Genomic DNA, 57,671 nt, shown 5'->3' on the forward strand with positions numbered 1-57,671 from the left:
CTGCCACTGGTGGGAGAGTAGGTCGTTGCCTTTCTTTTAAACCTCAATCTTTTATTAGATTGAGGTTTTTTTTTGATCTTATTTTAAATTCAATATTTTATTACTACTAAACTAAAACATCAAGATAACTCCAAAATAGCAATTAACATAAGATGCTTTATTTTAAAGAAAAATAAGTGTTCTATGAAACATTTTAGTATGAAGATCTTTAAGGAAATTAAATATCATCTTAATATATACTTAAACTGTATATGTGACTTTTATCATTAATTAAACAGTACTTTCTTGTGACATTTGTAGTTATAAAAAATGAATAAAATGTCAGATAATTTAAAGATTGTTACAGCTGAAGAAGCAGTAGCTATTGTAAAATCAAATAATAAAATATTTTTCCAAGGAGCAGCAATGACTCCTAATTTATTAATAGATACTTTGTGTGAACGTTATCAAGAGGTAACCAATGTAGAAATAATCCAAATTCATACACATGGTAAAGCTAAGTATTTAGAAGAACCTTATAGTAAATCATTCAAATTAATAAGTTGCTTTGTAGGTGATAACGTAAGGAAAGGAGTGAATATGAATAATGGAGACTACATTCCTATTTTTTTAAGTGAAATACATTGGTTATTCCGTCGAAATATTTATCCATTAGATGTAGCATTTATCCAAGTTTCTCTACCTGATAAACACGGGTATTGTTCTTTAGGAACTTCAGTAGATATTACATTACCAGCTATACAAACAGCTAAAACGGTTATAGCTCAGGTAAACCCGAATGTTCCCAGAACACATGGAGATGGTATTATCCATATAAGCAATATTGATTATGCAGTAAAAGTTGACTCACCAATTCATACTTCTATAACAGGAACACCTTCAGAAATAGAAACAAGAATAGGAGTAAATGTAGCAGGATTAATTGAAGATGGAGCAACACTACAAATGGGAATAGGGAACATTCCTAATGCAGTATTACATAACTTAACAAACCATCAACGTTTAGGTATTCATACAGAGATGTTTTCTGACGGTGTATTACCATTAATAGAGAAAGGTGTAATTACTGGGGAAGAAAAAGAAATAAAAACAGGAAAAATTGTTACTTGTTTTGCTGTAGGCTCTCAAAAACTATATGATTTTATAGATGACAATCCTTTGGTACACTTTAAAGAAGCTGGATATACAAACGATACCTCTATTATAAAATTAAATCCAAAAGTTACCGCAATTAATAGTGCTATTGAAATAGACTTAACAGGACAAGTTTGTGCAGATACAATTGGAAAATATCAATATTCAGGAGTTGGAGGACAAATGGATTTTATTAGAGGAGCATCCTTATCAAAAGGAGGAAAAGCAATTATAGCAATGCCTTCAATAACAGCAAAAGGAGTTTCTAAAATTACACCATTTTTAAAAGAAGGAGCAGGGGTTACAACTACAAGAGCCCATGTACATTATGTAGCAACAGAATATGGAGTTGTTAATTTGTTTGGAAAGAGTTTAAAAGAACGAGCAAAAGCATTAATTTCTATAGCTCACCCTAATTTTAGAGAAGAACTAGAAAGAGAAGCTTTTAATAGGTTTACCAAGTTGTAAATAAAAAAAGGAGCAGTTTATTTACTGCTCCTTTTTTATTAAGATATTTTCTTTTCTAAAAGAATTGCCTTCGGATGCAAAATATTATTTTCGAGATGTATATGTTTATGTAAATCTTGTTCAAACTCTTCTAGCTTAGCATATAAAGCTCTAAAAGTATTACAGGCTCCTTCTGGAGGAGTATAATTATTAGACAGTCTAGATATTTCTTTAAAAATATTTCCAGCACTTTCATGTTCATGTTCCATCATTTGTATTGGATTGTTTACAGTCCCAAAAGGAGGTGTTGTGTTTTTTCTTCCTTCTTTTTCAGCTTGTACTAATTGTTTTATAAAAGGAAATAATACCTGTTCTTCTTTTTGCATGTGTGATAGTAACTCATTAGCAACCTCATGAAATAACTGATTTATTTCAACTACTTCAATATAATGATGCCCGTGAACTTTAGCTACCTTGTTAGCATATTGAGAAATGATAGGTAGACTTTCTCTTATGTAGGTATGATGTATATTTTCAATATAAATCATTAAAAAATCTAACTCCCATTTATCATAGTCTTCAATAACATCTTTTATTACATCAACCTCTGCTAGTTCTTTTTCAAGAGTTGCTTGATCTACATTGTTTTTTGCGCAAGCTTTTTTAACAGATATACCTCCACCACAGCAAAAATCAATTCCGTATTTCTTAAAAATATGTGCTGTTTTTATATTTTCAGTCACATAATCAGCTACTGTTTTGTTACTTGATACTACCATAATTTCTAGTTTTTAGATGTGAATAGAGTTGGTTTAATAGTTACCATAACCCAAGCCCAATTATTTGTGTTATCATCTGAATTTCCTTTTAAGACCTCCATTCCTTCAGAAGGAAATAAGTGAGAATATCCAGCTTTAAAACCAATATCTTTCGTAAACTTATATCCGTATACAATATCTACTTCAGTACCTAGTTGGTTAGAAACTGAGTTATTAATATCTGCAGCAGCAGAAAAATTATGAACAAAAGCTGTTAAACCAGATTTCGAGTTTAATTTAAAATTAGCTTTTGCATAGAGGTCTAACAAACCAACACTGTTTATATGATTTCCTACGTAGAAATAATCCATAAAACCATTAAACTTATGATTGGTTCCATAAAAAGGAGTAAAAGCATTGTTTTCATCAGTAGGAGTATTGTAATCATTACCACTTTGTAATTCAACTCCTAAACCAATCTTTGCTTTTTCTGAAGCTTTAAACATAGCCTCTAAACCAAGTAAATAAGCATTTAAATCTCTATCTAAAACATCATTACCAAATTGATAATATAAGTTAGCAGCAATAGTAAATTTATCTTTCTTTGCAGTTAAATGTGTTCCTATAGTTTGACTATACTTAAGTCCGTTAGGAGATTGCATACCGTTGTTTAAGAACAAGAAACTACCAGAAAAGTCACTCCAATCTTTATGTAACCACGCATATTGCATAGCTTTATACGTATTTGGTGTAGTTAAATTTGTTCCTGTTAGGTTTTCTTTTGATTGATTAAATGCCAAACCAACATCAAACTTAAAACTATCTTTTTTATACTTCAGCATTGCCATATCATGGCTACGAGCTTGTTGTGCCCAACCAACATTACCAAAAATTCTACTATCGTCATAAATAACCTCTTGTCTCCCTAGTTTAACAGAAAAATTAGGATCTAATAATATTTCCGCCCAAGCTTGGTGTACACTCAAACCACTATTATCAGCAGTATTTAATTGCGGAACATCTCCCCAAACTCTAACATCTTGAAAACTAACATAAAAATTTAATTTTTCAGTTTTATAGGTAGTGTTCAATCGAGTTCTTTGAGAAACAAAAAGAGCAGGATTAGCATTATCAGGAAATAAGGTTTTAAATCCATGCCTATACTCAGCACGCGGACGTAGTTCTGCATCAATTGTTAATTGAGCAAATGTTGTAGTGGTAGCAAAAAAGAGCAATGCTATTATATTTTTAGATGTTTTCATAATTTTTTAATTAACATTAGCCCAAATTTCTAGATAAATGCTAGGATAAAACATGATAAAAATCAGGTAGAACTAAAAAAGATGAAAATATCTTTTATAGATAATAAAAATTAAAAGGAGTATAGTTAATAATGAATCGTAGCTTTGTAAGTAACAAAGAAAAGAAACTACTAATAAGTTAAATAAAACGAAAGAGCAGGATGAACGACAAAATTTTAACTTGGAAAGACGTAATTAATTTTGCAGTTAATGGTAATCCAACACCTGATAAAAGAGTGGAAAAAACAGCAGTAGAATGGCAAGAACTTTTAACCCCAGAACAGTTTAGAGTTACCAGACAAAAAGGAACAGAAAGACCAAATTCAGGAGCATTATGTAGTGTTTATGATGCTGGAAAATATAAATGTGTATGTTGTGGTACACCTTTGTTCGATTCAACGATTAAATTTAGTTCAGGTACTGGTTGGCCTAGTTTTACGCAACCTATAAAAGAAAACGCTATTCAATATGAAAAAGATACTACTTTTGGTATGGTACGCGTGGAAGTACTATGCAATACTTGTGATGCTCATTTAGGACATGTTTTTCCTGACGGACCAGAACCTAGCGGATTACGTTATTGCATTAACTCGGCTTCAATGATTTTAGATACTGAATAAAGAAAGGAGAGAAATGACAAATAATAAATTAGAAGTAATAACCGTTGGTGGCGGTTGCTTTTGGTGTGTAGAAGCTGTTTTAAATCAAATAAAAGGAGTAGAAGAAGTAGTATCTGGTTACATGGGCGGTACTGTACCAGGAACACCAACCTATAGAGAAATTTGTTCAGGTTTAACAGGACATGCAGAAATAGTACAAGCAATGTTTAATCCTCAAATTATAAGCTATGAAGAGTTATTGGTAATGTTTATGACAAGTCACGACCCAACAACGTTAAACAGGCAAGGAGCAGATGTAGGAACCCAATACCGTTCTGTAATTTTTTATCATACTCAAGAACAACAACAAATTGCTGAAAAAGTAGTAGAAAAGCTGGCTCCCTATTATGAAGATGAAATTGTAACAGAAATAAGCCAAGCATCCACATTTCATAAAGCAGATGAGAGTCATCAAGATTTTTATGAAAAAAATAAGGATCAAATGTATTGTGTAGTTGTGATTTCGCCTAAATTGGCAAAATTAAAAAAACTGTACGCAAGCAAACTAAAAGAACAATAGAACGTGTTGAAATTCAATATACAAAATACCTTTACTCAAGAATTACCTGCTGACCTAATTCAAGAAAATACTCGAAGGCAGGTTACAGAAGCTTGCTTTTCGTATGTAACACCTAAAAAAACGTCCAATCCAAAAATAATTCATGTTTCAGATGAAATGGTACAAACGTTGGGGCTTTCAGAAACAGTAGTAACTTCAGAAGAATTCAAGAACATTTTTACAGGGAATGATGTATATAAAAATACACAACCGTATGCGATGTGTTATGGTGGACATCAATTTGGGCATTGGGCAGGACAATTAGGAGACGGTAGAGCAATTAACTTGTTTGAAGCAGTTCATGGTAACAAAAAATGGGCATTGCAGTTAAAAGGAGCAGGAGAGACCCCATATTCGAGAAATGCAGACGGATTAGCAGTGTTGCGTTCCTCTATTCGTGAGTATTTATGTAGCGAAGCTATGTATCATTTAGGAGTACCTACAACAAGAGCACTATCTTTGGCACTATCAGGAGATCAAGTTCTAAGAGATGTAATGTATGACGGAAACGCTGAGTATGAAAAAGGAGCAATCGTATGTAGAACAGCCGAGTCTTTTTTACGTTTTGGTAGTTATCAAATATTTCCTGCCAGAGGAGATGTAAAAACATTAAAAACACTAGTTGATTATACTATTAAACATCATTATCCTCATTTAGGTGAACCTTTAAAAGAAACGTATGTTTCCTTTTTTAAAGAGGTGGCAGAGCGTAGTTTAGAAATGGTAATTCATTGGCAACGTGTTGGTTTTGTACATGGAGTAATGAATACCGATAATATGTCGATTTTAGGTTTAACAATTGATTATGGACCTTACGGATGGTTAGAAGGTTATGACCACGGATGGACGCCAAATACAACAGATAATACTCACAAGCGTTACCGATATGGTTCGCAACCAGAGGTAGTTTTATGGAATTTATATCAGTTGGCAAATGCTCTATATCCTTTAATTTATGAAGCTGAACCTTTAGAGGCTGTTTTAGAAAATTACCAAGAAAAATTTCCTGAAAAGTACATGCATATGATGCGAGAAAAATTAGGTCTTTTTTCTTCAAAAGAATCAGATGGAACATTAGTTTCAAATCTTGAAGAAGTACTTCAAAAAACAGAAACAGACATGACTATTTTTTTCCGATTGTTGTCAAGCATTTCAAAAAATGATACCATAGAGAAGGCAATCAAAAAAATAGAAAAAGCATTTTATAGGCCTTCAGAAGTTGTAGACGAAATAAAAAAAACTTGGGAAAACTGGTTTCAAAATTATATAGATAGATTACAAAATGAAACTGTTTCAGATGAAGAAAGAAAAGCGAAAATGAATGCTGTAAATCCTAAATATGTACTCAGAAATTATATGGCGCAATTAGCCATTGATGATGCAAATAAAAATGATTTTGTATTGTTAAACGAGTTATATTTACTGCTCAAAAATCCTTACGATGAGCAACCAAAATATGAAAAATGGTTTGCAAAACGGCCTGAATGGGCTCGAAATAAAGTAGGATGTTCTATGTTATCTTGTAGTTCTTAAGATAAAAACAAATATTATATTTTAGTTTAAGTAAAGTGTTTTAAAACACTGATTATTAATTACTTGTTAAGTTGTTTTAAGAATAGTTCAAAACACTTTTTTAAATAAAAATCAAAATAAATTTGGAAAATCCATTTTTATAATTGAATATTTGTGCTCGTAAAAGTTCAAACACTTATTGACGATGTTATCAAGAAAGGTGGAGGGATTAGACCCTATGAAACCTTAGCAACCCTTTGTGCAAACAAAGAAGGTGCTAAATTCTACCAGAGTGTACAAACTCGTGGATAGATAACCCAAAGAAGTTTCTTTATTTCTACAAGAATCTTCTTATAATTTTCTTAATAACATTTTTCTAGTAAGCAACATCTAACAAAGATGTGTTTTGGCTTTTGGTTTAATTTTTTATTAACTCAAAAAACAAGAAAAATGAGTACACAAAAATTCGCAACAAATGCGTTGCACGCAGGTCACGATGTAACACAAAATGGAGGAACAAGAGCTGTTCCTATTTATCAAACAACATCGTATGTTTTTAACGATTCAGAACATGCAGTAAACCTGTTTTCATTAAAAGAATTAGGATTTATTTACACCCGATTAAACAATCCAACCAATCAAATTTTACAAGATCGTTTAGCAGCTTTAGAAGGCGGTATTGGGGCTGTAGTTTTTGCTTCAGGTACGGCAGCTATTTCAACAGGATTACTAACCCTACTAAAAGCAGGAGATCATATTGTAGCTTCGAGTAGTTTGTATGGAGGAACCTATAATTTACTGAATGTTACCTTACCGAGATTAGGCATTACAACTACGTTTGTAGATGCATCTAACCCAGATAGTTTTGCAGAAGCGGTACAAGAAAATACAAGAGCTTTCTTTGTAGAGTCTTTAGGGAATCCGAAGTTAGATGTTTTAGACTTACAAGCGATATCAGCACATGCAAAAAAGGCGGAAGTTCCTTTTATTGTTGATAATACAGTAGCTACGCCAGCTTTATTAAACCCAATAGAACACGGAGCAAATATTGTAATTCACTCGTTAACAAAATATATTGGAGGACAAGGAAACTCGTTAGGAGGAGCTATTATTGATGCTGGAACTTTTAACTGGGCAAATGGTAAGTTCCCAGAGTTTACAGAACCTTCAGCAGGATATCACGGATTAGTATATCACGAAGCCTTAGGAGCTGCATCATACACATTTAAGTTAATTTTAGAGGGCTTACGTGACTTTGGAGGTGCCTTGAGTCCTACCAATGCTTTTAATATCATTCAAGGATTAGAAACCTTAGAAGTAAGAATTCAAAAACACAGTGAAAATGCCTTGTCTATTGCTAAATGGTTGCAAGAACAAGAAGAAGTTGCTTGGGTAAACTATCCAGGATTAGAAGGTAACAAATACAAAACTTTAGCCGATAAATACTTACCAAAAGGGCAAAGCGGATTGGTAACTTTTGGTGTAAAAGGAGGTTATGAAGCCGCTAAAACCATTGCAGACAATACCAAACTCTTTTCGTTATTAGCAAATATTGGAGATACCAAATCTTTAATCATACATCCAGCAAGTACTACACACCAACAATTGAGTGATGAAGCACAAGAAAGCACAGGAGTAACGAAAGACTTAATCCGTTTGTCGGTTGGTTTGGAAAATATCGAAGATTTAAAAACCGATTTACAAGAAGCATTTGCCAAAATATCTAAAGAAGTATTGGCATAAACCAATAACATTTAGAAAATACCTTAAAAATAAGTCGGTAATGAAAAGTGATTTGCAGCATATTAATATTCTTAGTTATACCACAATAAGCGGTACCCAATTCGATACGATTCCATTAAGTTATGAAACCTTCGGAAAAGCATTGGGTACCGCTCCTGTGGTGTTAATTAATCATGCGTTAACAGGAAACAGTAATGTTTCAGGAAATGGTGGCTGGTGGCAAGATTTAGTAGGAGAAAACAAGATTATTGATACCAAGGAATATACCATTTTATGCTTTAACATTCCAGGAAATGGCTATGATAATTTCTTAATAGATGATTACAAAAGTTTCGTAGCACGTGATATTGCAAACATTTTTCTACTAGGGCTAGAACAACTCAAAATAACACAATTATTTGCGTTGATAGGAGGATCGTTAGGAGGTGGAATCGCTTGGGAAATGGCAGTGTTGAATCCAAAAATAACAAAATATTTAATTCCTATAGCAACCGACTGGAAATCGACCGATTGGTTAATAGCCAACTGTCAAATACAAGAACAGTTTTTAACCAATTCTAGTAATCCGGTACACGATGCGCGTATGCATGCTATGTTGTGTTATAGAACACCCGAATCGTTTAAAAAACGTTTTCAACGCTCAAAAAATGAAGAATTACAGATTTTTAATGTAGAAAGCTGGTTGTTACATCACGGAAAAAAATTACAAGAGCGCTATCAGTTAGCGTCGTATAAATTGATGAATCAGTTATTAAAAACCATCGATGTAACGAAAGGAAGAGAGGGATTAGATGTGTTAGAAACCATTGAAGCAGACATCCATATCGTTGGCGTAGATTCTGACTTGTTTTTTACTGCCGAAGAAAATAGAGAAACACACAAACAGTTAGCATCGGCTCATGCAAATGTAACCTACAATGAAATTAATTCAGATCATGGGCATGATGCTTTCTTAATAGAATACAAACAATTAGAAAAAATTATTGAACCAATATTCAATCAAAAATCAACCAATAAAAGAATGAAAATTTTAAAGTTTGGCGGAAAATCATTGTCGAATGAAGGCATACCAAATGTAGTAGCAATCATAGAACAAAAAATAAATGAAGGAGAAAATATAGCTGTAGTAGTCTCAGCAAGAGGAAATGCTACAGATGAGTTAGAAGAATTATTAGAAAAAGCAGCTAAAAGTGAAGCTTTTAAAGAGCAGCTAGAAGCTTTTAAATACGAACAAACAAAATTAACGCCTTTAGTAGATTTTTCTACTGAATTCAATAGGTTAGAAAAACTATTTGAAGGGGTTAGTTTGTTAGGAGACTATAGTCAAAAAATAAAAGACGAAGTGCTAGCTCAAGGCGAGTTGTTGTCTATAAAAACGGTAACCGATTTGTTACAGCAAAAAGGTATCAATGCCAATGCTACCGATGCTAGAAACTTGTTAAAAACAGATGAAATCTTAGGAAATGGACAATCAATAATTGAAATTTCGAAAGAAAATGTAAAAAATCATTTCAAACAACATAACGGAACAACAGTAAACATTGTTACCGGGTTTATAGCATCGAATTTAAAGAATGAAACGACGACTTTAGGAAGAAACGGAAGTAATTACACTGCTTCATTATTAGCCAATTATTTAGATGCGGAAGAGTTACAAAACTACACACATGTAGATGGTATTTTTACCGCAAATCCTGATTTGGTAGCTGATGCTAAAAAGATAGAAGAGTTATCTTTCCCTGAAGCTAATGAGTTAGCTAACTTCGGAGCTACTATTTTGCATGCAAAAACCATTATTCCCTTATTAGAGAAGAATATTAACCTTCGCATATTAAATACGTTTAACCCAAACGATAAAGGAACGTTGATTACGGCAAAATCAACTTCCAAAGGAATCAAATCCTTATCAGTATTAGACAAGGTTGCTTTAATAAACTTCGAAGGAAGAGGCTTGTTGGGAAAAGTAGGAGTGGATGCACGTATTTTTAAAGCTCTGAGTAATCACGGAATTAGCGTGAGCATTATTTCGCAAGGATCTTCAGAACGAGGGATTGGTTTAGTGGTAGATAAAAGTAATGCAGTAGCAGCGGTAAAAGCATTGGAACAAGAGTTTGAAAATGATTTACAAACAAAAGATGTCAATCAAATTTCCATTCAAGAAGAAGTAGCGGTAATCTCAATCATAGGACAAGATTTAAGTGAATTCCACCATCCATACAATGCTTTAATTAAGAATCAAATAGTTCCTTTATTATTCAACAATACAATTACAGGTAAAAATGTGAGTTTGGTGGTGAAAAAGGAACAATTACATAAGGCGTTGAATGTAATTCATGGTCAAGTATTTGGAGTTGCTAAAAAGATAAACATTGCTGTTTTTGGTAAAGGTTTAGTAGGAGGAACATTGATAGAACAGATATTAGAAAGTTCGAAATCAATCTTAGAAAGACGTAAAATCCATTTGAACATTTTTGCGATAGCCAATTCTAAAAAAGTTTTGTTAACTAAAAATGGAGTAGGAACTAATTGGTCGAATGAGCTTGAGAAAGCTAATGAAAATAAAAATATAGTTGAAAGTGTAATCAACTATGCAAAAGAACACCATTTAGAAAATTTAATAGGGGTAGATAATACAGCAAGTGTAGACTTTATAGAAAATTACATTCCGTTAGTCAATGCAGGGTTCGATTTGGTTTCATCTAACAAAATAGCCAATACAGTTTCGTACGATTTTTATAAAAAACTACGTAAAACCTTAGAGGAAAACAATAAGAGTTACTTGTACGAAACCAATGTAGGTGCAGGATTACCGTTGATTGATACGATTAAACTGTTACACGATTCAGGAGAAAATATCACGAGAATTCGAGGTGTATTTTCAGGCTCGTTAAGTTACTTGTTCAATAAATTTTCTGCGGAAGAAGTACCGTTTTCAACCGTATTACAAGAAGCAATTGACAGCGGATTTACAGAACCAGACCCTCGTGAGGATTTGTGTGGAAATGATGTAGCCAGAAAGTTATTGATTTTAGCTCGTGAGCTAGATTTAGAAAATGAATTTGAAGATATTCAGATAGAGAACTTAATACCAGAAGCGTTTAGAGAAGTATCTTCAGAAGAATTTTTATCTAACCTAGAACAATTAAATCCAACGTTTCAACAGCAGAAAGAAGCTCAAGAAGAGAAACATGTGCTGCGATATATTGGAGATTTGCACGGAGACTTACAGCAAATAAAAGGAGAGTTAGATGTAAAGCTAGTCTCTGTACCAGAGAGTTCTCCTTTAGGAAGTTTAAAAGGTTCCGATGCCATTTTTGAAATTTATACAGAATCTTACGGAGAACAACCTATTGTAATCCAAGGAGCAGGAGCAGGATCAAAAGTTACTGCAAGAGGCGTATTTGGAGACATCTTACGATTAGCAAAGAATAATAACTAGAAAAGAGAAGAAAGAAAATAGATACAAGAATTAAGACCCAAAAATCTTGATTCTTTTACCTTACAACGAAGCGGTCAAACATCTAAAAAAATAACATGAGCAAAAATTTTGAAACACAAGCCATACGAACGCAAACAAAACGTTCACAATTTTCAGAGCATTCTACACCTTTATACTTAACTTCAAGTTTTGTATTTGATGATGCTGAAGATATGAGAGCGTCGTTTGCTGAAGAAAAGCAACGAAACCTATATAGTCGATTTTCAAATCCGAATACCACAGAATTCGTCGATAAAATAGTAGCTATGGAAGGTGCCGAAGCAGGATATGCGTTTGCAACAGGTATGGCAGCCGTGTTTTCAACTTTTGGAGCTCTGTTAAATGCAGGAGATCATATTGTATCGTGTCGCTCTGTTTTTGGTTCAACACATAGTTTGTTTACCAAATATTTACCTAAGTGGAATATTGAAACAAGTTATTTTAAAATAACCGAAGCTGACAAAATCGAGAGCTTAATTCAACCAAATACCAAAATATTATATGCTGAGACACCTACCAATCCGGCAGTAGATATTTTAGATTTGGAGCTGTTAGGAAGTATAGCAAAGAAGCACAATTTATTATTAGTGATAGACAATTGCTTCGCAACACCTTATTTACAAAATCCAATTAAATTCGGTGCCGATTTGGTGATTCACTCAGCTACAAAACTCATAGATGGTCAAGGTCGTGTTTTAGGAGGCGTAACCGTAGGAAAAGAGGACTTAGTTAGAGAAATCTATTTATTTTCAAGAAATACAGGTCCAGCAATGTCACCATTCAATGCTTGGGTGTTGTCTAAGAGTTTAGAAACGTTGTCGATTAGAGTAGAAAAACATTGTGAAAACGCCTTGAAAGTAGCACAGTTTTTAGAAGAACATCCAAAGGTGAACTTGGTGAAGTATCCATTTTTAAAATCGCATCCGCAGTATGAAACAGCTAAAAAACAAATGCGACTAGGAGGAAATATTGTTGCTTTTGAAATCCAAGGAGGTATAGAAGCAGGCCGTAAATTTTTGAATAGTATTCAACTATGCTCATTATCAGCAAATTTAGGAGACACAAGAACTATTGTAACGCATCCAGCATCTACAACACATAGTAAGTTAAGTGAAGAAGATCGATTAGAGGTAGGAATTACTGATGGTTTAGTACGATGTTCGGTGGGATTAGAAAACGTAGAGGATGTAATTTATGATTTAAATCAAGCATTAAATAATTAAGAAGTAAAGCATATATTTGTAATATGCTTTCTAAGAAAACAAAATACGGAATTAAAGCGCTTACTTTTATTGCTAGGCAAGAAAAAGGCACTATGGTACAAATAGCTACCATTTCAGAAAAGGAAAATATTTCGCACAAGTTTTTAGAAAGCATATTACTTACCTTACGAAAATCAGGAATTTTAGGAGCTAAAAAAGGAAAAGGTGGAGGCTATTATTTGCTAAAGCCAGCTAACGAAATTAAAATGACTGATGTTATAAGAACACTTGAAGGACCTATTGCTATGGTACCATGTGTTAGTTTGAATTATTATGAAAAATGTGATGACTGTCCAGATGAAGAAGCCTGCTCAGTACACAAACTAATGATTCAAGTAAGAGATAATACGCTACAAGTACTTCGTAATAACACACTTGCAGATTTAGTGTAGTATTAACAAATTGTAAAATTCAAATATTTTTTTGATTTCTCCTTGGAGAATTAAAAAGCATATGTATATTTGTCGACTTAAAACCTAGTATTCCGATAGGGTAATGGTATTTTAAAAATGATTGTAGAACAAGTAGTAGAAAATAAAGCAAATTATAAAGAAGATAAGCTTTCTGAAAAGCCAATAAGAAGCATCATAAAATCAATAAGTTGGAGAGTTGTCGGTACCATAGATACAATATTAATATCATGGGTAATTACAGGACAAGTAAAGACAGCTTTTTCAATTGGAGCTGTAGAATTAGTAACAAAAATGTTATTGTATTTTTTTCACGAAAGAGTTTGGAACAGTATTAAATGGGGCAAAAAATGAGTATAGAAACAATGAATTTAGAAGCAGTAAACGCAGAGTTAAAAAACAAATCTCCAAAAGAGATTGTTGTTTGGGCATTACTACAAGCAAATAAAGCCGTAGTAACTACAAACTTTCGTCCCTATGAAGGAGTCATTTTACACGCAGTAGCATCAGTAAAAAACAGTATAGATGTTATTTGGTGTGATACAGGATATAATACTCCACAAACCTATAAACATGCCGAAGAGTTAATTGAAAAACTACAGTTAAACATTCAGTTGTATGTACCTAAACAAACAGTAGCACACAGAAACATCACTTTAGGTTTACCAACAATAGATGATCCAAAACATGCTGTTTTTACAGAACAAGTAAAATTAGAACCTTTTAAAAGAGCAATGAATGAGCACAAACCAGATGTTTGGTTTACGAATTTAAGAAAAGGACAAACAGCTTTTAGAGATAGTATTGACATTGTTTCAAGAAGTAAAGACGGAGTATTAAAAGTAAGTCCATTTTACCATTGGTCAGATGAGGAGTTAGATACTTATTTAGATGAGCATCAATTACCAAACGAGTTTAAGTACTTCGATCCCACAAAAGTAGAAAGTAACAGAGAATGTGGTTTACATATTTAAAGAACATGATTATGAATACAGAAACTATACAAGTAGGAGCTTTAGAAAGCGAAGCCATATACATATTAAGAGAAGTAGTCGCGCAATTTGAAAAACCGGTGTTATTGTTTTCGGGGGGCAAAGATAGCATAACACTGGTGCGACTTGCTCAAAAAGCATTTTATCCAGCAAAGATTCCATTCCCTTTATTACATATTGATACAGGGCATAATTTTCCTGAAACGATTGAATTTAGAGACCGTTTGGTAAAAGAATTAGGAGTTGAGTTAATAGTACGTCAAGTACAAGACAATATTGATGCTGGTAAAGTAAAAGAAGAAACAGGAAAATACGCAAGCCGAAACATGTTACAAACCGAAACGTTATTAGATGCCATAGAAGAATTCGGTTTCGACGCATGTATCGGTGGTGCGCGTAGAGATGAAGAGAAGGCAAGAGCTAAAGAACGTATTTTTTCAGTACGAGACGACTTTGGGCAATGGGATGAAAAAAATCAACGTCCAGAATTGTTCGATATGCTAAATGGAAGAATTGATTTAGGTCAGAATGTACGTGTTTTCCCAATCTCTAACTGGACAGAGTTAGATGTATGGTCATATATACAACAAGAACAAATTGAAATTCCATCTATTTATTTTGCGCATAAAAGAGCCACTTTTATTAGAGATGGACTCATTTGGTCTGCCAATGATGAAGTAGTGTATAGAGAAGATGAAGAAGAAGTACGAGAGCGTATGGTGCGATTTAGAACCGTAGGGGATATGAGTTGTACGGCAGCGGTTTTATCAGATGCAATAGATATAGATACTGTAGTAGATGAAATTAGAGAATCAACCATTTCAGAAAGAGGAGCAAGGATTGATGATAAACGATCTGAAGCAGCGATGGAGAAACGTAAACAACAAGGATATTTTTAAAATAAAACCTAGTATTTAGTATAGAGTAATGAGAAAAAATACTCACAACTCAATACTAATCACTCAATACTAAAACAACATGAACGTAGTAAAAATAGCAACAGCAGGAAGTGTAGATGACGGAAAGAGCACACTAATAGGGCGAATTTTATACGATACAAAATCATTAACCCAAGATAAATTAGAAGCAATAGAAGAAAAAAGTAAGCAACGCGGGTTTGATTACTTAGACTTTTCTTTAGCTACAGATGGGTTGGTAGCAGAACGCGAACAAGGAATTACTATTGATGTAGCTCACATATATTTTTCAACACAAAAAACCAGTTTTATTATAGCTGATACTCCAGGTCATATAGAGTACACTAGAAATATGGTTACAGGAGCTTCAAACTCTCAAGCTTCTATCATTTTAGTAGATGCAAGAAACGGAGTAGTAGAGCAAACCTATCGTCATTTCTTTATCAATAATTTATTGAGAGTAAAAGATGTAATAGTAGCAGTAAATAAAATGGATTTGGTTGACTTTTCAGAAGAAAAATTCAATCAGATTAAAGGTGAGATAGAATATTTAGCGAAGAAGAGCGATTATCAAAATCAAAATATCACATTCATACCTCTTTCAGCTTTGAAAGGAGATAATGTTGTGAAGTCTTCAGAAAACACCCCTTGGTATAAAGGAGAAACTTTATTGAATCACCTTGAAAACTTGGGGGCTGAAGATACACAAGAAGCATCAAAAGCACGTTTTCCAGTACAAACTGTTATTCGTCCAAAAACAGACGAATATCACGATTTTAGAGGATATGCAGGAAAACTGTATGGAGGCGATTTAATGGTAGGAGATAGCGTAACGGTATTACCATCAGCAACAAAATCTACCATAAAAAGTATTCAGTTTTTTGATAAAGAATATGCAAGAGCAAAAAGAGGGAGTTCTGTAAACATCACTTTAGAAGACGATGTAAATGTAAGTAGAGGAGATATGTTGGTGAAAACAGGAGAAGAACCTTCTGTGGTAAAACAGTTAGAAGCTACCATTTGTTGGATGGATAAAGCACCATTACAAGCTTCTCAGAAATATTACATCAAACATGGAGTAAACGATGTACAAGCAAAAATAACAGAATTAACATCTTTAATTCGTACCGATTTTTCTGGAAAAGAAGAAACACCATCTCAATTATCACTAAACGAAATAGGAGAGGTGAGTTTAAAAGTTAGCAAGCCATTGTTTGTTGACTCATATGAGGAAAACAAAGCAAACGGAGCGTTTATAATCATCAATCCAAAAACCAATACTACATCAGGAGTTGGTTTTATCAAGTAAATAATAAAAAGTTATGGCAATAATCATTACAGATGAGTGCATTAACTGTGGAGCTTGCGAACCTGAATGCCCAAACACAGCCATTTATGAAGGAGCAAGTGACTGGAAGTATAACGAAGGAACCTCACTACAAGGAAATGTAACCTTATTGGATGGAACTTCGGTAAATGCAGACGAGGATAATGAACCAGTATCAGACGAATACTACTTTATAGTACCCGATAAATGTACTGAGTGTAAAGGATTCCATGAAGAACCGCAATGTGCAGCAGTATGTCCGGTAGATTGTTGTGTGCCAGATGATGCACACGTAGAAACCGAAGAACAATTGTTAGCAAAACAAGAGTTTTTACATAACTAATATCAACGCTTTTATAAGCAAACAACTAGTAAAACAGATGCAAAGTTTTAGATCAGAAATAGAAAACCCTTTAGTAGAAAAAGATATCCTAGAGTTAGAGCGTAAAATACGTTTGTTTAACGAAGGAAAAATAGATGAAGAGCGTTTTAGAAGCTTACGTTTAGCCAGAGGAATTTACGGTCAACGCCAATTTGGAGTGCAAATGATTCGTATTAAGTTACCGTATGGTAAAGTTACAAGTGAACAATTACACAGAATTTCAGATGTTTCTGATGAATATTCAAGAGGACGTTTACATATTACCACACGTCAAGATATTCAAATTCATCATGTAAGTTTAGACAGAACGCCTGAGTTATGGGCACAGTTAGAGAAAGACGATATTACGTTGCGTGAAGCTTGTGGTAATGCTGTACGAAATGTTACGGCTTCAGAAACTGCGGGAATCGATCCGAAAGAACCATTTGATGTAACACCATACGCACATGCTACTTTCCAATTTTTCTTGCGTAATCCAATCTGTCAAGAAATGGGAAGGAAGTTCAAAATGTCTTTTTCTGCAACAGAAGAAGATACCGCATTGAGTTTTATTCATGATTTAGGATTTATTGCTAAAACGAAAATAGTAGAAGGTAAAGAAGTAAAAGGATTCAAGGTATTATTAGCAGGAGGATTAGGTTCACAACCACGTCATGCAGATGTAATTTATGAATTTTTAGAAGCAGACTTATTGATACCAACTATCGAAGGTGTTTTACGTGTGTTCGATCGTTATGGAGAGCGTGCTAAAAGAGCCAAAGCTCGTTTAAAATTCTTGGTAAAAGATTTAGGAGTAGAAGCCTTTTTAGAATTAGTAGCAACAGAAAGAGCAGCATTAGCGTATAAAACTTATCCGATAGATACTACCGATTTTGAGCAAGACCCTGTTTTTGAAACGAGCGAAGTTCCATCTGTAGTTATAGAAGATGAAGAAGCGTATCAAAACTGGAAATCAACCAATGTTTTTAAGCAAAAACAAGAGGGATTGTATGCGATAGGTATTAAAGTACATTTAGGAGATTTTTATACCGATAAAGCACGGTTGTTAGCTGATTTAATCAAGAAGTATGGAGCAAATGAGTTACGCTTTACGCTACGTCAAAACATTTTAATTCGTCACGTAAGAGAAGAGATTTTACCATTTTTCTATACGGAATTACAAAAATTAGGTTTTGCAGATGCAGGATATAACAGTTTGAATGATATTACTGCATGTCCGGGAACCGATACGTGTAATTTAGGTATTGCTAGCAGTACAGGAATTGCAGCGGAGTTAGAGCGTGTGTTAAAAGCAGAATACCCGCAGTATGTGAATAACAAAGACATTACCATCAAAATTAGTGGATGTATGAATGCTTGTGGGCAACACAATATGGCTCATATTGGTTTTCAAGGAATGTCTATAAAAGTAGGAAAGTTGTTAGCACCAGCCTTACAAGTATTAGTTGGAGGAGGAGTTTTAGGACAAGGAAATGGACGTTTTGCAGATAAGTTGATAAAAATACCAAGTAAAAGAGGACCAGAATCTTTACGAATCTTATTAAACGACTTCGAAAGCCATAAACAACCCAATGAAGATTTCTTAAACTATTACGATAGACAAGGAAAAACATATTTCTATGAGCTATTAAAAGAATTATCAGACACCACCAATTTAACAGAAGACGATTTTATTGATTGGGGACACGATAAAAACTACGTAAAAGCCATTGGAGTAGGTGAATGTGCTGGAGTGGTAATCGACTTAGTAGCAACTTTACTTTTTGAAAGCGAAGAAAAGTTAGAAAATGCAACACATGCATTAAACAGTCAACAATGGTCAGATAGTATTTACCACGCTTATGCAGCTATGGTTAACACTGCCAAAGCCTTGTTAACAGCAGAAGGAGCAAAAACGAATACACAAGCAGGAATCATTACCAATTTTGATGAACTGTTTGTAGCAACAAATAAAATAGAATTATCAAGTTCATTTGCAGAATTGATTTATCAAATCAATAAAAATGAACCTACGGAAGCTTTTGCAAAAAAGTATTTAGAAGAGGCATCATCATTTTACAAAACAATTGATGCCTACCGAAAAGTAGCCGTAGAAAGTTAAAAAAGGAGAGTCCAATGAAAAATCAACCGAAATTAACCGTAGTAGGAGCAGGACCAGGAGATATTGATTTAATCACCTTAAAAGCCATCAAAGCATTAGAGCAAGCTGATGTGGTGTTATATGATGCGTTGGTAAACAACGAACTGTTAGGATATGTAAATCCGAAAGCAGAATTAATTTTTGTAGGAAAACGAAGAGGATGCTACCGTTATCAACAAGAACAAATCAATGAGTTAATTGTCGCAAGAGGATTTTCACACGGACATGTGGTACGTTTAAAAGGAGGTGACCCTTTCATATTTGGTAGAGGAGCAGAAGAAATGGAATACGCAGCCAAACACGGATTAGAAGTAGCTGTAGTTCCAGGGATTTCATCATCCTTAGCAGTGCCAGCGTATCAGAACATACCCTTAACAAAAAGAGGAAGTTCAGAAAGTTTTTGGGTAATTACAGGAACTACCAAACAGCATCAATTATCTAATGATGTTGCCTTGGCTGCAAAATCAAGTGCAACGGTTGTTATTTTAATGGGAATGGGTAAGCTTTCTGAAATCATTCAGCTTTTTAAGAAAGAAGGAAAGAATGAATTACCTGTTGCTATTATTCAAAATGGAACTACTCCTGAAGAAAAAATAGGAATCGGTACCGTAGATACCATCGAAGAAGTCGTAGCTAAAAATAACTTGAGTAATCCAGCTATTATTGTATTAGGAGACGTAGTAAATCACAGACAACAATTACATCAAGTACAACAAGAAGCAGTTTTAAAAGAAGTAGTATAATGGAAGAAAGAAATAATCTATATCCTATCTTTTTAAAAACAGCAACCTTGGAAGTACTTATAGTTGGAGGAGGTTTTGTTGCGGAAGAAAAGCTACGATTTTTATTAAAGTCGAGTCCAGATGCTAAGGTAACTATAGTAGCTCCTTTTTTTAGAGAAGAAACCATTGCCATGGCTCAAAAAGGTAAAGTTACTAGAATAACAGATAGCTATAATGATACCTATTTACAAGGAAAACATTTGGTAATTGCGACTACCGATGTTCCAGAGGTAAACATACAAGTATATAAAGACTGTAGAAGTCAGAATATCTTGGTGAATGTGGCAGACAATCCACCATATTGTGATTTTTATATGGGCGGAATTGTAACCAAAGGGAACGTAAAAGTAGCTATTTCAACCAATGGAAAGTCGCCAACAACCGCTAAAAGATTGCGTCAGTTTTTTGAAGAAGTAATTCCAGAAGACATCAATCAATTAGTACAAAACCTAAATAGTTATAGAAAAACCATCAAAGGAAACTTTGAACATAAAGTAGAAACATTAAATAAACTGACAGAGAGTTTAGTGAAATAGAGTAGAAATGATACAAACAGATATATTAATTATTGGAGCAGGTCCTACAGGGCTATTCACCGTTTTTGAAGCAGGATTGTTAAAATTACGTTGTCATTTAATTGATGCCTTACCACAACCAGGAGGGCAATGTTCAGAAATTTATCCAAAGAAACCTATTTACGATATTCCAGCATATCCAGAAATTTTAGCAGGAGATTTAACAAAGAATTTGATGGAGCAAATCAAGCAGTTTGAACCTGGATTCACTCTAGGAGAACGTGCCGATACCATCGAAAAGCAAGACGACGGAACGTTTATCGTAACCACAAATAAAGGAACCAAACACCAAGCACCTGTGGTAGCTATAGCAGGTGGATTGGGAAGTTTTGAACCTCGTAAACCACCGATTCCAAATATTACTGATTTTGAAGACAAAGGAGTAGAGTATATGATTAAAGAACCAGAACTGTATCGCGATAAAGATGTGGTAATTGCTGGAGGAGGAGATTCTGCTTTAGATTGGTCTATTTTCTTAACAGATGTAGCAAAATCGGTAACCTTAATTCACCGAAGAAATGAATTTAGAGGAGCGTTAGACTCTGTAGAAAAAGTTCAAGAGTTAAAGAATTTAGGAAAGATAAACTTAATTACACCTGCTGAGGTAAAAGCAGTATTAGGAGAAAATCATGTAACAGGCGTTGTAGTAGAAGAAAATGGGAAAGAACCTTACATGATAGATACTGATCATTTTATTCCATTATTTGGATTAGCGCCAAAGTTAGGTCCTATTGCCAACTGGGGATTAGAAATTGAGAAGAATGCTATTAAAGTAAACAATGCGTTAGATTACCAAACGAATGTAGAAGGTATCTATGCAATTGGAGATGTAAATACTTATCCAGGTAAACTAAAATTGATTTTGTGTGGATTTCACGAGGCAACACTCATGTGTCAAAGTGCTTACAAACGCATACATCCAGATAAAAAATATGTGATGAAGTATACTACTGTTGGTGGTGTAGACGGTTTCGACGGGACAAGAAAAGAAGCACCAAAAGCGGTAGTAAAAGCAATTCAATAATTGGGGATTAGGATGAAAGTAGTTAGGAACTGAGCGGATAAGTTTGTTGTAATTACAAGTTTTAAGTAAAAACTCCTTCACCAACAAAACTAAAATAGCCACCTAACTACTGATTCCTTTAAGAAATTGTTACAAATGGATAATCAAGACATCAATATAAAAATAATAGACCGTGAAGGTGTAATGCATGAGGTAGTTGCTCCGACAGATATGGCAATGAACTTAATGGAAGTAGTTCGATCATACGAATTAGCTCTTGAAGGAACTATTGGAATCTGTGGAGGAATGGCCATGTGTGCCTCTTGTCAATGTTATGTGAAATCGAATCATGAATTGCCAGAAATGAACGATGATGAAGACGCGATGCTAGCAGAAGCATTTCATGTAGAAGAAAATAGCCGATTAGGATGCCAGATTCAAATGACTCCCGAATTAGAAGGACTTGAAGTTGAGCTAGCTCCTGAAAGTTAGTTATTTTTGTAAAAAATTAGTAAATGCAATTCAAACAATACGATTTATCATTAAAAGATGATGTAGAAAACTTTACAAAACAATTATTTTACGCTTTGTTTAATGATGTATGTCAAGAAAAAGCAAACCATTTAAAAGAGAAGTTTATAAAAATTTTAAATGGGTTGGCTATTAAAAATGCTTCAGAAGCATGGGGTATATACCAACAAACATTTTGTAGAATACGAGAAAAGTTAGATTTAGATGCCAAGGCATTTGAAAAAACTGATCCTGCCTGTAAAAGCTTAGGAGAAGTGTATTTAGCCTATCCGGGTTTTCATGCGATTGCTGTGTATCGATTGAGTCATGAATTGTATAAAATGGAAATTCCAATTTTACCAAGAATGATGAGTGAGTATGCGCATGGATTAACAGGAACAGACATCCATCCAGGAGCAGCAATTGGCGATTCGTTTTTTATAGATCATGCAACAGGAATTGTTATTGGAGAAACCACCATTATTAAAGAAAACGTAAAAATATACCAAGGAGTTACCTTAGGAGGAATTCAAGTTAAAAAAGAATTGGCTTCCACAAAAAGGCATCCAACGATTGAAAATAATGTAACCATTTATGCCAACGCAACTATCTTAGGAGGCGATGTAGTAATAGGAAGAGATAGCGTAATAGGCGCAAATGTTTGCGTAACCACCTCTGTACCTGAAGGATCTATTGTAACCTATGAGTCAGAAAATAAAATAACCACTAGAAAATCCTATGTTAAATGATGTAGGTACCAAATTAACCATGAAAACTAAAACAATTATAGATAGTATAGGGAATACGCCACTAATAGAAGTTTCAAACATTCTTCAAAAAGAAGGCGTAAAGCTATTATTAAAATTAGAAGGAAATAACCCTGGCGGAAGTGTAAAAGATAGGGCAGCGTTTAATATGATTGCTGAAGCTATTAAAAGGAAAAATATTCGTCAAGGAGATTATTTAGTAGAAGCAACTAGTGGAAACACAGGAATTGCGTTAGCACTCATGGCAAAAGTATTAGGAGTAAATATGGTATTGGTTATGCCAGAAAACTCTACTGAAGAACGTGTAAAAACTATGCGAGCTTACGGAGCAGAGGTTATTTTAACGGATGCAGAAAAAGGTATCGAAGGTTCTAGAGATGTCGCCTTAGAATTACGCTATAAAAAAGGCTATTTTATGCTAAATCAGTTTGAAAATACTGATAACTGGAAAGCACACTATAAAACCACAGGTCCTGAAATTTGGAACGATACAGAAGGAGAAGTAACTCATTTTGTTTCAGCAATGGGAACTACAGGAACCATTATGGGAGTTTCTACCTATTTAAAAGAACAAAACCCTGAGGTACAAATTGTAGGGGCACAACCTAAAGATGGAGCTAGAATACCTGGAATTCGTAAGTGGTCGCCAGAATACCAACCAAAATTCTTTAACAAAAGTAAGGTGGATCAAGTGGTAGAGCTAGATGAAAACGATGCAAAAAACATGACCAGAAAGCTAGCACAAGAAGAAGGTGTTTTTGCAGGAATGAGTAGTGGAGGTGCGGTACATGCAGCCCTAGAAATAGCCAAAACGATTGACAAAGGAGTTATTGTTGCTATTATTTGTGATAGAGGTGATCGTTATTTATCTTCGGATTTGTTTCAGTAGATAATCTTATTATAATAGAGTAATTCCCGCCTAAGCGGGAATTACTCTATTATAAACAACTAATTTTCTATTGAAAAACTAGTTAGCGTTAATAGGAGTTTGTAGTAGTGTTTTAATACTTTAGTTAAAATATGTTTTAATTATTCTTTTATAACTTGCCAAACCTTTACCGTCTTATCTTTACTAGGTGTAGCTACTAATTCTCCACTAGAATTTACATCCATTCCTAAACCAATATCATCTGTATGATCAGTTATTGTTTGCAATATTTTTTCGTCATTAATATCCCAAAGTGTTGCAACTATAGGTTTAGTATAACCTGTAAATCCAAAATGATACTCTAATAATTCTCCTAGCATTTTTTTATCTGTTCCTCCAGCTAAAATTCTATTATTACCAATAAACACTACAGAATGAATAGCTTCATTTTCACCTTGTAAGGTATGCAATAGCTCCCACTTATTTGTATCCCAAATTTTAATAGTTTTATCATCTCCAGCACTTGCTAAAAATTTTCCATTTGGACTAAAATCCATTGATAAAGGGACTAAAGAATGACCTAAAATTGTTTTTGATAACCTGCCACTTTTTATATCATAAATTCTTATGGTGTTATCGCTACTTGAAGCCGCTAAATGATCTCCAGTCGGATTAAAAACTACCTCCCAAATATTATGAGAAGCTTCTTTAAATTCATTTGTAACTTTTCCTGTATTAACATTCCAAACCGTTACTTTATTATCATCACCTCCTGCTGCAATTAAATTACCATCAGGGCTAAAGCTTATCGACCAAATTGTTCCCTTATTTCCATCAAGTACTTTTAACAGCACTCCAGAATTTACATCCCAAAGTCTCACTAATCCATCATAAGCCCCAGTTGCAACAAGTTTTCCGTTTGGGTTAAAATCTACAGATGGTGACCCTATTTTATGAGGTAAATTATGTACTACTTCCCCTGTTATTCGATTCCAAATTTTTGTATTTTGGTCTATACCGCCACTAACCATAAGTGTATCATTTGGTGCGAATTTAACTTCCCAAACATCACCAGAATGATGTTTAAATGTATTCTTTAATTCGATAAGGTTTCCTTCAAATAACTTTGGTTGTTTAAATAATTGTACATAAATAAAGTAAGTTATACTTAATACTACTAAAAGCAATATAATCTTTCTCTTTTTCATTTACTTTAATGCTTTTAGTTTCTTTATCATTTTTTTTATAGAAGGAGAATTAGGGGCTAATTCTAAAGCTTTTTTGTAGGCCTTTAATGAAAGTTCTTTATCATGTTTATAAAAATAGGCTTCACCTAAACTATCCCAAGAATTAGCTTCATTTGGATGCAACTTGGCGTTTTCTTGAAAAACTTTAATAGCATTACCTATAGATTTCTCATGTAAAAACTCATATCCAATACTATTGAAAACTTTATTTTTATTTTGAATCACTGTTTTGTTAATTGCATCAATATAAGCAATAATAAAAGCATCTTTTTCACTTGTTTTTATGGTAGGAAGTACACCTTTTCCTTCCCAATTTGTTTTGGTTACTGGGTGTATTGCTTTGATATATGGCATAGAAATACTAAAGTCATCATTTAAATTAATTTTCTTTGTTCTATTAGCACCTCCTTTAGTAATTTGACCTACAACAACAGCCTTATTTAAATGCTTTAATGTGTATGTAAAAGCTTCTGCGGCAGAAAATGTGTTTTTACTAGTTAAGATATATAAGGGGGTATTTGTCATTCTTTTTCCATCAATAGTTTCGAAGGTAAATAATTGTGATTTAGTGTTGGTTTTTCGTTCGTAGAAATTACTCAATAACACCGGTTTTGCATCTGTAAAATAACTAGATAATAATTGGATCATGCTTGGTACTCCTCCGCCGTTTATTCTTAAATCAATTATAACAGCATTGGTATTTCTTAAAAAAGTCATTGCAGATGTTGCTGCATCTTTTGCATACGTAGTGTCAGCAAACATGTGTAAATTTAAGTAGCCAATATTTCCTTTTAAAATTTTAACTTCAGTAAAACCATAGTTGACTTCTGCCATTTTACTAGTTATCATTTTCTTTCTTTTTCTTTTGGTCGCTTCTGGTATTAGACATTTACTTCGTGCAATTTTTTTAGGTTCGTAATTTAATTTTAAATGTAAATCTCGACTAACATTTTGTAAATCTTGTGTTACTATTTCAGCAAACATACCATAATCTGTGACGGTGTTGTACTTATTTGGTTTTATGGATGAAATTATTTTTTTAGCGGTATCTAAATCTATATAGGTTTCTAATAAGTTTGCTGAAATCATAGAAATGATTTCTTCTTTTTCCTTTTTAGTGATTTGTTTGTTCTGCGCTGATAAGCTTATTACAGAAGTAAACACCAATATCAATGTGATAATTTGTATTTTCATTTTAATTGATTTTTAATTTGATACAAACCTATAGTCAATCTTTAATTCATTAAATTTTATTTCTTATTTGAGAGGTTTTTAGACCTACATAAGGTTATATTAAACGCAAACTTGATTTGCGTTTAATAATCATGGGTTCGTGTCAATTTTTAATGAGTTGATGAAAATCATTTTATGAATAGAGGTAATAATAGTAGCTTTACAGGGTGATAACATTCTTAAAAAAATACAAAGCATTTATATATGGACTCATAATTTTTCGAATTGTAGTTCTAGTATTATCGCATTTTGATTTTATATATATAGATAATTCAGAACACCTATCTAATACCTTAAGTTTTCTCTTTTATTGGTTTTTGTTTTCATTACCCATTTATTATTTTCCTTTTTTTAAGAAACATAAGGCTAAGACACTTAAAATTTTAGGACTAATGTTTCTTTTTATGCTTGTTTTAGTCAATGATGCCATTTCCAAAATAATTGATAACCCGATTACTTTTATTGGTATTATTTGTATTGGTTTGCTTTTCTTTTCAATTATAGCATCAAAATTCTTTAAAAAGTACGCTCTGTTTACAATAGCTTTTTATGTTTTGAGTTTGAGTTATTTTATCTATATAAGGGTATATATTGATGATTTAAAAGTGTATTTACAACAAGAGAAAGAAATTAAAATTATTTTAGCAATCCCTTTTTTAGTTTTAATCTTCGGATGGTTTTTTCAGCAATGGAAATGGTTAAAAACTTTAGAAACAAAAAAATCAAAAGTGGAATTATCGTTATTGAAAAGTCAAATAAATCCACACTTCTTTTTTAATACCTTAAATAACTTGTATGGTTTAACTGTAGAAAAATCTGATGAGGCACCAGAAGTTGTTTTGAAATTATCTGAGATGATGCGTTATACTATTTACATGGGAAAAGAAGATCTTGTTTCTTTAAAAGATGAAATAGACTATTTAAATAACTATATTGAATTACATAAAATTAGGTATCAAAAAGAAGTAGATATTCAATTTGATTATTTTAAAGTATTAGATTATAAAGTTGCACCACTATTGTATATAATTGCACTAGAGAATGCTTTTAAGCATGGTGTTGAGAAATTAACCAAGAACGCTTATATTCATATAAAAATTAGTACGGATGATGGAATTGTAAGCTTTGAAATAGAAAACAATTTTGAAAAACTAGAAACAAAGCATAGTACTGGAATTGGATTAGAAAATTTAAAGCAAAGATTACAACTATTATACCCTAAAAAGTATCAATTAGCTATTGAAAATAGCGGTTCTGTATATAATTTATCTCTAAAACTAGATACAAAATGATATATTATGTAATTGTTGATGATGAACCCATTGCACATCGTATTATTGAAAAATATTGTAATGATTTATCTCATTTAGAAAAAAAGGGAAATTGTTACAATGCATTTGAAGCCATGCAATTTTTAAATGAGAATGAAGTCAATTTATTGTTTTTGGATATAAATATGCCAAAATTATCTGGTTTTGATTTTTTAAAAACAATCCCACATCCACCAAAGATTATAGTAACTACTGCTTATAAAGAGTTTGCATTAGAAGGCTATGAGCTTAATATTTCTGATTATTTGTTGAAGCCTTTTAGTTTTGAACGTTTTGTGAAAGCTGTTAATAAAACTATTGTAAGTCAATTGGTTGTAGGAAATAAAACTATCAAATCAGTAACTGAAAATACTAAAAAAGAAGCTAAAAGTTTTTTCTTAAAAAGTGACAAAAAATACCACCAAGTACATTTAGAATCCATTTTATTTATAGAAGCTTACGGACATTATACCAAAGTATATTTAGAAAATGGAATGATTTTAAGTCATGAGAAAATTTCTTCTTTTGAAGAGCTTTTACCAAAAAATGAATTTATCAGAATACATAAATCATTTATTATTTCTAAAATAAAAATTAATCAAATTGAAGGAAATAGAATTTTTATCAAAGAATATAAAATACCTGTTGGACAAACTTATAAAGGGAACTTAAATAAGTTATTTTAGTATATAACTTTATTCTTTTTTAGTAAGCGTTAGCCAATATAAAAGAAAATAAAAAAAACCGTACAAAAAATGTACGGTTATACTATTGAGTTCAAATGTAGTAATTACCTATATACTCTATGAAAAGGCTATCCATAAGTTATATAGGCTGTTAGCACACGTATTTAATTTTTAAGTTCTTCCAATCGTTTTTTTATGTCAGTGTTTTTTGTATTCAACTCTAATGCTTTTTCATAATATTCAATAGCTTTCTTTTTATCTCCTTTTAACATGTAAAACTCCGCCAAGCTATCCCAAGTATTACTTGATGAGGGATAATTTTCTGTGTTATATTTGAAATAGAAAAAAGCTTTGTCTAAATCCTTGATTGTGTATAAAAATTGATAGCCAAAGTAATTGGCTAATTCTTCTCTTAAGAAAACTTTATACCCAAGTCTATCTGATAATTTGTCAAACCTTTTTTTAATCAATGTAGGGTTGGTATACATTTCATCATAGTTAATCATATACCCTCTAAACAAGTATTTCATACCATCCATAAATGAAACCAAAGGCATAGTATGGTGGTTTTCTTCTTTATAGCCATATTTTTTATATCCTAGACCTATGTTATAAGGATGCAATTGCTCGAATTTTTGAATAAATCTCCAAGTCAGATTAGCCTTTTCAGGGTAAACAGTGTTCTCTACTCTATCTACGGTAGCTATATATACATCTTTATAGGTTCCATTATATTCTTTGAAGAATTTCTCAAGGTTCTTAAGGGTAACTTCATTATCCCACCAAGCGCTAAAATCAATTACCAAATATGAATTAAATAATTCGGGTTTAGTAAATAAAGCGTGCAGTATAGGTAACCCAGTAAATGAATATCCCGAAAAAATTCGATAATTATTTGTTCTGTAGTTATTATCAATATAAGGAATAAGCTCTTTCTCGATAAATTTTATAAAATCGTTGGCACCGCCACTTATTTCTAGTCCTTTTTCTTCTTTTCCGGAGTAGCCTATCATGGACCTTGTAGGAGATGAATCTTTTAATCTATCTTGACTAGTAATACCCACTACTATCATTTCAGGAATTTGTGGGCTAGCATCGCTACTCATTTGGGCAACAGCTCCGGTGAAAGGGTGAAAAAATTTCCTGCCGTCAAGGAGGTAAAGCACAGGATAGTTTACATAATCATTGTTGTTATATGAATTAGGGAGATATATTGATATTTCTCTATTTGAATTAAGTATTTCAGATTTGATTGCAAATCTTTTACCAATAATAATGTCTTTTTTACTCTGTCCATATGACAAATTTGAAAAGAAAGTTATTAATAGTATAGTAAATAATATTCTCATTTTATTTTTTTTAAGTGTCGGCGAATATAAAAGAAAATAAAAAAAACCGTACAAAAAATGTACGGTTATACTATGATATTTCATGTATGGTAATTACTTATACTCTATAAAAAGATTGTCTATAGGTTTTCTCACTTTGTATGTGTGTTGAGAGCTATCTTCTTCAGAGCGATAACCAACAGGAGCAATTACAGCAGCATTTAACCCTAACTTATTCAAGTCTAATATTTTGTTATAAGCTTCGGCGTCAAAACCCTCCATAGGACAAGCATCTATTTTAAGTTCAGAGCAAGCATTAAGCAAATTCCCCAAAGCAATGTAAACTTGGTTAGAAGTCCATTTGTTTTTTTCAACCAAAGTTCTGCTCATAACGTCAGATTTAATAAAATCAGCATATCCTTTAAAGTTTGAAATATTTACCTGTTCTATTTCAGATTTTAAAGAGAAATAAGCATCTATATGGTCATTGGTAACCTTTGTATAATTACAAAACACAAATAAATGAGAAGCATCAGTAATTTGGCTTTGTCCGTAAGAAACAGCTTTCAACTGTTCTTTTATTATACTGTCTTCTATAATCAAAACGGTATATAGTTGAAGACCATAGGAAGAAGGAGCTAATTGAATAGCTCTTTTTAAAAGTTCTATGTGTTGTGCTGAAACTTTTTTAGAAGCATCAAATTTTTTAGTAGCGTATCGCCACTCAAGGTTGTCTATTAAAGTCATACTATTATTGTTTAAGAAAACAGCAAAATTAAAAGGGGAGTAGTTACAATGCCTTTACATATGTTGATTCAGCAATTTTTTACATTTTTTCTTTCTCAAAGGAGTTTGGATTGAAAATCCAAGTAAACGAAACCGTCAGCGAGCTTCGCTGAGCTTTCCTCAACGCAACGAAACCGTCAGCGAGCTTCGCTGAGCTTTCCTCAACGCAACGAAACCATCAGCGAGCTTCGCTGAGCTTTCCTCAACGCAACGAAACCGTCAGCGAGCTTCGCTGGTCTTTCCTCAACGCAACGAAACCATCAGCGAGCTTCGCTGGTCTTTCCTCAACGCAACGGAACCGTCAGCGAGCTTCGCTGGTCTTTCCTCAACGCAACGGAACCGTCAGCGAGCTTCGCTGAGCTTTCCTCAACGCAACGGAACCGTCAGCGAGCTTCGCTGAGCTTTCCTCAACGCAACGGAACCGTCAGCGAGCTTCGCTGAGCTTTCCTCAACGCAACGGAACCGTCAGCGAGCTTCGCTGAGCTTTCCTCAACGCAACGGAACCGTCAGCGAGCTTCGCTGAGCTTTCCTCAACGCAACGGAACCGTCAGCGAGCTTCGCTGAGCTTTCCTCAACGCAACGGAACTATCAGCGCGTCACGTTGAGCTTTCCCTAAGAAGGAATAAAGTTGGTTTTGAATGTAAACAAACAATTTTCTATTAAAAAGTAAAAAACAACGTGTGTGTAAATAACTATTAGTTTAGCTATTTTTTTAATTATAAGGCTTATACTACATAAAACAGCGGCTTGAATTTGAGTTCAAACCGCTGTTAGTTATATGTGTTACTGTGCTTAGTATTTACTAGACTTTTTAATTTTTTTAAAATGTTTTACCATTTTTCCAAAATCTTTATCCTTTTTACGTTTTTCAGCAGCAGTAGCTTCAAAATGTTCTTTTTCTTTTTCCATCTTTAAATAGTTTTTATAAGAAAATTCATCTATTTCTCCAATTTCAACAGCTTTAGTAACAGCACATCCAATTTCTATAGTGTGTGTACAGTTTTTAAACTTACAATGTTTAGAACATTCAAAAATTATTTCGAATGTTTTTTCTAAACCATTTGATGTATCTGTTATTCCAACCTCTCTCATTCCTGGGTTGTCAATTAAAATACCGCCATTATCAAGAATTATGAGTTCGCGATGTGTGGTTGTATGTTGTCCTTTCTTAGAAAAACTACTAACATTTTTAGTAACCATTAATTCTTTGTTAGCAAATGTATTTACTAGTGTTGATTTACCAACTCCAGAGGAACCTAAAAGACAATATGTTTTACCTTTTACTATAATTTCTTTTAGTTTTTTATAACCTTGTTTAGAGATATTGCTAATTGCAAATATGGGTACATTATTAATTCTTTTTTTTAAGGAAACCATTAATTCTTTTAGCGATGTTTCGTTTATTAAATCAATTTTAGTAAGAATAATAATAGGTTGAATGTTTGATGTATTACAAATAGTGAGATATCTTTCAATTCTATTGATGCTAAAATCTCTATCAACTGCCTGCATAATAAAGGCGTAATCAATATTTGTAGCAATTATTTGTATGTCGCCAAAATGACCAACTGCTTTTCTTGAAATAATTGAATTTCGAGGGAGTATCTTATGAATTATAGAGCTATACGAATCATATATTACTAGTGCAACCCAATCTCCCACAGCAGGAAAATCTTCACGAGTATTTGCAGTATACCTTAAGTTTCCTGTAATTTCAGCATCAAACTCTCCTTTTTCTGTTTTAACAACATACCGTTCTTTATGCTCAGAAATAATTCTTCCAATTTCAAAGTCTTGTAAGTTATGTTCTATCTTTAATTTTTCTATATTATCGTTATATCCGAAATCTTCTAGTTTCATATTTTAAGTATTTTAAAATATAGCAAACACTTACGTTATTCATAAACTAAATGAGTTTAAACACATAAGCGTTCACAATTAATGTGTTTATATGTAAAATGTTAATAAATAGGAATGCTTCAGATGGTTATCTGAAGTATAAAGTGGTGATAGCCTTAAGAAAATTGACTATCTATTTTACAATATCCGAATACGATATAGATGTAATAGACATAAAATTGTATTAAAGGTCAAAGTTATAAAAAATATCTTTTAAAAGTTTAAAGAAGAAGAATGCTTTTAGTTGTTGTTTTAAGATTTCTTAAATATTTAGTAACTTTAATGTAAGTTACTAAAAATGATTACATGAGAACTCTATATACCTTAATTGGAATAGCATATCTTCTGTTCGTAGTGGTGACGTCGTACATGATTCTAGTCGAGCCACTCATAAACGCATGTAAAAAAAGTAAAAAATAACACGCTTCTAACTAATAATTATAAAAGAGAGGACTTTTTTCATCTTACATAATTAGAAGGACTTATATACAAAAAGCAACAAACATTGTTTGTTGCTTTTTGTATAGATTACTGGAAGTGTCCTTTTAACGGAATAAACTATTTTTTTTCTATGATAGGAACTGCATCAAAAGGGTCAACCATTGCGATAAATAAAACACAGGGACCATTATTTAAGCATTTAGCCCTGTGCGGTTTTTTTGCAGGACCATAAGCATATGAACCCGCTTTTAATACGGTAGCTTTTTCACCTTGGTATTGTACTTCTAAATCTCCTGAAATTAAAATCATTCGTTCAGGTGATTTATGTGTGTGACTTATAACTTCTGTATTAGGTTCTATTCTAAAGAAAAAATCTAAATTAGGTTTAGATATATCGCCATGAAGTATTGTAAAAGAACAGTTAGGAAAGAAATCAGGAGCAGGAAGCCATTTCAAACTCTTATTATTAACAGTTGTAGCAATAGAAGTTTCAGTGTTTGAAACACCATTGCTTTGAGCATTTAATCCGATAGCTAAAAAAGCTAGGATAAGGGTTAACAGGTTTAGTTTGTTTGTTTTCATTTTGTTGATTTTTAGATACTTAATATAGTTAAAATAAACAGGGTTTCAAATTATATTAACTTGTTTATTATAAGTATAATCACTTGGAATTTCTGTATTTAATTTAAGAATCAGGATAAGTATAAGGAGACAGAAAGTTACAGTTTTTTTGCTTACAATAGTACTATCAAAAAGTTACTTAAAGAATAAAATATTGAGCTGAATGTTATGTTTTGAGTATGAATGAAGTTAATAAACTCTCATGGTTGGTATTGAGCTACTCTGAAATTAAGAAAAACTAAACATTGCGAATAGGATTAGCTTTATTTTTTACTTTATGTTGGTTAAAGTTATCATAGAAAAAAATCTTTTTTGTTGTGACGATTTTTTTGTCTGCTGTAATCTACTACTAACTCAAAAAAGAAAAATATATTCCTAATGAAATTACAGAAACTAGAATTTTTATTAATAATGGTTTATTAATTTTGATGCAATCCCTGTATTTTGGGTTCATGGGCGAGATGAATTAACCCTTCTATTGCTTCTAAGAGTTAAAAATGTTTTACCTAGTTCTATAAAGTTTCTTGTTATCAAACCTGAAATATTTTTAAATAAAGTGAGAGGTCAGTTATTTAATTCAATTTATAAAAGAAAAAAATTAAGTAATCTTTAATTTAAAGGAGAATAAATTCGTTGTGCTTTTTTAATAATAATGTCTATTAAATTAACCATTTTAAAGATTACATTCAAAACTAATGTGAGATAAACCTAAATTTATTTTATAAAAGAGAAAAACTACCTTTTTGTGTAAAGTTTAATAAAAAAATACTTGTTATTTTTGTTATAAAATATTATTGCAATGGATATGAGATATAGTAGAAATAGAATATATGTTAAACCAGAAGAGCAAGAAATTATTAAAAATTACCCTGTTTTATTGGGAGGATCTGGAATTGGTGGTGTTATAGCAGAATGTGCTTTGCGTTTTGGGTTTGAAAATATAACTATTGTAGATGGTGATCATGTTGAAAAATCAAATTTAAATAGACAAAACTATATTGAAGAAGATATCAATACCTCTAAAGTTAATGCTATTAAAAAACGGTTATTAGCAATAAATAAAGAAGCTAATATTAATGTATATAATAGCTTTATAACGTCAGAAAATTTAAAGGAATATATTCTTGATCATAAGGTAGCCATTAATGCTTTGGATTTTACTTCTGATGTCCCTTTAATTTTTGATGAGGTTTGTCAGCAAAATAATATACCAATTTTACACCCATATAATTTAGGTTGGGGAGGTTTGGTAGCTGTAATATCTCCCAATGGTCTATCATTAAAGGCTATAGCAAAAAACGGACAAAAAATCAATGAACTTCGAGTAGTTGAATATATTTCAAACTATATGAAGTTTTGGGGAACACCACAGCTCTGGTTAGATGAAGTATTACATGAGTACTTTAACGAAAATAAAAAATTATCTCCACCACAATTATCTATTGGCTCTTGGATGGTTGCTAGTATGTGTACTCACCTTCTTTTTAAAATAGCTACAAATAAAGGATATAAAAAATTTCCAGAATTTTATTTTTCTACTATCAACATGAATTAAATTAATTTATTATTTGTAGCATACACAATGGCTTCTGAAATATTGGTAACTCCCAATTTTTCAAACAATTTTTTTCTATGAAATTTAACAGTATCAGGAGACACACATATAGGCTCAGACATTTCATTAATTGTATAACCCCTAACGGAAAATCTTAAAATTTCCTTTTCCCGTTTAGATAGCTCAATTTTCTCTTCTGTTTTCCAATAATTACCATTTAAATCATATTTGAAAATTTTATTTTCTCCTTTTTTAGATATCTTAATATTTCCAGAATTTTGTTCATTGGAAAGAGAGATAATACAAATAGCTTTCCAAATTTTACCTTCTTCAGTTAAAAAAATAGGAGTTAGCTTGTGATTAATTAAGAATGATTTTCCTTCTTGGTTTTTTAATTGAAAGTCATAAGAAATAGAGTGAGCGATTCTTTCTTTTAATGGAATTTTGTCATAAAAATCAAACCCAATAGTATTTATTTTAAGTAATAGTTCTACATCTTCTGAAATAACATAATTAAAGTAAAAAAGGTATCCCATTTCTTCAACTTCTTTAGGAGTGTGTCCGCATAAGAAAAGAGGATTTTCAGAAACATATTCAAATCCTTTTTTTTGATAGTCTATCACATAAATACTTTTATAGGTAGTTCTCGCAAAGGCTTTAATTACTTCTAAATAATTAGTCGTTTGCTTGTGTTCATTTTCAGATATGTTGGTCACGGTATTCCGTGATGTGAAAAAATCATCAATATTGTTCATAGTTTCGAAGGGACTTATATTCGAAATAAGTGAAAAAATAAATGCAATACAAATTTATTTGTGTTTTTTTTAACAAAAAAAACACAAATATTCTACTAATTTGTGTAGTACATTGAAAGTTTTAACTAGATAGTTTTGGTGGTAAAACATTATACCATGATACTCAACAAAAATTATGTAGAAAAATTAGCCACAAGCGAAGTGTATGACTTATCAAAATTTGTAGTTGAAGAAAATTTTAATCACCACACAAAAAAAGATGATTTTAAAAGTAACAAAAAAGATATTTTATCTGTTTATGAGGAAGAAATTGGACATGTTAAAAACTCCAAAATTTTTGTTAGTAGAGATCATTTAGGGAAAATTATAGGGTCTATTAGGGTTTTAAAATGGAATTATATAGACAAACTACCTATGCAAAGTTTGTTTGGAATAAATCCATTACTAACTATTGAAGATAGGTCTTTTAATGATGTATGGCATATTGGTAGGTTTGCGATAAAAAAAGAGATAAATGATTCTAGTCTGTTTAAAAGACTTATGGTTTGTGCAATTTCTCCAGTATGTAGTCATATTGAAAATATTGCTTTTGCAGAATGTGATAGTAAATTATTAAGAGTTATGTCTTTACTAGGAATAAAAGCTAAAGTAGTGGGTAAACCAATTAATTACTTGGGTTCTGAAACTATCCCTGTAAGTTTTTCATATGCTGGTCTTATTGGGTTTTATGAAGAGAATAAACATTTAGTGTCTAACCAAGAGCTTCTTGAAAAAACAACTTTTAATAAAAACTACACTTTTGTGTAGTAAAAGTATAGCCATAAGAAGATAGATTTACAACATAGAAATTAAAACTAAATGAATCTATCAAGAACTATTCTTATTATTCTATTTTTTTCTTATTCTTCTTATGCACAAATAGAACTTAAAGGTGTAGTGAGAAATTCTTCAAATGCCGCAATAGAGTTTGCAAATGTTGTTTTATCAAACCAAAAGAATGAAATTGTTAAAGGAACAATTACTGGTGTAAATGGAAGGTTTAGCTTATCAGTAAAAGAAGGAGAGTATAAATTATCAATTAGTTTTTTAGGATGTAAGAATTGGTTAAAAGAAATTTCAATAGATGATAATCATGATTTTGGAATTCTAATTCTAGAAGAAAGTAAGAATAATTTAGATGAAGTTGTTGTGAATGCAAAGAAACCTGTGATTAAGAGAAAAGTAGATAGAATAGAATTTAATGTAAAGAATACAATTCTTTCAGAAGGAAATGCATGGGAGGTTTTGAATAAAACACCAGGAGTGATAGCTTCGTCATCTGGAACTTTGCAGGTTTTTGGTAAATCAGGTGTTTTAGTTATGATTGATGAACGTCCTGTACAATTATCATTAGATGAGTTAAAAAATATGCTGGAAGGGATGTCTGCTAGTGAAATTAATTTAATAGAAGTTATTACAAATCCACCTGCTAAATATGATGCAGAAGGAAACGCTATATTAAATATTTCTTTAAAAAAGAAAAAAAAGGTAGGATATAATGGAGAGTTTTTTTCAAGATATACACAAGGAATATTTCCAAAACTAAGCAATGGAGCAAACATATTTTATAGAAATAATAAAGTTAATATTTCTGCAAATTATAGCCTAGGAAAAGGAAAAAGTAATGTAAAAGAAAATAGCGATATTAATTTTTTTAATTCAACGACTGAAACGTCTTCTTTTTGGAAAGAGAACTCCGATAGAGATACAGATTATGTCACTCATAACTTTAGAACATCGTTAGATTATCAGGTGTCTGAAAAAAGTGTATTAGGTATAAAAATAGATGGTAATCTTGTTCCCTATAGAGAAATAATTAATAAAACTAGGACAAATGTTTTAGATAATCAGAACACTTTAGAATCTTTTTTTATTAATAATAATAACTCAGATAGAGATACTAAAAACATTTCTTATAACATAAACTATAATCAAAAACTTAAAAGAAAAGGACGTTCGTTAAGTTTTAATTTTGATCATATTGATTATGCAACAAAAGGAGGGCAAGAAGTTAGTACAGATTTTTACAAACCAGAGAATAATTTTGATAAAAACGAATATTTTACTTCTCATAACAAGCAAAGTATTAAAATATACACTTCAAAGTTAGATTACATAGAGCCTATTGATTCTACTTCTAATTTAGAAACAGGTTTTAAATTTAATTCGATAAAAACAGATAATAATTTAATTTATTTTACTAAAAATACTCAAGGTGATTTAATATTTGATAGTACTAGAAGTAACCAATTTATATACGATGAGGATACGTATGCAGCTTACTTTTCTTATAGTAAGGGTTTTGATAGTTTTTCTATTAAAGTAGGATTAAGAGGAGAGTATACTAAAACTATAGGTAATTCAGTAACGTTAAATCAAATTACTAATAATAATTACTTTGAGTTATTCCCTTCAGCTTTTTTGCAATATAAACTAAAAAATAAAAGTTCATTAGGATTATCTTATAGTAGAAGAATTAAAAGACCTAAGTTTAAATTATTAAACCCTTTTCAATTTTTTATTAGCCCATACAGTTTTATAGAAGGAAGCCCTTTTTTACAACCTTCTTTTTCTGATAATATAGATGTAACTTATAGTTTAAAGAATAAATACTTTTTAACAGGTTATTTTAGTTATACAAAAAGTCCTTTTACTCAACTATCGATTCAAGACAATGAAACACGTGTTTTTAAATACAAAGCAGAGAATTTAAATAGTAATGTAGCTTTTGGAGTGGTATTTAATACTTCGTTTAATGTTTATAGTTTTTGGAGAATGTATTTTGATTTGAACTTATATAATGAAATTTATGAGTTTATAGGTGTAGATGGTAATCAATTAATAAGAAATCAAAGAGTAAATATAGATTCTTATTTATGGAATGAGTTTCAAATTTCTAAAGAACATAATTTATCACTAGAACTTACAACTAGATATTTTTCACCAAAAGTTCAAGGAGGGTTTAATATTAAAATGATGGGGGAAGTGTCAATAGGAGTGAAAAAGAAGTTTTTTAAAAACAAAGCGACTATGTCAATATATATAGCTGATATTTTTGATACGAATAAATACACCTTAGAATCTAAATATGCTATGCAAAACCACATTTTTAGAGAAAATCCAGAGAATCAATATGTCAGGTTTTCTTTGTCTTACAGGTTTGGGAATTCTAAGAATAAAAGGAAAAGAAAAAGAGAACGTAAATCCGAAGAGAAAAAAAGATTATAAAAGTTATTTATCGATAAATGATATCCAAATAGCCTATTATGATGTAAAACTAACTAGGGGAAAATTAATTAACAAAACAATTTAAAATTATGAAAATCAAATTTTCACAAAAGGATCGCGAAGCATTAGCAAAATCAATGACTTCATTCGAAAATGAAAAATTAGTAGATGCTTTAGACGTAGTTGGAGCAGGTCAAACAGATGATACAGCATGGTCTAGATCATCATGGTCAAGAAGTTCAGCTGAGCTTGAGCCTGCAGTACTAACTAAATAAGATTTATCTAAAAAATATTGGGGTGGTTTTTAATCGCCCCAATATAATTAAACTGGAAAACATGGAATTAATAGAAGCAACTTTAAAATGTAGGTATGCTATTTTAAAAATAGCCAGTAGATGTAATTTGAATTGTAGCTATTGTTATGTATATAACAAAGGAGATAAATCATACTTATTACAGCCTAAGAAAATGTCAACAGAAACTATTGATGCTTTTATCAGTAAAACTAAAGAACATTGTACATTGCATAAAAGCAAAGCGTTTACTTTTATCTTTCATGGTGGAGAGCCTTTGTTGGCAGGGAAAGAGTTTTTTGAATACTTTGTTGAAAAAGTGGTTGTTAATTTCAGAGATATAGATACGGAAGCAAGATTCACTATCCAAACAAACGGAGTGCTATTAAATGAAGAATGGTGTGAATTGTTTAATAGGTTAAGAATAAGAATAGGTATTAGTATTGATGGTCCAAAAAATTATAACGATATAAATAGAGTAGACCATTCTAATAGAGGTTCATTTGACAACATAATAAAGGGAATTAATGTGGTAAAAAATTACGGAAAAATTCCACTTGGAATTTTATCTGTAGTAAATATAGAAATTCCTCCTCAAGAAATGTATAGCTTTTTAAAGGAGTTAGATGTTGCATGGATGAACTTTCTTTTACCTGATGGGAATTATGATAACCCACCAGAGGGTTTAGGCTTAAATTACAGTGAAACTATATACGCAGATTGGCTTATTAGTTTATTTGACATGTGGTTTGAAGATAATAGTAATCGTCTAGATATAGGAATGTTTAGAAGTCTTATTTACTTGGTTCTTGGTGTTGAAGTAGCAGCAGATGAGTTTGGTACTAGAACAACTGATGCATTAGTAATTGAAACTAATGGAGATATTGAATCTTTAGATGTTTTAAAAATATGTGGAGATGGCTTTACTAAGGGAGACGCAAATGTGAAAAATACATCTTTTGATGAAGCTTTAAATACACCTTTGGCAAGGTCTTATCATTTGAGTCATAAGATACTATCTGAAAAATGTCAAGATTGTGTAGTAAAAGATATTTGTGGAGGAGGTAATTTACCGCATCGATTCTCCAGTGAAAATAAATTTGATAACCCTAGTGTGTATTGTGCTAATTTATACAAATTAATTATACATATTCAAAATAAAATAATATCTAAACTACCTGAAAGTTTTGTCAAAGAATCAGGAATAAAAGAATTAGAGTATAATAAAATAAAATAATTATGTTACTAAAAGAACAAAGCGTTAATGAAAATATTGATATAAGATTGGCTGAAAAAGCTCTAATGTTTTATACAGAAGAAGCTCAGGAGCTTAATGATTTAATAAAAAATAATTTTTATAAATTGGTAGAGGTTGAATTTATAAAACTGATAGATAACTATCCAGATGTAAAAAAATACTTTAATGAGTTGTCAAATGCAGAACAAAAGAGCTTAATAAAGGCACCAGAAGTTTTGAGTATGTTATTTGTGCCTGATGAAACTTTATCCAATATTAATATAAATTATTTTTTATTAAGATTAATTGAAACGGAGAGAGCAAAAAAGACAGGAGCATTTGATGTTGAAAAATTTGGAGAAAGTCTTTGGTCGGCTGACGGTTCCTTTATGATTTCGTATGATAATGATACGAGAAGCTTCTCTACTTTTGAGCATCCTACTTTATCAAACACTACAATACCACAAGATTTTTTTAGTCATTTTAACTTAATAAACTCTAAAGATAAGGATCATTATAGCTCTGAAGGGTTAGAACCTAAATTGTATTCTTTTGAAGAAGCTGATCTTGTAGCAAATAAAATGAATAGGGTTTTTGATAAGCTAGATGAATGTTTTAAAAATTTTATTCATACCTATACAAATGTTTTGATGCTGAAAAAAACTCGCAACGAAAAGCTATTCACTTCTGGTACAGATTCAAGACATATTAATAGGGTGATAATAACAAATGCGCATACAGTAGAAGACGAGGTTATAGCTGATGCTATGGTACACGAGGCTATTCATGGTACATTAACTATTATAGATATATTTAATGAATGGCAACCTAGTAGAAAAGTATCTAAAGCATTTGGGAGAAAAATTTATTCTCCATGGACTAATAATTTATTAACAATAAGAAATTTAGTTCAAGCTATATATGTTTGGTATGGATTATATAATTTTTGGAAGACAAAACCAATAAACCTTAGTAAAAAATACGCTGAAGAAAGGGTTACTTTTATAGAAAATGGATTTAATAAATTAGATATTAATCCATATAAGAATATTATAAATTCAACTACCTTTAGAGAATTAACTTTAATTAAAAATAAATTTATATAATAAGAAAAATAATTAATGATTGTAAATAAGTTTCCTTTTTTTTATCAAATATCAAGTCGAGATTGTGGGCCTACTTGTCTAAGAATAATAAGTAAATATTATGGAAAAAAACTGATTTTTAGTGACTTAGATAAGGAAAGTCTTTCTTACAATGGAATGTCTATAAATGTATTAAATGATTTAGCATCTAAGCTTAATTACAAATCTTTGATAATAAAAACAGACTTTGAATCAATTGAAAATAAAGCTCCTTTACCTTTTGTAGCGCATTGGAATCAGAATCATTATATAGTTGTATATAAATTCACAAAAAAATATGTGTATGTAGCTGATCCTTCTTTTGGGAAAACTAAATACACTAAGGCAGAGTTTTTAAGAGGTTGGTTATCTGAAAAAAAAGTAGAAGATAAGAAAAAAGGAATAGCTCTTTTATTAGAGCCTAATGAGGGTTTCTTTAAGGAAACTGGAATTAAACAGGTTTCAGAAAAAAAATTTAACGCTTTCCATTTTTTAAAGAAATATTTTTTATTCTATAAATATCATGTAGGACAACTATTATTAGGTTTTTTTCTAGGAAGTTTGTTACAATTTATTTTTCCTTTTATAACAAAATCTATCATTGATTTTGGAATAAAAAATAACAATATAAGTTTTTTAATATTTGTTTTAGGATTCCAGATTCTTTTGTTTGTATTAAATGTTGGAATTGAGTTTTTAAGAGCTCATATACTTATACACGTTAGTAGTAGGATTAACATTTTCATTATATCGGATTTTTTTGTAAAAATAATGAAGTTGCCTATTAGTTTTTTTACATATAAAATAACAGGAGATTTAAATCAAAGAATTAGGGATCATGAAAGAGTAGAGCGATTTATATCTACTTCATTATTAAAAAGTGTATTTTCATTTTTTAGTTTAGCGGTTTTTAGTGCTGTATTGTTTGTTTTTAGTAAAATAATATTTATGATTTTTCTAATTGGAATTACAATAGAGTTAAGTTGGATATTTTATTTTCTAAAAAAAGTAAGAATATTAGATCAAAAAAGTTTTTCATTAAATTCAGAAGATCAAAATAAGGTATTTGAACTTATAACTGGAATTCAGGATATAAAGCTAAACAATATAGAAGATAAAAAAAGATGGGAATGGGAGAGAATACAGTTAAATAGATTTGATGTATCTTTAAAAAAGTTAAAATTAAAACAAGTCCAAGAAGGAGGACAACGTTTTTTTAGCTATCTACAGATTATTCTAATCACTTTTTTCTCAGCATATTTAACTATTAAAGGAGAGTTAACTTTAGGGTCTATGATGGCGATTCTTTTTATTATTGGTCAAATGAATGCCCCTATAAGTCAGTTAATTAATTTTATTCTTCAAGGTCAATTAGCTAAGTTAAGTATTGATAGGCTTATAGAAATTCATGAAAAAGAAGATGAAAAACAAACTTTTGAAGATACTTTAAAAGAGACTGGAGTTCAAGATATAAAAATAGACAAATTAAAATTTTCTTATTCTGGAAGAATTAAAGAGTCAGTTATAAATAATGTAAGTTTAGTAATTCCTAAAGAAAAAATTACAGCTATTGTTGGGGTTAGTGGTAGTGGAAAAACTACTTTACTAAAGCTATTATTAAAATTTTACGACCCAACTTATGGAGAAATTTTAGTTAATAATACAAATTTAGGAAGTATTAACAGTAGCTATTGGAGAAATAAGTGTGGAGCAGTACTTCAAGATAGTTTTATCTTTTCTGATAGTATTGCAAATAATATAGCTTTAAATGAACCAGATTACCAGTCCACTGACCATAAAAAACTTGTTGAGGCTTGTAAAATAGCAAACATTCATGACTTCATAGATCAATTACCTTTAAAATATGGGACTAAGATAGGGCAATATGGAATAGGTTTAAGTCAAGGACAGAAACAAAGGTTATTGATTGCAAGAGCAGTATATAAGAATCCTGATTACTTGTTTTTTGATGAGGCTACAAACTCTTTGGATGCAGAAAATGAAAAAGTAATTATTAATAATTTAGAAAAAGTTTATAAAGGAAAAACAGTTGTTATAGTAGCACATAGATTAAGTACCGTGAAAAATGCAGATCAAATAATTGTTATGAATAATGGACAGATAAGCGAAATAGGTACACATGAAGAACTTGTTATAAATAAAGAAAGATATTACAGTTTAATAAAAAATCAATTAGAACTTGGAGTATAACAATTTGACAAAAAATAAAGCCCCTGAAACAGCTGCTGTTTTAGAATCAATTCCTAGTTGGATTTTGCGTTGGGGGATTTTAATTATGGCTATAATTGTAGCTATAGTAATTATTTTAAGTATAAAATTAATTCATTTTCAATATAAACTTAGCACTAATGTTCATGTTGAGTCAGGCTCTTTATTCCTTAGTAAAACTCTAAATGACGAAATTAATATTAACGAAGTTGAATACATACTTATAGGAGATTCAAAACCTATTAGAATAAGTGACTTGAATATTGTCTCTAACCAAAAAAATATAGTCATCAAAATTCCTTCTTATTATTCGGGTACGTTTAATGTAAAAGACACTCTTAAAATTGAAGTATTCCAAAAAAAAAGCCTATTAGAAATAATTGTGGGTGATATAAATTAATCACTAATCTCACCTTAATAAGTATGCTAATAACGCACACTTAAATGGCATAATTCGCTAAAAAATATTATTAGGTTGTTCTTGAAAAAAAAGTTAATAAGTTGTTTTGTTAGTTAATTATGTGGTGTTTTCAATATGCTAGGAACGGATTTTGTTTTTGATTGATATATTTCTTTTAGAAGTTATAACTTTTCTACTTGGAATTTATTTACAGAAGTATTTTTACTTCTTTTAGGAAGTAGTTAAAGAAATAAAAATAGAAACAAACAAAAATGTAGAAGTATAATCATTAGCTAGTTTCGCTAAGAATTAAGTTGTTAGTTACTCTTTTGGCATTGGAATTTTATTTCTGAAATCAAAAGCTACTTCTGAAGCACCGTTTTTTTGTAGATAATCTAATTTATCAACAGCTTCTTGTATAGTAGGGTATTCACCTTCAGGTATCCACCACATTGCAGTGTATACTTTTCCGTAGGAATGAAACCATTCTTTTCTTCTTTTCAAGAAATCTGTATGAAAAGTCTTGTACACAAAATCCCCCAAAGTCTCAATAGATTCCCAAACAGAAACATTAATAATTACCTGTTCGTCATTATAAGGATTAAAACTTGTAGCATCATTATTCTCGTCTTTTAGTCTCCAAACAAAACCCTCACTGTTTTCAGCCAAATTGTTTACACGGTCTAAATTATCTACAAACTCTTTCATAATAGGATCTTCAATATTTACTCCTTTCATTCGAGCTACATTGATTTCAGCGAGATGGTACTTTTTCATAGGTGTGTTTTTTTATGTTGTTAACGTATTTGTATAAGGATTTTCCGTAGGAAAATCAAAGTGACCAAATTCGCACTAACTTTGGATTTTGTATTAAACTACGCATTATTTTTATATGGTGTTAAGTGCAGTATTTTTTCTACCACAATTTCCAAAATGACTTTTTCCTTTTTAATTCAGTTTCTACACTAACAGGTTTGTTATACTTTTCCATTATTTCAAAAACTCTACTATAATTGTAGTCTATGTTGTCAACTGTCTTTTTCCAATCTATTTCAGAAATTTCAATCCTAGTATCTAATGAACCATTCCATTTTACGTTAAATCCGTTCTTTCGTAAAACCTCCATTATCTTGTCGGCAACTTCTTTTGCTAGACCATCTTCCCGATTATGGCTGTCAAATGCAATAAATAACATTTTTTGTTCTCCAATTGCTCTTTCTAAATCTTGAGTATGGTAGAAGCAATAACCTTTAGCATTAATACCAATTTCTTTCAGTTCCGCAATAATTTCAGAACAGTCATCTTCACCGTCGCTTTTCGTGTAACCTGCTTTGTGAAGAGAAACAATTTTATTTTTATTAAGTTCGTCAAAGGATTTTACTAATCTGTCAAAATCAGTTGGCTTTTCCCATTTTAGACTATCAGCTTTATGTTTTTTTAATCGACTATCGATTTCTTGTTTTAACCATTCTTCATCGAAGTTACTTTCATCGTAAAACATTTCACTTATGCTTTCAAGTAAATTATCTCCGTTTTCAAACCCAAAAAGTACATCCTTTTCTAGTTGTTCTATTGCTTCGTCTTTAATTTCTTGTTTCATTCTTTATTGAAGTTCATCATTTTTTCGCATTACACACAACGGTTTGTGTATGATTTTTTGCGTGGGTTTGGCACTAAGTTAATAAATAAAAACTGGCAATAATTCAGCGCGAGGATTTTCCGTAGGAAAATCAAAAGCAATGAATTATACACGTTGTTACCACACGTTTTTTATTTTAATTCAGTTATGTTTTGGTCAAACCAAACGTCTTCGTGTCCCTTATTGTCAATCAAAAAGCGATATCCAATATCAAGTCCGAGATATTTTATTATTTCAGGTTTTAATTCAATCAGATGTTCTAAACATAGAGGTTGGAAAAAATCATCAGAATCTGACCACTCGCCACTCCAAATATACCAGCCGTTCATTTTTCCATGCTCGGGATGGCGAAGTCCGTTTACTGGTTCAAGTTTCAAATCCGTTGCAAGTCCGATGAAAAGTTTTTCGTCAATTTGAGTAAAGTCAGAATTATATTTTTTGCAAATCTGTTTTTGTTCGTCAAAATGCTTATTTAATATTCCAACTATTTTGTTTTCCATAAGGGGTGTGTTCAAATGTGTGGCAACTTGTTATAAGAGAACAAAAATTACTTTTATCCGGAGTATTGAAGGTGATAAACGGAAGTTTTAGCAATTTTATTTGTCTTGTTTCAAGCATCTAATATATGACAAAATAAAAAATCATACAAAGAAGTAAGGTTATAATAGGGTGTCAAAGGTTTGGATAATAGGATACTGTTATAGAAATTATTTCATTTTAAAAACTACTATTTTATCATAGTTTAATAATTTATATCCTAACAATTTTTCCGTCATCCAATTCAATAATACGATCTGTTTTTTCAGCAAAATCTAAATCATGTGTCACCATTAAGAGTGTTTTGTTATAGGTCTCTGTCAGTTCTTTAAATATATTAAAAACAATGTCTGCGTTTTTACTGTCTAAATTCCCTGTAGGTTCATCACACATAATAATAAGAGGATCATTTATCATAGCACGAGCAATAGCAACTCGTTGTTTTTCACCCCCAGATAATTTATAAGCCATTGTGTTTGCTAACTTTTCAATACCCAAATCTTTTAAAAAAGCATAAGCGTTGTGTTCTAATTCTTCTTGGCTCACTTTATTTAATTTGAACCCAGGAAGCATTACATTCTTTAAAGCACTAAACTCGTTTAGTAAATAATGAAATTGAAATACAAAACCAATTTTTTCATTTCGTATGGCAGCTAGTTCTTTTTCCGTTTTAGTATGTACAGATGAACCATCAACTATAAGCTCACCTGTAAAGTCTGTATCCATGGTAGATAGAATATAGAGTAATGTGGATTTTCCGCTACCTGACCTACCAACAATAGAAGTAAACTCACCACGATTTAAGCTAAATGATACATCTTTTAAAATATCAACTCTAACTGGATTATAGAATGATTTAAAGATGGAATGTGCTTCTAGTACAATATTCTTTTCCATTTATTTTCCTCTTATAATAATTACTGGGTCTACTTTACTAGCCTTTTTAGCAGGCATCCAGCCCGCCAGGAAAGTTGTTGCCATTGCAAATACTACTGCTATAGTATAGTACTGTATTCCATAATCAATAGGGTAGGTGTTTACTTTGGGTAATGAAGGGGTATTGAAAGGAATTGAATCGATGCCCAAGGATAATAGAAAACCAAATGATAACCCTCCTAAAGCTCCAGCAATGCCAATGCTTAAGGAGATAGTAATAAATATATTCTTTACATCGTTACCTGCAAACCCCGTAGCTTTAAGAATGGCAATGGTATCCATTTTTTCATAAATTAACATATTAAGGATGTTATAGATTCCAAACCCTGAAACAATCAATAATGTGATGCCAACAGCATATGAAATAATAGAACGTACGCTACTACCTGTTTCAAATTGAGCATTGGCTGTTTGAATGTCTTCTGCATTAACATTAAAAAATGTTTCATACTCATTAGCTAAAGCAGGAGCCTCGTTTAGGTTTTTGAGTTTTATTTGAATATCACTGATGTAATTGCTGTTTACACCGAGTAGTTTTCTTGTTGTTTGTAAGCTGGTAAAGCTTTGTACTTTATCAATTTCAACCAAACCTGACTGAAAAAAACCGACTACTTTTAAATAAAACTGTTCTCCTTCAGTTGAAGTAACCGTTATAAGATCTCCTATTTTTGCATTGATAATTTCCGCTGCGCTATATCCAAGAATTATGCTATTGGGGACTTTCTCGAGATCTTGGTAATTTCCTTCCATTACATAATCACTAAATGCAAAAAGTGCTGACTCCTGATTAACTTCTATACCATTGATAATTCCATTAAGGTCAATATTTCCGAAATTGTAAAAGACTTGTGTTGTTATTTTTGCAGCAACACCTTCAACACGATCATCCTTTTTAAGTTTATTTATAATTTGTTGAGCATTATATATTTCTATACGAGTATTCGCTGGTTTTATTGAGCTAATATAATTGTGATAATTTTTATATTTTTCACTTAAATCTATGGGTTGTTGTTTAGAAGGCTTGATATCATTATACAAACGAATGTGTGGTGTACGATTTAAAACTATTCCATCTAATAAATTGTTAAGTCCCTCCATAAACCCTAGTAGCGCTACAAAAAGAGCAATACTAAAAGTAACGCCAATAGCTGCAACAAGGGTTTGTTTCCAACGAGCAAGCATAAGTGCACCCGCAATTTCTATAAGGTATTTATATTTCATTATGGTAATTGAATCTTTGTAGATTTATCTATTCCACTGATAATTTCAACTAACTCATAATCCATTAAACCAGTTTCTACTTTTTGAAGCTGCCCGCCCTCTAACATAACATAAGTATCATTTATTATATACTTTCTTGGTATTGTTAAGGCATTTTGTTTTGTTTGGATAATGATGTTTGCTTCTAAAGAGAGGTTAGGGAAAAGTTTAGTAGGCTTATTGGTGAAAATAGCTTCAGCTTGGAATGAACGTGTTCTAATATTCATCATCGGTTCAATAGAAATAACTTTAGCTTCAAAAACTTGTGATTTATAACTGTCCATTCGTATAATAACTTGTTGTCCTTTTTTTATCTTAACAATGTCTTTCTCGTCAATACTTAATTCTATAATAAAATCTTCAGTACCAATAATTGCAACAGGTTTTTCACCACGATTTATTTCTCCTTCTTCTTTGTTAATTTGATAAACTAAACCATTTATCTCACTTTTCACTACAAAATCGTCTTCCTTTAATTGAGCAATTTCTAAATTATTTTTGCTTTGACCAGAAGCTAATTTTAATTGACGTTTGAGGTCGTTATAATTAGTTTTTGCTTTTATATATTCTGCTTTAGACCTTTGATAGTTTAACTCTTTTTGTTCGTACTGTAACTTACTTCCTATATTCTTACTCCAAAGATTTTTTTGTCTTTGAAACTGCAATGAATCATAAATGAGATTTTTCTTTGCGAGATCAATAGTTTTTTCTGCATCAAGCAATTTGTCTTTATTCCTCGTATAATCGGCAGCAAAGGATACTAGTTTAGCATTTTCGGTTGCGATTTTCAAATTCTTATTATCTATTTGAAAAAGAGGAGTTCCTTTTTTTACATGAGCACCTTCCTGCACAAATATTTTTTCTATAACACCAGTTGTTTGGCCAAAAACCTCGTATTGGTTTTTAGCTTTTATAAAACCTGTTGCGTAAACACTTTCAGTAATATTTTTAGTTTCAGGCGTTGTTGACTCCTTTTTGTTTGTACAAGAATAGAGTGTTAAGGAAAATATTAAGGAGAGAAATAATTTTTGTTCAAATTTCATTATCAATATGGTAAGAGCTATGTTTTTTATATAAAGTACAAAAACTAGTGTATAGATAGCTATGAGACTTGCTAACAATTATTTTCTGTAGAGAAGTTAGTCGTAAGCGAGTAAAAAACATTTTGAATAAGTGTTTTCCTCATACTTATTACACACTATTGGTATTTATTTTTCAATTTAGCTTAAAGTTAGCAAAAAATGCTTTAGAAAAGTAAAACAAATAACAATTGAGTAATTTTTTCTAAAATGTTTACTTTTGAATAACAGAAAGTTATAAGGTTGTTAATGGACACGTTGAATTATCTTGAAAACAATAAATCAAGCGGTTTTTGTTCAAACAGCTAAATGTTCTTTTTCTCTTATCAATTTAATTCTAAAATAAAAATTGGGTAAATAAAAAATAATACTATAACTTTGCCCCGTTCATTAACGTATTGATGTTATCAAGAAAGGTGGAGGGAATAGACCCTTTGAAACCTTAGCAACCCTTTGTGCAAACAAAGAAGGTGCTACATTCTACTGCTTCGGCAGAGAGATAACGAAAAGAATTTTACTTCCTCTTTTCCTGATAACATTACACTAAATATCAGGAATGTCAAACATTTATCAAGAAATACAAAAACGAATTCTCGTGCTCGATGGCGCTATGGGAACCATGCTTCAGGAATATAAGTTTACTGAAGAAGACTTTCGCGGAGAACGTTTTAAAGACTACCCAACACCGTTACAAGGAAACAACGATTTGTTGTCCATCACACAACCAGAAGCAGTAAAAGAAGTTCATAGAAAATACTTTGCTGCAGGAGCTGACATTGTAGAAACCAACACTTTTTCAGGAACTACTATTGCCATGGCAGATTACCAAATGGAAGATTTGGTATATGAGTTAAATTATGAATCTGCCAAAATAGCCAAAGAAGTAGCTGAGGAGTTCACTGCCAAAGAACCACACAAACCTCGATTTGTGGCAGGCTCTATAGGACCTACCAACCGTACGGCAAGCATGTCGCCAGATGTAAATGATCCAGGATACAGAGCCGTAACTTTTGATGAGTTACGAATTGCGTATAAACAACAAGTAGAAGCGTTGATAGATGGCGGTTCAGATATTTTGTTAGTAGAAACTGTGTTTGATACCTTAAATGCAAAAGCCGCTTTATTTGCTATTGAAGAGGTAAAAGCTGAACGAAACATAGAAATTCCTATCATGATTTCTGGAACCATTACAGATGCTTCAGGAAGAACATTGTCAGGACAAACAGCCGAGGCTTTTTTAATTTCTGTATCTCATATTCCGCTGCTGTCGGTAGGGTTCAATTGCGCTTTAGGAGCCAATTTATTACAGCCTCACTTAGAGGCGATAGCCTCTAAAACAGACTTTGCTATTTCTGCTCATCCAAATGCAGGATTACCCAATGCCTTTGGAGAATATGACGAAACTCCAGAAGAAACAGCGGAGCAAATAGAAGAATATTTAAAGAAAAATTTAATAAACATTATAGGAGGGTGCTGTGGTACCACACCAAAACATATTTCAGCCATTGCAGCAGTAGCTGCGAAGTACAAACCACGTAAAGCTGAATTTATTGCAACAGTACAAAATAGTTAGTAGATGAGTGAGGAAAGACGATATATGAAGTTATCTGGTTTAGAACCGTTAATTATTACACCCGAAAGCAATTTTATCAATGTAGGTGAACGTACAAATGTAGCAGGATCGCGTAAATTTCTTCGATTAATTAAAGAAGAAAAGTTTGATGAAGCCTTAGCGATTGCACGTCATCAAGTAGATGGAGGAGCGCAAATCATCGATATTAATATGGATGATGGTTTAATTGAAGGGAAAGAAGCGATGGTACGTTTCTTAAACTTAATAGCATCAGAACCTGATATTGCCAGAGTTCCTATTATGATTGATAGCTCTAAATGGGAAATTATAGAAGCTGGGTTACAGGTAGTACAAGGTAAATCGGTTGTAAATTCCATTTCTTTAAAAGAAGGAGAAGAAAAGTTTATTTGGGAAGCTACGCAGATTAAACGATATGGAGCCGCAGTAATTATCATGGCTTTTGATGAAGTAGGACAAGCCGATACCTACGAAAGAAGAATTGAAATTGCAGAGCGTTCGTACAACATATTAACCGACATTGTCGGTTTTCCGCCAGAAGATATTATTTTCGATTTAAACATCTTTCCTGTAGCTACGGGAATGGAAGAGCACAGAAAAAATGCGTTGGATTTTATTGAGGCTACCCGATGGGTACGAGAAAATTTACCGCATGTAAGTGTAAGCGGTGGAGTAAGTAACGTATCGTTTTCTTTTAGAGGAAATAATGTGGTACGTGAAGCTATGCATTCTGTATTTCTATACTATGCTATTAAAGCAGGTATGAACATGGGAATTGTGAATCCGACAATGTTAGAAGTCTACGATGATATTCCGAAGGATTTATTAGAACATATTGAAGATGTTGTTTTAGATAGAAGAGATGATGCAACTGAACGTTTATTGGAGTTTGCGGAAACTGTAAAAGGAACTAAAAAAGAAAGCAGTGAGCAAGTTTTAGAATGGAGAAGTTTACCGCTGCAAGACCGTATAACACACTCTTTAGTAAAAGGAATAGATGCTTTTATTGAAGAAGATGCAGAAGAAGCACGTTTAAGTGTAGCAAAACCATTACATGTAATTGAAGGGCATTTAATGACAGGGATGAATGTAGTAGGAGACTTGTTTGGAGCAGGAAAAATGTTTTTACCACAAGTAGTAAAATCTGCTCGAGTAATGAAGAAAGCAGTAGCGTATTTGAATCCGTTTATTGAAGCTGAAAAAAGCGAAGAACAGAAAGCCATTGGAAAAATATTAATGGCAACGGTAAAAGGAGATGTACATGATATTGGTAAAAATATCGTATCTGTAGTGTTAGGTTGTAACAACTATGAAATTGTAGATTTAGGTGTGATGGTTCCACCAGAAAAAATCATAGAAACCGCTAAAAAAGAGAAGGTAGATGCTATTGGTTTAAGTGGATTGATAACTCCTTCGCTGGATGAAATGGTGTACTTGGCCAAAGAAATGGAACGTCAAAATTTAGAGATTCCATTATTGATTGGTGGAGCAACAACCTCAAAAGCACATACTGCTGTAAAAATAGACACACAATATAAAAATGCAGTAGTACATGTAAATGACGCTTCAAGAGCTGTAACTGTTGTAGGAGATTTATTAAACCAAGAAACCTCTAATGAATATGTGGCTAAGTTGAAAAAAGATTACGAAGAATTTCGTGATAAGTTCTTAAAACGAGGAAAACAAAAGCACTATATATCTATTGAAGAGGCAAGAGAGCGAAAATTTAAAATAGATTGGGATACTACCAATATTACCAAACCTAGAGAACTAGGAATACAAAAGCTAGAACAAGTAAGTTTAAAAGATTTGGTACCGTATTTTGATTGGAGTCCGTTTTTCCGTTCGTGGGATTTACACGGAAAGTTTCCTGATATTTTAGAAGATGAAGTAGTAGGGGTAGAGGCAACCAATTTGTTTGCAGATGCTCAAAAGATGTTGCAACAAATTATAGAGAAACAAGCATTAAAGCCCAAAGCTATTTTTGGTTTGTTTGAAGCGAATTCTATTAACGACGATGATATTTCAGTTCAAAAGAAAGGAAAAGAAGTCGCCATATTTAGAACCTTACGTCAGCAATTAAAAAAGCGTGAAGGTAAACCAAGTTTTGCCTTGGCTGATTTTATTGCACCTAAAGAAACAGAGAGATCGGATTATATAGGGGCTTTCTGTACGGCCATTTTTGGAGCTGATGAATTAGCGCTACAATACAAAGAAAATCACGACGATTACAATGCAATTATGGCACAAGCTATTGCCGATCGTTTTGCTGAAGCTTTTGCTGAATACTTGCATCACAGAGTAAGAACAAAACACTGGGGTTATGCTTCCGAAGAAAATCTAACGAATGATGAATTAATAAAAGAAGATTATAAAGGAATTCGTCCCGCACCAGGATATCCTGCATGTCCAGATCATTTAGAAAAAGAAACGATTTGGGAACTTTTACAAGTTGAAGAAAACATCGGGGTTAGCTTAACAGAAAGTTTAGCCATGTGGCCAGCAGCAGCCGTTTCAGGATATTATTTTGCCAATGAAGAAGCTAAATATTTTGGGTTAGGTAAAATAACAGACGACCAAGTAAGAGATTTTGCAGAACGGAAAAACATTTCCTTAGAAAAAGCCAGAAAATGGTTACACCCAAACATATCAGACAATTAAGAATAATTTAAAAATAAACAAACAAAAGAGCGTATTTAATTAACAATAAGTTTTAAGTTAGGTAAACTAAAAACTACAAAACAGTAGTAATATTGCCATATAAAAAATCAATAAAATTAGACAAATGAAAAAGTATAATTTAGAGATTCGATTTGCAATACAGCTACTGGTAATGGCAGCAATATCATTAATTGCAGCTTCATTAGTATAGTTAAATACGCCTTTATAAGATACACTTATGAAGGTAATAGAACATTTAGAAAAAGCTAACGGAACATCATTGTTTTCGTTTGAAATACTTCCACCGTTAAAGGGAGATACAATAGAATCAATATTCAAAAATATTGATCCGTTAATGGAGTTTAATCCTCCTTTTATAGACGTAACCTATCATCGTGAAGAATATGTGTATAAAGAGTTAGGAGATGGACTCTTAAAAAAACAGGTTGTAAAAAAACGCCCAGGTACTGTTGGTATTTGTGCGGCTATTCAAAATAAATACCAAGTAGATGCTATTCCACATATTTTATGTGGAGGGTTTACAAAAGAAGACACTGAAAACTTTTTAATAGACCTCGATTTTTTAGGAATTGATAATGTAGTTGCATTGCGTGGTGATGCAGTAAAAAGCGAAACTTATTTTAAACCAGAAAATGATGGACATGTGTATGCAAGTGAGTTAGTTACACAAATAGAAAACTTAAATAAAGGAAGGTATTTGGATGATGATTTGCAAAACTCATCAAAAACAAATTTTTGTATTGGTGTAGCAGGATATCCTGAAAAGCACATGGAAGCGCCAAGTTTAGATTCTGATATTCACTTTTTAAAAAAGAAGATAAAAAATGGAGCAAACTATGTGGTAACACAAATGTTTTTCGATAATCAAAAGTATTTTGAGTTTGTAGAAAAATGTAGAGAAGAAGGTATAACTGTTCCAATTATTCCAGGTTTAAAACCTATTTCAACCAAAAAACAGTTGAATTTAATTCCACACCGTTTTAAGGTAGATTTACCTGATGCGTTGGTAAAAGAGGTTGTGAATTGTAAGAGTAACGCTGAGGTACGACAAGTAGGAGTAGAGTGGTGTATTGCTCAAAGTAAGGAGTTACAACAGAAAGGTGTACCTATTTTACATTATTATTCAATGGGAAGATCAACGAATATTCAACAAATTGCAGAGACAGTTTTTTAATCGCAGGGCGATAGCCAAAGGTTTAATTCTTAGAGGAAGTAGATCACTAACTGTCATTGCGAACAGAGTGAAGCAATCTGTAAGTCGACAAACAGATTACTTCGTCGTATCCTCCTCGTAATGACTTCTTGTCATTCCGAACGATAGAGAGGAATGAATCTCATTCAATAGAGTAAGAATTTTTTTTACTGTTATTGTGGTGTGGTTATGTCTTTTATGTGATAAAATTGAAAGTAATATATTTACGTGTTAAATAATGAAAAAGATGAAATTACCATTATATCAAATAGACGCTTTTACAGATAAAGTTTTTGGAGGGAATCCTGCTTGTGTTGTTCCATTACAAAATTGGTTACCAGATGAAGTTCTTTTAAAAATAGCAAAAGAAAACGCTGTGGCAGAAACAGCATTTTTTGTTGATAAAGGAGAGAAAATACATTTAAGGTGGTTTACTCCAGAAATTGAAATGGATTTATGCGGGCATGCAACACTTGCAACAGCTCATTGTTTACACTCAATTTTAAACTATCCTCATAACGAAATAGTATTCGAAACACTGAGTGGTGATTTAACTATTACAATTGAAAAAGATTTCTATTCTATGGATTTACCCTCTAGAATGCTTGTTGCTTCTGAGTTACCTGAAATTATTCAGAACTCTTTAAGTATAGCACCTAAAGAGGTTTTAAAATCTAGAGATTATGTATTAGTATATGATTCTGAAGAGGAAATAAAAAATATAAAAGTAGATAGACAGACCTTTGATCAAATAAATTTAGATCCAGGAGGGGTAGTAGTTACAGCTGTAGGAAATAATTCCGATTTTGTATCAAGATATTTTACACCACAATCCTCTATTTTAGAAGATCCTGTTACTGGTTCTTCTCATTGTTCATTGGTACCATTTTGGAGTTCTCGATTGAATAAAGATAATCTTGATGCAATACAAGTTTCTGAAAGAGTAGGAGTATTAAAGTGCCAAAATAAAAAGGATAGGGTTATAATTAGCGGTAAAGCTAAAACGTATTCAGAAGGAAACTTATGGATTGAATAACTAGTATTTAAAGAATTGTCATTTCGAACCGAAGGAGAAATCTCATTAAAGTGAGTTATTCATTTGCTTAAGATTTCTCACACTTCGTTTCACTTGGTTCGAAATAACAAGAAGTAATCGGTTTGTCGACTTACAGATTGCTTCACTCTGTTCGCAATGACGTACTTATCTTCTTATAAGTAATTATTAATTGCTCTTAGCCTTAATAAAATCAGAAATTAAATAGCTGATATATTTTCCTACTTGTCCGTTAGCAATGTCATCTTTAACAACTGCTGGAGCACCCTCACAAATGTGTAAATAAGAAGCATTTTGTAGCTTTCCAAAATAATGTGTGAATCTACGTGCTTGCTGTGGTGTAAATCCGCTAGGTGTCATGGCACTACTAGGAAAGTGTTGCACACAATCCAAATCGATTTCAATTCCGAAAGGAGTATTTTCTATAAAACTTTCAGCGCGTTGTAACTCACCATCAAAAGAAGTAGACTGATATACTTCTAACTCTTCAAAGGTGTTGTATTCTAAGTTTAAACTATCGTGAATCATTTCAAAAACATACTGAGGCGTATAGTTCTCATGTAACCCGAACATAAAGTAATTTTGAATAAAACCTTCTTGTAATGCGTACGAAAACCCGTTACCACTATGGCGTTCTTCCAAACGACGTAAATCGGTATGCGCATCTAGGTTAATTACATTTACAGGTTGTTCCTTTCCTTCAGAAAGTCCTTTAATATTTCCGTAAGCGTTGTTATGACCTCCACCAATAATAATTGGTGTTTTACCACTTTTAACAATGACTTTGATAAGGTTAGAAAGTTCTTTATCAATTGCTTTTACTAATAAATCACCTTTCTCTCTGTCGTTAACGTCAAAGCTATATACATCGTCTAAACAATCTAAATATCCTAAAACTAGGATGTTATTTCCGTCAATAAACTGATTCTGCTGTGTATTTAAAAATGCTTTTAAAGCAGGAACAAAAGCAGTATGTGCACCACCATTTCCACCATTCATACGAACCCCAATATCTTCGGGAACTCCTAAAATAACAAAAGAAGCAGTAGAATTTTTAAGTTCCTCTTGTAGCTCTTTTTTAGAATTGATGGTCGCAACACATTCTCCTAATTTTGTTTCACCTTCACGTGGGGTTACAAACTCTTGTATGTCTTTTTTGTTGAATATTGTTAGCATATCGTTGTATTGTCACTCCTGCGTAGGCAGGAACCTTTTTGTTAGTTATACTAGTTTTTTGTTAAATTGTTCCAATTAGAACCTTCTTTAACTACTGAAATTTATTTTTCATGCTTTTTTACTTTTTCTTGGTTACTTCTATACATTAACCTATTCTATTTTCTAAAAAAAATCAAAAACTATTTAATAAATAAAAAGTTCTTTTTTTGTACTCATATTCTCCTAAGTTTACATGTGAATAACTCGGTTCTTTATAAGAATAATTCACTATCACTTTTTTACCCTTACAGTTTTTTCGTTCATCTTTACTAAAGTGTTGAACTCTGACTGTTTTAAAATATAATTTTCCATTGACTTTATATTTATATTTTACAGAGTGTTTAGCTGTTGATGCATCGTATTTTATGATGGTACCCGTTACTTGTCTTTTATAATTTAAAATAAGATAATCTTTTCTCAACTCATAAGTTAAAATACCAATGATTATTGAAATTGCTAGAAACCCTCCTAATAAACTTGAATAGTTTTTTCTTTTCTTATTCATTTTAAAAAATACTTTCTGTCGGTAACTAAGCTACTGTTCAAAGA

At 31.8% G+C, this 57,671-nt stretch carries 52 protein-coding genes and 2 riboswitches (1 of these 54 running past the window's edge); of the genes, 34 read left to right on the forward strand and 18 right to left on the reverse strand.

The window, feature by feature from the left end; all coding sequences use genetic code 11:
• Window positions 1-318: 318 nt before the first annotated feature.
• Window positions 319-1,602: an acetyl-CoA hydrolase/transferase family protein gene (locus C8N27_RS00005; RefSeq protein ID WP_121145582.1), complete on the forward strand. Its 1,284-nt coding sequence runs from the start codon at window positions 319-321 to the stop codon at window positions 1,600-1,602.
• Window positions 1,603-1,640: 38 nt separating this feature from the next.
• Here C8N27_RS00005 and ric read toward each other — a convergent pair whose 3' ends face one another.
• Both ric and C8N27_RS00015 read right to left on the reverse strand, forming a co-directional pair.
• Window positions 1,641-2,360, reverse strand: coding sequence for an iron-sulfur cluster repair di-iron protein (gene ric, locus C8N27_RS00010; protein ID WP_121145584.1), 720 nt, complete (start codon window positions 2,358-2,360; stop codon window positions 1,641-1,643).
• A gap of 5 nt (window positions 2,361-2,365) precedes the next feature.
• Entirely contained in the window at window positions 2,366-3,601 is a 1,236-nt protein-coding gene (locus C8N27_RS00015; RefSeq protein ID WP_121145586.1) for an alginate export family protein, read from the reverse strand.
• A gap of 212 nt (window positions 3,602-3,813) precedes the next feature.
• Here C8N27_RS00015 and msrB point away from each other — a divergent pair, with 212 nt between their 5' ends.
• From msrB to cysM, 19 genes are all read left to right on the forward strand, one after another.
• Entirely contained in the window at window positions 3,814-4,260 is a 447-nt protein-coding gene (msrB, locus tag C8N27_RS00020) for a peptide-methionine (R)-S-oxide reductase MsrB (protein ID WP_121145684.1), read from the forward strand.
• Between the two features lie 13 nt (window positions 4,261-4,273).
• On the forward strand, window positions 4,274-4,819 hold the full coding sequence (msrA, locus tag C8N27_RS00025; RefSeq protein ID WP_121145588.1) for a peptide-methionine (S)-S-oxide reductase MsrA: 546 nt from the start codon (window positions 4,274-4,276) through the stop codon (window positions 4,817-4,819).
• 6 nt (window positions 4,820-4,825) lie between these two features.
• Window positions 4,826-6,391 (forward strand): protein adenylyltransferase SelO, encoded by a 1,566-nt coding sequence (locus C8N27_RS00030; protein ID WP_121145685.1) that lies wholly within the window; start codon window positions 4,826-4,828, stop codon window positions 6,389-6,391.
• Window positions 6,392-6,575: 184 nt separating this feature from the next.
• Window positions 6,576-6,689: riboswitch (SAM riboswitch) on the forward strand.
• Between the two features lie 131 nt (window positions 6,690-6,820).
• Window positions 6,821-8,113, forward strand: a complete 1,293-nt coding sequence (locus C8N27_RS00035; protein WP_121145688.1) for an O-acetylhomoserine aminocarboxypropyltransferase/cysteine synthase family protein — start codon at window positions 6,821-6,823, stop codon at window positions 8,111-8,113.
• A 40-nt stretch (window positions 8,114-8,153) separates the two neighbouring features.
• On the forward strand, window positions 8,154-11,552 hold the full coding sequence (gene thrA, locus C8N27_RS00040; RefSeq protein WP_121145690.1) for a bifunctional aspartate kinase/homoserine dehydrogenase I: 3,399 nt from the start codon (window positions 8,154-8,156) through the stop codon (window positions 11,550-11,552).
• Window positions 11,553-11,647: 95 nt separating this feature from the next.
• Window positions 11,648-12,814 (forward strand): O-succinylhomoserine sulfhydrylase, encoded by a 1,167-nt coding sequence (locus C8N27_RS00045; RefSeq protein WP_121145591.1) that lies wholly within the window; start codon window positions 11,648-11,650, stop codon window positions 12,812-12,814.
• Between the two features lie 23 nt (window positions 12,815-12,837).
• A complete protein-coding gene (locus C8N27_RS00050; RefSeq protein WP_099214172.1) occupies window positions 12,838-13,245 on the forward strand; it encodes an RrF2 family transcriptional regulator in 408 nt (135 codons plus the stop codon).
• A 117-nt stretch (window positions 13,246-13,362) separates the two neighbouring features.
• Entirely contained in the window at window positions 13,363-13,617 is a 255-nt protein-coding gene (locus C8N27_RS00055) for a DUF2061 domain-containing protein (RefSeq protein ID WP_028891803.1), read from the forward strand.
• An 11-nt stretch (window positions 13,618-13,628) separates the two neighbouring features.
• Window positions 13,629-14,237 carry a phosphoadenosine phosphosulfate reductase domain-containing protein gene (locus C8N27_RS00060; RefSeq protein ID WP_099214594.1) on the forward strand — a complete coding sequence of 203 codons (609 nt, stop codon included), beginning with the start codon at window positions 13,629-13,631 and terminating at the stop codon, window positions 14,235-14,237.
• 11 nt (window positions 14,238-14,248) lie between these two features.
• Window positions 14,249-15,154: a sulfate adenylyltransferase subunit CysD gene (cysD, locus tag C8N27_RS00065; protein WP_176550535.1), complete on the forward strand. Its 906-nt coding sequence runs from the start codon at window positions 14,249-14,251 to the stop codon at window positions 15,152-15,154.
• Between the two features lie 79 nt (window positions 15,155-15,233).
• Entirely contained in the window at window positions 15,234-16,481 is a 1,248-nt protein-coding gene (locus tag C8N27_RS00070; protein WP_121145593.1) for a sulfate adenylyltransferase subunit 1, read from the forward strand.
• Between the two features lie 13 nt (window positions 16,482-16,494).
• A complete protein-coding gene (locus tag C8N27_RS00075; RefSeq protein WP_099214174.1) occupies window positions 16,495-16,842 on the forward strand; it encodes a 4Fe-4S dicluster domain-containing protein in 348 nt (115 codons plus the stop codon).
• A gap of 37 nt (window positions 16,843-16,879) precedes the next feature.
• Window positions 16,880-18,982, forward strand: coding sequence for a ferredoxin-like domain-containing protein (locus C8N27_RS00080; protein WP_121145595.1), 2,103 nt, complete (start codon window positions 16,880-16,882; stop codon window positions 18,980-18,982).
• Between the two features lie 14 nt (window positions 18,983-18,996).
• On the forward strand, window positions 18,997-19,764 hold the full coding sequence (gene cobA, locus C8N27_RS00085) for a uroporphyrinogen-III C-methyltransferase (protein WP_121145597.1): 768 nt from the start codon (window positions 18,997-18,999) through the stop codon (window positions 19,762-19,764).
• Window positions 19,764-20,339 carry a precorrin-2 dehydrogenase/sirohydrochlorin ferrochelatase family protein gene (locus tag C8N27_RS00090; protein ID WP_121145599.1) on the forward strand — a complete coding sequence of 192 codons (576 nt, stop codon included), beginning with the start codon at window positions 19,764-19,766 and terminating at the stop codon, window positions 20,337-20,339. The genes cobA and C8N27_RS00090 overlap by 1 nt, the downstream gene beginning before the upstream one ends.
• A 7-nt stretch (window positions 20,340-20,346) precedes the next feature.
• Entirely contained in the window at window positions 20,347-21,402 is a 1,056-nt protein-coding gene (locus C8N27_RS00095) for an NAD(P)/FAD-dependent oxidoreductase (RefSeq protein WP_121145601.1), read from the forward strand.
• A 135-nt stretch (window positions 21,403-21,537) separates the two neighbouring features.
• A complete protein-coding gene (locus C8N27_RS00100) occupies window positions 21,538-21,873 on the forward strand; it encodes a 2Fe-2S iron-sulfur cluster-binding protein (RefSeq protein ID WP_121145603.1) in 336 nt (111 codons plus the stop codon).
• Between the two features lie 23 nt (window positions 21,874-21,896).
• The gene (epsC, locus tag C8N27_RS00105; RefSeq protein WP_121145605.1) at window positions 21,897-22,640 is read left to right on the forward strand and encodes a serine O-acetyltransferase EpsC; all 744 of its coding nucleotides are present in this window, start codon (window positions 21,897-21,899) and stop codon (window positions 22,638-22,640) included.
• A 19-nt stretch (window positions 22,641-22,659) separates the two neighbouring features.
• Entirely contained in the window at window positions 22,660-23,547 is an 888-nt protein-coding gene (cysM, locus tag C8N27_RS00110; RefSeq protein WP_099214595.1) for a cysteine synthase CysM, read from the forward strand.
• A gap of 140 nt (window positions 23,548-23,687) precedes the next feature.
• Here cysM and C8N27_RS00115 read toward each other — a convergent pair whose 3' ends face one another.
• Both C8N27_RS00115 and C8N27_RS00120 read right to left on the reverse strand, forming a co-directional pair.
• Entirely contained in the window at window positions 23,688-24,734 is a 1,047-nt protein-coding gene (locus C8N27_RS00115; protein WP_121145607.1) for a WD40 repeat domain-containing protein, read from the reverse strand.
• Window positions 24,735-25,967 carry a S41 family peptidase gene (locus tag C8N27_RS00120; RefSeq protein WP_121145609.1) on the reverse strand — a complete coding sequence of 411 codons (1,233 nt, stop codon included), beginning with the start codon at window positions 25,965-25,967 and terminating at the stop codon, window positions 24,735-24,737.
• A 443-nt stretch (window positions 25,968-26,410) separates the two neighbouring features.
• On the opposite strand from C8N27_RS00120, the gene C8N27_RS00125 reads away from it, so the two are divergent.
• Together C8N27_RS00125 and C8N27_RS00130 are read left to right on the forward strand one after the other, a co-directional pair.
• A complete protein-coding gene (locus C8N27_RS00125) occupies window positions 26,411-27,298 on the forward strand; it encodes a sensor histidine kinase (protein ID WP_167444702.1) in 888 nt (295 codons plus the stop codon).
• On the forward strand, window positions 27,295-28,002 hold the full coding sequence (locus C8N27_RS00130; RefSeq protein ID WP_121145613.1) for a LytR/AlgR family response regulator transcription factor: 708 nt from the start codon (window positions 27,295-27,297) through the stop codon (window positions 28,000-28,002). The genes C8N27_RS00125 and C8N27_RS00130 overlap by 4 nt, the downstream gene beginning before the upstream one ends.
• Before the next feature lie 164 nt (window positions 28,003-28,166).
• Here the strand turns inward: C8N27_RS00130 and C8N27_RS00135 are convergent, their stop codons facing one another.
• From C8N27_RS00135 to C8N27_RS00150, 4 genes are all read right to left on the reverse strand, one after another.
• The gene (locus C8N27_RS00135) at window positions 28,167-29,351 is read right to left on the reverse strand and encodes an alpha/beta hydrolase-fold protein (protein WP_121145615.1); all 1,185 of its coding nucleotides are present in this window, start codon (window positions 29,349-29,351) and stop codon (window positions 28,167-28,169) included.
• Window positions 29,352-29,444: 93 nt separating this feature from the next.
• Window positions 29,445-30,077: an NAD(P)H-dependent oxidoreductase gene (locus tag C8N27_RS00140; RefSeq protein ID WP_121145618.1), complete on the reverse strand. Its 633-nt coding sequence runs from the start codon at window positions 30,075-30,077 to the stop codon at window positions 29,445-29,447.
• An 831-nt stretch (window positions 30,078-30,908) separates the two neighbouring features.
• Window positions 30,909-31,976 carry a ribosome small subunit-dependent GTPase A gene (gene rsgA, locus C8N27_RS00145; protein ID WP_121145620.1) on the reverse strand — a complete coding sequence of 356 codons (1,068 nt, stop codon included), beginning with the start codon at window positions 31,974-31,976 and terminating at the stop codon, window positions 30,909-30,911.
• A gap of 597 nt (window positions 31,977-32,573) precedes the next feature.
• Entirely contained in the window at window positions 32,574-33,038 is a 465-nt protein-coding gene (locus C8N27_RS00150) for a cupin domain-containing protein (RefSeq protein ID WP_121145622.1), read from the reverse strand.
• Window positions 33,039-33,876: 838 nt separating this feature from the next.
• Here C8N27_RS00150 and C8N27_RS00155 point away from each other — a divergent pair.
• A complete protein-coding gene (locus C8N27_RS00155) occupies window positions 33,877-34,632 on the forward strand; it encodes a ThiF family adenylyltransferase (RefSeq protein WP_121145624.1) in 756 nt (251 codons plus the stop codon).
• Here the strand turns inward: C8N27_RS00155 and C8N27_RS00160 are convergent.
• Window positions 34,629-35,387 (reverse strand): response regulator transcription factor, encoded by a 759-nt coding sequence (locus C8N27_RS00160; protein WP_121145626.1) that lies wholly within the window; start codon window positions 35,385-35,387, stop codon window positions 34,629-34,631. The genes C8N27_RS00155 and C8N27_RS00160 overlap by 4 nt on opposite strands.
• 156 nt (window positions 35,388-35,543) lie before the next feature.
• Here C8N27_RS00160 and C8N27_RS00165 point away from each other — a divergent pair, with 156 nt between their 5' ends.
• The 7 genes from C8N27_RS00165 to C8N27_RS00195 all read left to right on the forward strand — a co-directional run bounded on the left by C8N27_RS00165 (window position 35,544) and on the right by C8N27_RS00195 (window position 43,937).
• On the forward strand, window positions 35,544-36,194 hold the full coding sequence (locus C8N27_RS00165; RefSeq protein WP_121145628.1) for a hypothetical protein: 651 nt from the start codon (window positions 35,544-35,546) through the stop codon (window positions 36,192-36,194).
• Between the two features lie 51 nt (window positions 36,195-36,245).
• Window positions 36,246-38,654, forward strand: a complete 2,409-nt coding sequence (locus C8N27_RS00170; protein WP_121145630.1) for an outer membrane beta-barrel family protein — start codon at window positions 36,246-36,248, stop codon at window positions 38,652-38,654.
• A gap of 89 nt (window positions 38,655-38,743) precedes the next feature.
• Window positions 38,744-38,929 carry a hypothetical protein gene (locus tag C8N27_RS00175; RefSeq protein ID WP_121145632.1) on the forward strand — a complete coding sequence of 62 codons (186 nt, stop codon included), beginning with the start codon at window positions 38,744-38,746 and terminating at the stop codon, window positions 38,927-38,929.
• A gap of 61 nt (window positions 38,930-38,990) precedes the next feature.
• The gene (locus C8N27_RS00180; RefSeq protein ID WP_121145633.1) at window positions 38,991-40,184 is read left to right on the forward strand and encodes a radical SAM protein; all 1,194 of its coding nucleotides are present in this window, start codon (window positions 38,991-38,993) and stop codon (window positions 40,182-40,184) included.
• A gap of 2 nt (window positions 40,185-40,186) precedes the next feature.
• Complete coding sequence (locus C8N27_RS00185; protein ID WP_121145635.1) at window positions 40,187-41,290, forward strand: hypothetical protein; 1,104 nt, start codon at window positions 40,187-40,189, stop codon at window positions 41,288-41,290.
• A gap of 15 nt (window positions 41,291-41,305) precedes the next feature.
• Entirely contained in the window at window positions 41,306-43,519 is a 2,214-nt protein-coding gene (locus C8N27_RS00190) for a peptidase domain-containing ABC transporter (protein ID WP_121145637.1), read from the forward strand.
• A 4-nt stretch (window positions 43,520-43,523) separates the two neighbouring features.
• Window positions 43,524-43,937 (forward strand): hypothetical protein, encoded by a 414-nt coding sequence (locus C8N27_RS00195; RefSeq protein ID WP_147431685.1) that lies wholly within the window; start codon window positions 43,524-43,526, stop codon window positions 43,935-43,937.
• 321 nt (window positions 43,938-44,258) lie between these two features.
• Here the strand turns inward: C8N27_RS00195 and C8N27_RS00200 are convergent, their stop codons facing one another.
• From C8N27_RS00200 to C8N27_RS00225, 6 genes are all read right to left on the reverse strand, one after another.
• The gene (locus tag C8N27_RS00200; protein ID WP_121145641.1) at window positions 44,259-44,714 is read right to left on the reverse strand and encodes a DUF3291 domain-containing protein; all 456 of its coding nucleotides are present in this window, start codon (window positions 44,712-44,714) and stop codon (window positions 44,259-44,261) included.
• A gap of 139 nt (window positions 44,715-44,853) precedes the next feature.
• Window positions 44,854-45,537: a DUF6891 domain-containing protein gene (locus C8N27_RS00205; RefSeq protein WP_121145643.1), complete on the reverse strand. Its 684-nt coding sequence runs from the start codon at window positions 45,535-45,537 to the stop codon at window positions 44,854-44,856.
• Window positions 45,538-45,707: 170 nt separating this feature from the next.
• Window positions 45,708-46,076, reverse strand: coding sequence for an immunity protein Imm33 domain-containing protein (locus C8N27_RS00210; RefSeq protein WP_121145646.1), 369 nt, complete (start codon window positions 46,074-46,076; stop codon window positions 45,708-45,710).
• A gap of 250 nt (window positions 46,077-46,326) precedes the next feature.
• Window positions 46,327-47,010 carry an ABC transporter ATP-binding protein gene (locus tag C8N27_RS00215; protein ID WP_028891821.1) on the reverse strand — a complete coding sequence of 228 codons (684 nt, stop codon included), beginning with the start codon at window positions 47,008-47,010 and terminating at the stop codon, window positions 46,327-46,329.
• Window positions 47,011-48,270, reverse strand: a complete 1,260-nt coding sequence (locus C8N27_RS00220; protein WP_121145648.1) for an ABC transporter permease — start codon at window positions 48,268-48,270, stop codon at window positions 47,011-47,013.
• Window positions 48,270-49,352 carry an efflux RND transporter periplasmic adaptor subunit gene (locus C8N27_RS00225; protein ID WP_121145650.1) on the reverse strand — a complete coding sequence of 361 codons (1,083 nt, stop codon included), beginning with the start codon at window positions 49,350-49,352 and terminating at the stop codon, window positions 48,270-48,272. The genes C8N27_RS00220 and C8N27_RS00225 overlap by 1 nt, the downstream gene beginning before the upstream one ends.
• A 437-nt stretch (window positions 49,353-49,789) precedes the next feature.
• A riboswitch (SAM riboswitch) is annotated at window positions 49,790-49,894 on the forward strand.
• A 50-nt stretch (window positions 49,895-49,944) separates the two neighbouring features.
• Here C8N27_RS00225 and C8N27_RS00230 point away from each other — a divergent pair.
• The 4 genes from C8N27_RS00230 (at window position 49,945) to C8N27_RS00245 (ending at window position 55,889) form a co-directional block, all read left to right on the forward strand.
• The gene (locus C8N27_RS00230; RefSeq protein ID WP_121145652.1) at window positions 49,945-50,961 is read left to right on the forward strand and encodes a homocysteine S-methyltransferase family protein; all 1,017 of its coding nucleotides are present in this window, start codon (window positions 49,945-49,947) and stop codon (window positions 50,959-50,961) included.
• Window positions 50,962-50,964: 3 nt separating this feature from the next.
• Window positions 50,965-53,640, forward strand: coding sequence for a methionine synthase (metH, locus tag C8N27_RS00235; RefSeq protein ID WP_121145654.1), 2,676 nt, complete (start codon window positions 50,965-50,967; stop codon window positions 53,638-53,640).
• A gap of 238 nt (window positions 53,641-53,878) precedes the next feature.
• Window positions 53,879-54,835 carry a methylenetetrahydrofolate reductase [NAD(P)H] gene (metF, locus tag C8N27_RS00240; RefSeq protein ID WP_121145656.1) on the forward strand — a complete coding sequence of 319 codons (957 nt, stop codon included), beginning with the start codon at window positions 53,879-53,881 and terminating at the stop codon, window positions 54,833-54,835.
• 265 nt (window positions 54,836-55,100) lie between these two features.
• Window positions 55,101-55,889, forward strand: a complete 789-nt coding sequence (locus C8N27_RS00245; protein ID WP_121145658.1) for a PhzF family phenazine biosynthesis protein — start codon at window positions 55,101-55,103, stop codon at window positions 55,887-55,889.
• A gap of 186 nt (window positions 55,890-56,075) precedes the next feature.
• On the opposite strand, the gene C8N27_RS00250 is transcribed toward C8N27_RS00245, so the two are convergent.
• The 3 genes from C8N27_RS00250 to C8N27_RS16125 all read right to left on the reverse strand — a co-directional run.
• Window positions 56,076-57,083, reverse strand: coding sequence for a formimidoylglutamase (locus tag C8N27_RS00250; protein ID WP_121145660.1), 1,008 nt, complete (start codon window positions 57,081-57,083; stop codon window positions 56,076-56,078).
• Between the two features lie 172 nt (window positions 57,084-57,255).
• Window positions 57,256-57,627, reverse strand: a complete 372-nt coding sequence (locus tag C8N27_RS00255) for a hypothetical protein (protein ID WP_121145662.1) — start codon at window positions 57,625-57,627, stop codon at window positions 57,256-57,258.
• Window positions 57,628-57,657: 30 nt separating this feature from the next.
• Window positions 57,658-57,671 carry the final stretch of a GIY-YIG nuclease family protein gene (locus C8N27_RS16125; protein ID WP_121145664.1) on the reverse strand. Its footprint extends 97 nt past the window's final position, so the window shows 14 of its 111 coding nt (coding positions 98-111); its start codon lies off the right edge, out of view — the gene reads right to left on this strand; it ends in the stop codon at window positions 57,658-57,660.

The sequence above is a fragment of the Tenacibaculum discolor genome, from assembly GCF_003664185.1.
Lineage (GTDB): Bacteria > Bacteroidota > Bacteroidia > Flavobacteriales > Flavobacteriaceae > Polaribacter > Polaribacter discolor.

Coding starts and splice junctions, on each gene's coding strand:
- C8N27_RS00005 (WP_121145582.1), top strand. CDS start 319: ATGTCAGATAATTTAAAGATTGTTACAGCTGAAGAAGCAGTAGCTATT.
- ric (WP_121145584.1), bottom strand. CDS start 2,360: ATGGTAGTATCAAGTAACAAAACAGTAGCTGATTATGTGACTGAAAAT.
- C8N27_RS00015 (WP_121145586.1), bottom strand. CDS start 3,601: ATGAAAACATCTAAAAATATAATAGCATTGCTCTTTTTTGCTACCACT.
- msrA (WP_121145588.1), top strand. CDS start 4,274: ATGACAAATAATAAATTAGAAGTAATAACCGTTGGTGGCGGTTGCTTT.
- C8N27_RS00035 (WP_121145688.1), top strand. CDS start 6,821: ATGAGTACACAAAAATTCGCAACAAATGCGTTGCACGCAGGTCACGAT.
- thrA (WP_121145690.1), top strand. CDS start 8,154: ATGAAAAGTGATTTGCAGCATATTAATATTCTTAGTTATACCACAATA.
- C8N27_RS00045 (WP_121145591.1), top strand. CDS start 11,648: ATGAGCAAAAATTTTGAAACACAAGCCATACGAACGCAAACAAAACGT.
- C8N27_RS00050 (WP_099214172.1), top strand. CDS start 12,838: ATGCTTTCTAAGAAAACAAAATACGGAATTAAAGCGCTTACTTTTATT.
- C8N27_RS00055 (WP_028891803.1), top strand. CDS start 13,363: ATGATTGTAGAACAAGTAGTAGAAAATAAAGCAAATTATAAAGAAGAT.
- C8N27_RS00060 (WP_099214594.1), top strand. CDS start 13,629: ATGAATTTAGAAGCAGTAAACGCAGAGTTAAAAAACAAATCTCCAAAA.
- cysD (WP_176550535.1), top strand. CDS start 14,249: ATGAATACAGAAACTATACAAGTAGGAGCTTTAGAAAGCGAAGCCATA.
- C8N27_RS00070 (WP_121145593.1), top strand. CDS start 15,234: ATGAACGTAGTAAAAATAGCAACAGCAGGAAGTGTAGATGACGGAAAG.
- C8N27_RS00075 (WP_099214174.1), top strand. CDS start 16,495: ATGGCAATAATCATTACAGATGAGTGCATTAACTGTGGAGCTTGCGAA.
- C8N27_RS00080 (WP_121145595.1), top strand. CDS start 16,880: ATGCAAAGTTTTAGATCAGAAATAGAAAACCCTTTAGTAGAAAAAGAT.
- cobA (WP_121145597.1), top strand. CDS start 18,997: ATGAAAAATCAACCGAAATTAACCGTAGTAGGAGCAGGACCAGGAGAT.
- C8N27_RS00090 (WP_121145599.1), top strand. CDS start 19,764: ATGGAAGAAAGAAATAATCTATATCCTATCTTTTTAAAAACAGCAACC.
- C8N27_RS00095 (WP_121145601.1), top strand. CDS start 20,347: ATGATACAAACAGATATATTAATTATTGGAGCAGGTCCTACAGGGCTA.
- C8N27_RS00100 (WP_121145603.1), top strand. CDS start 21,538: ATGGATAATCAAGACATCAATATAAAAATAATAGACCGTGAAGGTGTA.
- epsC (WP_121145605.1), top strand. CDS start 21,897: ATGCAATTCAAACAATACGATTTATCATTAAAAGATGATGTAGAAAAC.
- cysM (WP_099214595.1), top strand. CDS start 22,660: ATGAAAACTAAAACAATTATAGATAGTATAGGGAATACGCCACTAATA.
- C8N27_RS00115 (WP_121145607.1), bottom strand. CDS start 24,734: ATGAAAAAGAGAAAGATTATATTGCTTTTAGTAGTATTAAGTATAACT.
- C8N27_RS00120 (WP_121145609.1), bottom strand. CDS start 25,967: ATGAAAATACAAATTATCACATTGATATTGGTGTTTACTTCTGTAATA.
- C8N27_RS00125 (WP_167444702.1), top strand. CDS start 26,411: ATGCTTGTTTTAGTCAATGATGCCATTTCCAAAATAATTGATAACCCG.
- C8N27_RS00130 (WP_121145613.1), top strand. CDS start 27,295: ATGATATATTATGTAATTGTTGATGATGAACCCATTGCACATCGTATT.
- C8N27_RS00135 (WP_121145615.1), bottom strand. CDS start 29,351: ATGAGAATATTATTTACTATACTATTAATAACTTTCTTTTCAAATTTG.
- C8N27_RS00140 (WP_121145618.1), bottom strand. CDS start 30,077: ATGACTTTAATAGACAACCTTGAGTGGCGATACGCTACTAAAAAATTT.
- rsgA (WP_121145620.1), bottom strand. CDS start 31,976: ATGAAACTAGAAGATTTCGGATATAACGATAATATAGAAAAATTAAAG.
- C8N27_RS00150 (WP_121145622.1), bottom strand. CDS start 33,038: ATGAAAACAAACAAACTAAACCTGTTAACCCTTATCCTAGCTTTTTTA.
- C8N27_RS00155 (WP_121145624.1), top strand. CDS start 33,877: ATGGATATGAGATATAGTAGAAATAGAATATATGTTAAACCAGAAGAG.
- C8N27_RS00160 (WP_121145626.1), bottom strand. CDS start 35,387: ATGAACAATATTGATGATTTTTTCACATCACGGAATACCGTGACCAAC.
- C8N27_RS00165 (WP_121145628.1), top strand. CDS start 35,544: ATGATACTCAACAAAAATTATGTAGAAAAATTAGCCACAAGCGAAGTG.
- C8N27_RS00170 (WP_121145630.1), top strand. CDS start 36,246: ATGAATCTATCAAGAACTATTCTTATTATTCTATTTTTTTCTTATTCT.
- C8N27_RS00175 (WP_121145632.1), top strand. CDS start 38,744: ATGAAAATCAAATTTTCACAAAAGGATCGCGAAGCATTAGCAAAATCA.
- C8N27_RS00180 (WP_121145633.1), top strand. CDS start 38,991: ATGGAATTAATAGAAGCAACTTTAAAATGTAGGTATGCTATTTTAAAA.
- C8N27_RS00185 (WP_121145635.1), top strand. CDS start 40,187: ATGTTACTAAAAGAACAAAGCGTTAATGAAAATATTGATATAAGATTG.
- C8N27_RS00190 (WP_121145637.1), top strand. CDS start 41,306: ATGATTGTAAATAAGTTTCCTTTTTTTTATCAAATATCAAGTCGAGAT.
- C8N27_RS00200 (WP_121145641.1), bottom strand. CDS start 44,714: ATGAAAAAGTACCATCTCGCTGAAATCAATGTAGCTCGAATGAAAGGA.
- C8N27_RS00205 (WP_121145643.1), bottom strand. CDS start 45,537: ATGAAACAAGAAATTAAAGACGAAGCAATAGAACAACTAGAAAAGGAT.
- C8N27_RS00210 (WP_121145646.1), bottom strand. CDS start 46,076: ATGGAAAACAAAATAGTTGGAATATTAAATAAGCATTTTGACGAACAA.
- C8N27_RS00215 (WP_028891821.1), bottom strand. CDS start 47,010: ATGGAAAAGAATATTGTACTAGAAGCACATTCCATCTTTAAATCATTC.
- C8N27_RS00220 (WP_121145648.1), bottom strand. CDS start 48,270: ATGAAATATAAATACCTTATAGAAATTGCGGGTGCACTTATGCTTGCT.
- C8N27_RS00225 (WP_121145650.1), bottom strand. CDS start 49,352: ATGAAATTTGAACAAAAATTATTTCTCTCCTTAATATTTTCCTTAACA.
- C8N27_RS00230 (WP_121145652.1), top strand. CDS start 49,945: ATGTCAAACATTTATCAAGAAATACAAAAACGAATTCTCGTGCTCGAT.
- metH (WP_121145654.1), top strand. CDS start 50,965: ATGAGTGAGGAAAGACGATATATGAAGTTATCTGGTTTAGAACCGTTA.
- metF (WP_121145656.1), top strand. CDS start 53,879: ATGAAGGTAATAGAACATTTAGAAAAAGCTAACGGAACATCATTGTTT.
- C8N27_RS00245 (WP_121145658.1), top strand. CDS start 55,101: ATGAAATTACCATTATATCAAATAGACGCTTTTACAGATAAAGTTTTT.
- C8N27_RS00250 (WP_121145660.1), bottom strand. CDS start 57,083: ATGCTAACAATATTCAACAAAAAAGACATACAAGAGTTTGTAACCCCA.
- C8N27_RS00255 (WP_121145662.1), bottom strand. CDS start 57,627: ATGAATAAGAAAAGAAAAAACTATTCAAGTTTATTAGGAGGGTTTCTA.